Origin of the sequence: Pseudomonas sp. GM25 (genome assembly GCF_000282255.1) — a bacterium.
In the GTDB taxonomy this organism is placed as follows: Bacteria; Pseudomonadota; Gammaproteobacteria; order Pseudomonadales; family Pseudomonadaceae; genus Aquipseudomonas; species Aquipseudomonas aphyarum.
The window spans coordinates 57,672-115,342 of sequence record NZ_AKJQ01000045.1 but is presented as its reverse complement, the minus strand read 5'-3'; the positions used below and the strand labels follow the sequence as shown (position 1 = coordinate 115,342).

General features: G+C 61.4%; 46 protein-coding genes and 5 tRNA genes (2 of these 51 cut by a window edge). 13 read left to right on the top strand and 38 right to left on the bottom strand.

Annotated features, from left to right (window positions below; genetic code table 11):
- The 12 genes from PMI24_RS18300 to leuC all read right to left on the bottom strand — a co-directional run.
- On the bottom strand, positions 1 to 370 hold the 5' portion of the coding sequence (locus PMI24_RS18300; protein ID WP_007956462.1) for an SPOR domain-containing protein. 299 nt of this gene lie to the left of the window's left edge; 370 of the gene's 669 nt are visible here — the first part of the coding sequence; the start codon lies at positions 368 to 370; its stop codon lies off the left edge, out of view.
- On the bottom strand, positions 354 to 1,661 hold the full coding sequence (gene folC / locus PMI24_RS18295) for a bifunctional tetrahydrofolate synthase/dihydrofolate synthase (protein ID WP_007956460.1): 1,308 nt from the start codon (positions 1,659 to 1,661) through the stop codon (positions 354 to 356). Before folC ends, PMI24_RS18300 begins: the two co-directional genes overlap by 17 nt.
- A complete protein-coding gene (gene accD, locus PMI24_RS18290; protein ID WP_007956457.1) occupies positions 1,658 to 2,578 on the bottom strand; it encodes an acetyl-CoA carboxylase, carboxyltransferase subunit beta in 921 nt (306 codons plus the stop codon). The genes folC and accD overlap by 4 nt, the downstream gene beginning before the upstream one ends.
- A 192-nt stretch (positions 2,579 to 2,770) precedes the next feature.
- Positions 2,771 to 3,385, bottom strand: a complete 615-nt coding sequence (locus tag PMI24_RS18285; RefSeq protein WP_007956456.1) for a phosphoribosylanthranilate isomerase — start codon at positions 3,383 to 3,385, stop codon at positions 2,771 to 2,773.
- A gap of 64 nt (positions 3,386 to 3,449) precedes the next feature.
- Positions 3,450 to 4,274 carry a tRNA pseudouridine(38-40) synthase TruA gene (truA, locus tag PMI24_RS18280; protein ID WP_045121808.1) on the bottom strand — a complete coding sequence of 275 codons (825 nt, stop codon included), beginning with the start codon at positions 4,272 to 4,274 and terminating at the stop codon, positions 3,450 to 3,452.
- Positions 4,275 to 4,424: 150 nt separating this feature from the next.
- The gene (locus PMI24_RS18275; RefSeq protein ID WP_007956454.1) at positions 4,425 to 7,079 is read right to left on the bottom strand and encodes a FimV/HubP family polar landmark protein; all 2,655 of its coding nucleotides are present in this window, start codon (positions 7,077 to 7,079) and stop codon (positions 4,425 to 4,427) included.
- Between the two features lie 209 nt (positions 7,080 to 7,288).
- Positions 7,289 to 8,299, bottom strand: coding sequence for an aspartate-semialdehyde dehydrogenase (locus PMI24_RS18270; RefSeq protein ID WP_007956453.1), 1,011 nt, complete (start codon positions 8,297 to 8,299; stop codon positions 7,289 to 7,291).
- A 193-nt stretch (positions 8,300 to 8,492) separates the two neighbouring features.
- Positions 8,493 to 9,605 (bottom strand): aspartate-semialdehyde dehydrogenase, encoded by a 1,113-nt coding sequence (gene asd / locus PMI24_RS18265; RefSeq protein ID WP_007956451.1) that lies wholly within the window; start codon positions 9,603 to 9,605, stop codon positions 8,493 to 8,495.
- 66 nt (positions 9,606 to 9,671) lie between these two features.
- On the bottom strand, positions 9,672 to 10,754 hold the full coding sequence (gene leuB, locus PMI24_RS18260; RefSeq protein ID WP_007956449.1) for a 3-isopropylmalate dehydrogenase: 1,083 nt from the start codon (positions 10,752 to 10,754) through the stop codon (positions 9,672 to 9,674).
- A 69-nt stretch (positions 10,755 to 10,823) separates the two neighbouring features.
- The gene (locus PMI24_RS18255) at positions 10,824 to 11,588 is read right to left on the bottom strand and encodes a class I SAM-dependent methyltransferase (RefSeq protein WP_007956447.1); all 765 of its coding nucleotides are present in this window, start codon (positions 11,586 to 11,588) and stop codon (positions 10,824 to 10,826) included.
- A gap of 35 nt (positions 11,589 to 11,623) precedes the next feature.
- Positions 11,624 to 12,268, bottom strand: a complete 645-nt coding sequence (leuD, locus tag PMI24_RS18250; RefSeq protein WP_007956446.1) for a 3-isopropylmalate dehydratase small subunit — start codon at positions 12,266 to 12,268, stop codon at positions 11,624 to 11,626.
- Between the two features lie 11 nt (positions 12,269 to 12,279).
- Complete coding sequence (gene leuC, locus PMI24_RS18245) at positions 12,280 to 13,698, bottom strand: 3-isopropylmalate dehydratase large subunit (protein WP_007956445.1); 1,419 nt, start codon at positions 13,696 to 13,698, stop codon at positions 12,280 to 12,282.
- 140 nt (positions 13,699 to 13,838) lie between these two features.
- Here leuC and PMI24_RS18240 point away from each other — a divergent pair, with 140 nt between their 5' ends.
- Together PMI24_RS18240 and PMI24_RS18235 are read left to right on the top strand one after the other, a co-directional pair.
- Positions 13,839 to 14,729 carry a LysR family transcriptional regulator gene (locus PMI24_RS18240; RefSeq protein WP_007956444.1) on the top strand — a complete coding sequence of 297 codons (891 nt, stop codon included), beginning with the start codon at positions 13,839 to 13,841 and terminating at the stop codon, positions 14,727 to 14,729.
- 68 nt (positions 14,730 to 14,797) lie between these two features.
- A complete protein-coding gene (locus PMI24_RS18235; RefSeq protein ID WP_007956438.1) occupies positions 14,798 to 18,076 on the top strand; it encodes a bifunctional diguanylate cyclase/phosphodiesterase in 3,279 nt (1,092 codons plus the stop codon).
- A 46-nt stretch (positions 18,077 to 18,122) separates the two neighbouring features.
- Here the strand turns inward: PMI24_RS18235 and PMI24_RS18230 are convergent, their stop codons facing one another.
- The 10 genes from PMI24_RS18230 to gltX form a co-directional block, all read right to left on the bottom strand.
- Positions 18,123 to 18,566: an Hsp20 family protein gene (locus PMI24_RS18230; RefSeq protein WP_007956437.1), complete on the bottom strand. Its 444-nt coding sequence runs from the start codon at positions 18,564 to 18,566 to the stop codon at positions 18,123 to 18,125.
- Positions 18,567 to 18,686: 120 nt separating this feature from the next.
- The gene (locus PMI24_RS18225; RefSeq protein WP_007956436.1) at positions 18,687 to 19,646 is read right to left on the bottom strand and encodes a tRNA dihydrouridine synthase; all 960 of its coding nucleotides are present in this window, start codon (positions 19,644 to 19,646) and stop codon (positions 18,687 to 18,689) included.
- Between the two features lie 35 nt (positions 19,647 to 19,681).
- On the bottom strand, positions 19,682 to 20,143 hold the full coding sequence (locus tag PMI24_RS18220) for an acyl-CoA thioesterase (RefSeq protein WP_007956435.1): 462 nt from the start codon (positions 20,141 to 20,143) through the stop codon (positions 19,682 to 19,684).
- A 47-nt stretch (positions 20,144 to 20,190) separates the two neighbouring features.
- Positions 20,191 to 21,024, bottom strand: coding sequence for an alpha/beta fold hydrolase (locus PMI24_RS18215; protein WP_007956433.1), 834 nt, complete (start codon positions 21,022 to 21,024; stop codon positions 20,191 to 20,193).
- A gap of 30 nt (positions 21,025 to 21,054) precedes the next feature.
- Positions 21,055 to 21,594, bottom strand: a complete 540-nt coding sequence (locus tag PMI24_RS18210) for a TetR/AcrR family transcriptional regulator (RefSeq protein ID WP_007956432.1) — start codon at positions 21,592 to 21,594, stop codon at positions 21,055 to 21,057.
- A 183-nt stretch (positions 21,595 to 21,777) separates the two neighbouring features.
- A tRNA-Glu gene (locus PMI24_RS18205) sits at positions 21,778 to 21,853 on the bottom strand.
- 78 nt (positions 21,854 to 21,931) lie between these two features.
- Positions 21,932 to 22,007: transfer RNA gene (locus PMI24_RS18200), tRNA-Ala, on the bottom strand.
- 53 nt (positions 22,008 to 22,060) lie between these two features.
- Positions 22,061 to 22,136 (bottom strand) — tRNA-Glu (locus PMI24_RS18195).
- 79 nt (positions 22,137 to 22,215) lie between these two features.
- Positions 22,216 to 22,291: transfer RNA gene (locus PMI24_RS18190), tRNA-Ala, on the bottom strand.
- Positions 22,292 to 22,493: 202 nt separating this feature from the next.
- Positions 22,494 to 23,975, bottom strand: a complete 1,482-nt coding sequence (gltX, locus tag PMI24_RS18185; protein ID WP_007956429.1) for a glutamate--tRNA ligase — start codon at positions 23,973 to 23,975, stop codon at positions 22,494 to 22,496.
- A 230-nt stretch (positions 23,976 to 24,205) separates the two neighbouring features.
- Between gltX and PMI24_RS18180 the strand changes: the two genes are divergently transcribed.
- Together PMI24_RS18180 and PMI24_RS18175 are read left to right on the top strand one after the other, a co-directional pair.
- A complete protein-coding gene (locus PMI24_RS18180) occupies positions 24,206 to 25,255 on the top strand; it encodes an HlyD family secretion protein (protein ID WP_007956428.1) in 1,050 nt (349 codons plus the stop codon).
- Between the two features lie 49 nt (positions 25,256 to 25,304).
- Positions 25,305 to 26,795 carry an MDR family MFS transporter gene (locus PMI24_RS18175; protein WP_170844900.1) on the top strand — a complete coding sequence of 497 codons (1,491 nt, stop codon included), beginning with the start codon at positions 25,305 to 25,307 and terminating at the stop codon, positions 26,793 to 26,795.
- Positions 26,796 to 26,908: 113 nt separating this feature from the next.
- On the opposite strand, the gene uvrB is transcribed toward PMI24_RS18175, so the two are convergent.
- Positions 26,909 to 28,924 (bottom strand): excinuclease ABC subunit UvrB, encoded by a 2,016-nt coding sequence (gene uvrB / locus PMI24_RS18170; RefSeq protein WP_007956424.1) that lies wholly within the window; start codon positions 28,922 to 28,924, stop codon positions 26,909 to 26,911.
- Between the two features lie 336 nt (positions 28,925 to 29,260).
- Here uvrB and PMI24_RS18165 point away from each other — a divergent pair, with 336 nt between their 5' ends.
- Positions 29,261 to 30,457 carry an amino acid aminotransferase gene (locus PMI24_RS18165; RefSeq protein WP_007956422.1) on the top strand — a complete coding sequence of 399 codons (1,197 nt, stop codon included), beginning with the start codon at positions 29,261 to 29,263 and terminating at the stop codon, positions 30,455 to 30,457.
- A gap of 111 nt (positions 30,458 to 30,568) precedes the next feature.
- Positions 30,569 to 30,769 (top strand): hypothetical protein, encoded by a 201-nt coding sequence (locus PMI24_RS18160; RefSeq protein ID WP_007956421.1) that lies wholly within the window; start codon positions 30,569 to 30,571, stop codon positions 30,767 to 30,769.
- On the opposite strand, the gene PMI24_RS18155 is transcribed toward PMI24_RS18160, so the two are convergent.
- Positions 30,766 to 30,996 carry a hypothetical protein gene (locus PMI24_RS18155; RefSeq protein WP_007956420.1) on the bottom strand — a complete coding sequence of 77 codons (231 nt, stop codon included), beginning with the start codon at positions 30,994 to 30,996 and terminating at the stop codon, positions 30,766 to 30,768. The genes PMI24_RS18160 and PMI24_RS18155 overlap by 4 nt on opposite strands.
- 228 nt (positions 30,997 to 31,224) lie before the next feature.
- On the opposite strand from PMI24_RS18155, the gene PMI24_RS18150 reads away from it, so the two are divergent.
- A tRNA-Asn gene (locus tag PMI24_RS18150) sits at positions 31,225 to 31,300 on the top strand.
- Between the two features lie 124 nt (positions 31,301 to 31,424).
- Here PMI24_RS18150 and PMI24_RS18145 read toward each other — a convergent pair.
- Positions 31,425 to 32,945, bottom strand: coding sequence for a nucleobase:cation symporter-2 family protein (locus PMI24_RS18145; protein ID WP_007956419.1), 1,521 nt, complete (start codon positions 32,943 to 32,945; stop codon positions 31,425 to 31,427).
- A gap of 349 nt (positions 32,946 to 33,294) precedes the next feature.
- On the opposite strand from PMI24_RS18145, the gene PMI24_RS18140 reads away from it, so the two are divergent.
- Complete coding sequence (locus PMI24_RS18140) at positions 33,295 to 33,624, top strand: BrnA antitoxin family protein (RefSeq protein WP_007956418.1); 330 nt, start codon at positions 33,295 to 33,297, stop codon at positions 33,622 to 33,624.
- Between the two features lie 3 nt (positions 33,625 to 33,627).
- On the opposite strand, the gene PMI24_RS18135 is transcribed toward PMI24_RS18140, so the two are convergent.
- Positions 33,628 to 34,455, bottom strand: coding sequence for an arylamine N-acetyltransferase family protein (locus PMI24_RS18135; protein ID WP_007956417.1), 828 nt, complete (start codon positions 34,453 to 34,455; stop codon positions 33,628 to 33,630).
- A 100-nt stretch (positions 34,456 to 34,555) separates the two neighbouring features.
- A complete protein-coding gene (locus PMI24_RS18130) occupies positions 34,556 to 35,350 on the bottom strand; it encodes an exodeoxyribonuclease III (RefSeq protein WP_007956416.1) in 795 nt (264 codons plus the stop codon).
- A 117-nt stretch (positions 35,351 to 35,467) separates the two neighbouring features.
- Here PMI24_RS18130 and PMI24_RS18125 point away from each other — a divergent pair, with 117 nt between their 5' ends.
- The gene (locus PMI24_RS18125) at positions 35,468 to 36,055 is read left to right on the top strand and encodes a GNAT family N-acetyltransferase (RefSeq protein WP_007956415.1); all 588 of its coding nucleotides are present in this window, start codon (positions 35,468 to 35,470) and stop codon (positions 36,053 to 36,055) included.
- 4 nt (positions 36,056 to 36,059) lie between these two features.
- On the opposite strand, the gene PMI24_RS18120 is transcribed toward PMI24_RS18125, so the two are convergent.
- Together PMI24_RS18120 and PMI24_RS18115 are read right to left on the bottom strand one after the other, a co-directional pair.
- Positions 36,060 to 37,502 (bottom strand): mechanosensitive ion channel family protein, encoded by a 1,443-nt coding sequence (locus PMI24_RS18120; RefSeq protein ID WP_007956414.1) that lies wholly within the window; start codon positions 37,500 to 37,502, stop codon positions 36,060 to 36,062.
- 139 nt (positions 37,503 to 37,641) lie between these two features.
- Positions 37,642 to 38,508: a pirin family protein gene (locus PMI24_RS18115; protein WP_007956404.1), complete on the bottom strand. Its 867-nt coding sequence runs from the start codon at positions 38,506 to 38,508 to the stop codon at positions 37,642 to 37,644.
- A gap of 221 nt (positions 38,509 to 38,729) precedes the next feature.
- Between PMI24_RS18115 and dkgB the strand changes: the two genes are divergently transcribed.
- Positions 38,730 to 39,533 carry a 2,5-didehydrogluconate reductase DkgB gene (dkgB, locus tag PMI24_RS18110; protein WP_007956403.1) on the top strand — a complete coding sequence of 268 codons (804 nt, stop codon included), beginning with the start codon at positions 38,730 to 38,732 and terminating at the stop codon, positions 39,531 to 39,533.
- Between the two features lie 4 nt (positions 39,534 to 39,537).
- On the opposite strand, the gene PMI24_RS18105 is transcribed toward dkgB, so the two are convergent.
- The 8 genes from PMI24_RS18105 to PMI24_RS18070 all read right to left on the bottom strand — a co-directional run bounded on the left by PMI24_RS18105 (position 39,538) and on the right by PMI24_RS18070 (position 52,477).
- Positions 39,538 to 42,756, bottom strand: a complete 3,219-nt coding sequence (locus tag PMI24_RS18105; protein WP_007956402.1) for an ATP-binding protein — start codon at positions 42,754 to 42,756, stop codon at positions 39,538 to 39,540.
- A gap of 8 nt (positions 42,757 to 42,764) precedes the next feature.
- Positions 42,765 to 43,394 carry a response regulator transcription factor gene (locus tag PMI24_RS18100; protein WP_007956401.1) on the bottom strand — a complete coding sequence of 210 codons (630 nt, stop codon included), beginning with the start codon at positions 43,392 to 43,394 and terminating at the stop codon, positions 42,765 to 42,767.
- 107 nt (positions 43,395 to 43,501) lie between these two features.
- A complete protein-coding gene (locus tag PMI24_RS18095; protein ID WP_007956400.1) occupies positions 43,502 to 43,936 on the bottom strand; it encodes a hypothetical protein in 435 nt (144 codons plus the stop codon).
- Between the two features lie 195 nt (positions 43,937 to 44,131).
- Positions 44,132 to 46,243 (bottom strand): autotransporter outer membrane beta-barrel domain-containing protein, encoded by a 2,112-nt coding sequence (locus PMI24_RS18090; protein WP_007956399.1) that lies wholly within the window; start codon positions 46,241 to 46,243, stop codon positions 44,132 to 44,134.
- Positions 46,244 to 46,502: 259 nt separating this feature from the next.
- On the bottom strand, positions 46,503 to 47,219 hold the full coding sequence (locus PMI24_RS18085; RefSeq protein WP_007956393.1) for an MgtC/SapB family protein: 717 nt from the start codon (positions 47,217 to 47,219) through the stop codon (positions 46,503 to 46,505).
- 55 nt (positions 47,220 to 47,274) lie between these two features.
- Positions 47,275 to 49,974 carry a magnesium-translocating P-type ATPase gene (mgtA, locus tag PMI24_RS18080; protein ID WP_007956391.1) on the bottom strand — a complete coding sequence of 900 codons (2,700 nt, stop codon included), beginning with the start codon at positions 49,972 to 49,974 and terminating at the stop codon, positions 47,275 to 47,277.
- Positions 49,975 to 50,543: 569 nt separating this feature from the next.
- Positions 50,544 to 51,881, bottom strand: a complete 1,338-nt coding sequence (locus PMI24_RS18075; protein ID WP_007956387.1) for a lysine N(6)-hydroxylase/L-ornithine N(5)-oxygenase family protein — start codon at positions 51,879 to 51,881, stop codon at positions 50,544 to 50,546.
- A 113-nt stretch (positions 51,882 to 51,994) separates the two neighbouring features.
- Positions 51,995 to 52,477 (bottom strand): sigma-70 family RNA polymerase sigma factor, encoded by a 483-nt coding sequence (locus PMI24_RS18070; RefSeq protein WP_007956380.1) that lies wholly within the window; start codon positions 52,475 to 52,477, stop codon positions 51,995 to 51,997.
- Between the two features lie 319 nt (positions 52,478 to 52,796).
- Between PMI24_RS18070 and PMI24_RS18065 the strand changes: the two genes are divergently transcribed.
- Genes PMI24_RS18065 through PMI24_RS18055 form a run of 3 tightly spaced genes read left to right on the top strand, consistent with a single transcriptional unit; the run spans position 52,797 to position 57,345 of the window.
- Positions 52,797 to 53,969: an efflux RND transporter periplasmic adaptor subunit gene (locus tag PMI24_RS18065; protein ID WP_007956378.1), complete on the top strand. Its 1,173-nt coding sequence runs from the start codon at positions 52,797 to 52,799 to the stop codon at positions 53,967 to 53,969.
- Positions 53,970 to 55,943, top strand: a complete 1,974-nt coding sequence (locus PMI24_RS18060) for a MacB family efflux pump subunit (protein WP_007956377.1) — start codon at positions 53,970 to 53,972, stop codon at positions 55,941 to 55,943.
- A 7-nt stretch (positions 55,944 to 55,950) separates the two neighbouring features.
- Positions 55,951 to 57,345 (top strand): efflux transporter outer membrane subunit, encoded by a 1,395-nt coding sequence (locus PMI24_RS18055; RefSeq protein ID WP_007956374.1) that lies wholly within the window; start codon positions 55,951 to 55,953, stop codon positions 57,343 to 57,345.
- Positions 57,346 to 57,476: 131 nt separating this feature from the next.
- On the opposite strand, the gene pvdP is transcribed toward PMI24_RS18055, so the two are convergent.
- Positions 57,477 to 57,671, bottom strand: partial view of a pyoverdine maturation tyrosinase PvdP gene (gene pvdP, locus PMI24_RS18050; protein ID WP_007956372.1) — the 3' end only. 1,425 nt of this gene lie beyond the right edge of the window; 195 of the gene's 1,620 nt are visible here — the last part of the coding sequence; its start codon lies off the right edge, out of view; it ends in the stop codon at positions 57,477 to 57,479.

Below are 57,671 nucleotides of genomic sequence, written 5' to 3'. Positions count from 1 at the left end.
GCTGGGCCGGGGCTGTGGTTGGCTTGGCCGCGGGAATCGGAGCAGGCGCCGGTGCAACCGGCTTGGCTACCGGAGCCGTAGCCGGGGCTGGCGCGGCGGAAGCAATCGGTGCCGCTGGCGCAGCCTGCTCGGCGACTTCGTCATCGCTCGGCACGGGCTCTTGCGGCAGAACCTGCGGCTCGGGCACGGCCACGGTTTCCATCTGGATCTGCGCCACGGCAGGCGCCTGCGGTGCGGCCGGCGCATCGACGGTTACCTGACGCTGCTCATCCTGACGGGAAAACAGCATCGGCAGGAAAATCACCGCCAGCGCCACCAACACCAGGGCACCGACCATGCGCTGTTTGTACGCTTTATCCAGCAAAGCCATTTGCCGCTTCCTCCGTGGAGCGCCGAGACAGCCATTCAAGGGCCTCGGCGACACAATAAAATGATCCGAACAGCAAGATCTCGTCGTCGCTGGTGGCCACTGCACACTGCCCTTCCAGCGCAGCCGCCACACTGTCATAAGACGTGACCGACGCGCCAAGGTTCTGCAGTGCAACATTCAATTCAGCCACCGGACGCGCACGCGGCGAATCCAGCGGCGCCACCGCCCAATGCTGGACGCTGGCATTCAATTCACCGATGACACCGTCCAGATCCTTGTCCGCCAACAGGCCGAACACCGCCAGACGCTTGCCGACCGGTGGACGCGCAGCCAGACGCCGCGCCAGATACTCCGCCGCATGCGGGTTATGGCCAACGTCCAGCAGCAGGTTCAAGCGCTTGCCGTTCCATTCGAACGAACGACGATCCAGGCGACCGACCACGCGAGTCGCCTGCAACGCCGCAACAATCTGTTTGGCATCCCATGGCAAACCGAGCAGCAGATAAGCCTGCAACGCCAGCGCGGCGTTCTCCATTGGCAGATCAAGCAGCGGCAAATCACGCAACTCGACGACCTGACCGTCAGCATCAGTGCCGCGCCACTGCCAGAATTGATCCGTGATACCCAGATCGAAATCACGCCCGCGCAGGAAGAATGGGCAAGCAAGCTCGCGCGCCTTGTCCAGCAGGGGTTGTGGAGGATTCAGATCGCCGCACAGCGCAGGTTTGCCCTGACGGAAAATCCCGGCCTTCTCGAAGGCCACGGATTCGCGAGTATTGCCAAGGTAGTCGGCGTGATCGACACCAATGCTGGTGACCAGCGCGATATCGGCATCGACCACGTTGACCGTGTCCAGACGCCCGCCCAGCCCGACTTCCAGCACCACCGCATCGAGCCCGGCCTGTTGAAACAGCCAGAACGCCGCCAGGGTGCCCATTTCGAAGTAAGTCAGGGAAGTGTCGCCGCGCCCCGCTTCGACCGCCGCGAAGGCTTCGCACAGCTGCGCGTCAGTGGCTTCGACGCCATTGAGCTGCACCCGCTCGTTGTAACGCAGCAGGTGCGGAGAATTGTAGACACCGACGCTCAGGCCCTGCGCCCGCAGCAATGAAGCCACGAAAGCGCAGGTCGAACCCTTGCCGTTGGTGCCGGTGACCGTAATCACCCGAGGCGCCGGCTGGCCCAGTCCCATACGGGACGCTACCTGTTGCGAACGCTCCAGCCCCATGTCGATGGCCGATGGATGCAACTGTTCAAGGTAGGCGAGCCACTCGCCAAGGGTGCGCTCGGTCATACGTTGGCAGGCACCGGCGGAACGACGATCGGCTCGATCGGCGCGGCAACGAAGGTCGGGGTCGGCTTGCCGGTCAGTTGCGCCAGCAGGTTGCCCAGACGCGGACGCAGTTCGCGACGGTCGATGATCAGGTCGATTGCACCGTGCTCTAGCAGGAACTCGCTGCGCTGGAAGCCTTCCGGCAGTTTTTCACGCACGGTCTGCTCGATCACGCGCGGACCGGCGAAGCCGATCAGGGCTTTAGGCTCGCCGACGATCACGTCGCCCAGCATCGCCAGACTGGCGGAAACGCCGCCGTAGACCGGGTCGGTCAGCACGGAGATGAACGGAATGCCTTCTTCACGCAGACGCGCCAGCACAGCCGAAGTCTTGGCCATCTGCATCAGAGAGATCAGGGCTTCCTGCATGCGCGCACCACCGGAGGCGGAGAAGCAGACCATCGGGCAACGGTTTTCCAGCGCGTAGTTGGCGGCGCGCACGAAGCGCTCACCGACGATGGCGCCCATGGAACCGCCCATGAAGCTGAATTCGAACGCCGAAACCACGACCGGCATGCCCAGCAGGGTGCCGCTCATGGAAACCAGTGCATCTTTCTCGCCGGTCTGCTTCTGGGCAGCGACCAGACGGTCCTTGTACTTCTTGCCGTCGCGGAATTTCAGACGGTCAACCGGCTCCAGGTCGGCGCCCAGTTCGGCACGGCCTTCGGCGTCCAGGAAGATGTCGATGCGCGCACGTGCGCCGATGCGCATGTGGTGGTTGCACTTAGGGCAAACGTCCAGGGTCTTTTCCAGCTCCGGACGATACAGCACAGCCTCGCAGGACGGGCATTTGTGCCACAGACCTTCAGGGACCGAGCTCTTCTTGACCTCGGAACGCATGATCGAAGGGATCAGCTTGTCTACCAACCAGTTGCTCATGCTTTCTTTCTCCAGTACCGGCGGCCCGAACGCTCTAGTTCGCGGCCCCGCGTATGCCCTTCAGCTAAATTCATGTGTGGCGATGATCGGCCGGGCTGCCGGGTCAGCGGAACTGACCTGCGTACACCCCGAAAAGACCCTCAGCCTCTTTTCTACAGAGCTGTGGACGGCGGCAGTCTGCCAGCCGTCACATCAGCGTACGGCGTTGATGAATGCACGAATCTTTGCGTGATCCTTGATGCCCTTGCTCGCCTCTACCCCGCCGCTGACATCCACGGCATACGGCCGCACCCGGGCGATCGCATCGGCGACGTTCTCCGGCGTCAGGCCACCAGCCAGAATCAACGGCTTGCTCAAGCCTTGCGGAATCAATGACCAATCGAACGCCTCGCCGGTTCCGCCGGGCACGCCTTCGACATAAGTGTCGAGCAGCACGCCGCTGGCGCTCGGGTAGGCATTGCAAGCGGCGGCGATGTCATCGCCGGCCTTGACCCGCAGGGCCTTGATGTACGGCCGGTGCCAGCCTTCGCAGTCGGCGGCGGTTTCGTCGCCGTGAAATTGCAGCAGATCCAGCGGCACGGCATCGAGGATTTCCCCGAGTTCGCAGCGGCTGGCATTGACGAACAGCCCGACCGTGGTCACGAACGGCGGCAATGCGGCGATGATCGCCCGCGCCTGCTGCACGGTCACGGCCCGCGGACTTTTAGCGTAGAACACAAAACCGATGGCATCGGCCCCGGCCTCGACGGCTGCCAACGCATCTTCTATGCGGGTAATCCCGCAAATCTTGCTGCGAACGGCTGACATGTCGATAAAAACCCCAAGGCAAATCCGAGAAAGTCCCGGATGGTAACAAATGCGTTCGAGGGCGTCAGCCGTCAAGTTCCGAGAAACCCGTAAGGAAATGTGGCCCGATGAAACGCTCGGGCAACGGGAACTCGTCGTGGTACTCGACCTGCACCAGATACAGGCCGAACGGATGCGCCGTGACCCCGCCGGAACGCCGCTCGCGGCTCTCCAGCACTTCTTTCATCCACTCCACCGGCCGCTCGCCGGCACCGATGGTCATCAGCACACCGGCGATGTTGCGCACCATGTGATGCAGGAACGCGTTGGCGCGGATATCCAGAACGATCATTTTGCCGTGACGGGTCACGCGCAGGTGATGCATCTTCTTGATCGGCGACTTGGCCTGGCACTGGCCGGCACGGAACGCACTGAAATCATGGGTACCGATCAGGTACTGCGCGGCTTCGGCCATGCGCTCGACGTCCAGCGGACGGTGATTCCAGGTGATTTCTTCGTTGAGATGCGCCGGGCGGATCTGATCGTTGTAGATCACGTAGCGATAGCGCCGGGCAATCGCCTTGAATCGCGCATGGAAATGCGCCGGCATGACCTTCGCCCAACTCACGCTGATGTCGTGCGGCAGATTGATGTTGGCGCCCATGACCCAGGCTTTCAGCGAACGGTCGACCTGGGTATCGAAATGCACCACTTGCCCGCAGGCATGCACACCGGCATCGGTGCGCCCGGCACATTGCAGCGAGATCGGCGAGTCGGCGACCTTCGACAGAGCTTTTTCCAGGGTTTCCTGCACGGTGGGCACACCGGTGGACTGGCGCTGCCAGCCGCTGTAGCGCGAGCCCTTGTATTCAACGCCCAGCGCGACGCGGAAAAAGCCTTCGGGTGCCATTTCGGCGGCCGGGTTATCTATGTTTGCCAAGTCGGTACAGCCTGCTGATCTACAAAGGCGGGCATTATAAGGCGGCGGGACGGGGAAACCAGACCCAAACAAAAACGGCAGCCTCATGGGCTGCCGTTTTGTTTACCGCTGAATGCCGACTCAGGCCAGATGCGAAAGCATTTCGCTCGCTTCGCTCTTCTGCTTGTCGTTCCCCTCGCTGATGACTTCATTGAGGATGTCGCGCGCGCCGTCGTTGTCGCCCATGTCGATGTAGGCCTGAGCCAGATCGAGCTTGGTAGCGGCTTCGTCGGTACCGGACAGGAAGTCGAAGTCATCCTCACCCAGATCATCGCCCAACGCGGCATCAGCTTCGGTGAAGCTTGGCTCGTTGATGCTGCTCGACAGACGATCCAGCTCGGCGTTGACGTCGTCCAGTTCGGCGGCGAACGCATCCGGCTCGGCAGGCGCCGCGTCCATTTCGTCGGCCAGGGACAGGTCGAAATCGGCTGGCAGCTCCAGATCGTCCTGCGGCACGTCGGCCACGGTTGGGGTTTCGACCAGCGGCAGATCCTTCACGCCCTCGTCCAGATCCAGCAGGAAGTCATCGTCTGCCAACTCGACCGGCGCAGGCGCAGGATCGGCACCGAGGTCCAGATCCAGGTCGAAGTCCGACAGGTCGTCGAGGTTTTCCTTGATGTCGGTCTGCTGTTGCAGCACGGACTCGAAGCTCAGGTCGTCGTCAGTCGGAAACGCGTCCAGCTCGACCGGCGCTTCCGGCTCGACAGCCGCCACAGGCTCTACTGGCGTGATGTTGTCGAGATCGTCGAGGCTCAGGTCGAAAGCACTGTCCAGTTCGTCATCTGCCGCAACAGGTGCTTCAGGCTCGTCGAGCAACAGGTCCTTGACGTAATCCTCGTCCAGCTCGGCGGCAATGGCCGCTGCCGCCAGACCGCTGGCCGCAACGACCGCCATGGCCGGGAAGCGGCTTTTCAGCTCTTCGACCTTGGCGAAGTTGTCGCCATTGGCAACCAGTTGACGCTCCTGACCGACGAAGGCATCGCGATCACCCTGGCGACCGTAGACTTCCATCAGCTTCAGACGCAGATCGCTGCGCTGCGGCTCCAGGCTCACGCCCTCCTCCAGCAACGCGGCGGCTTGATTCAGACGACCGCCTTCGATGTGCGACTGCGCCTTGTCCAGCACGTCGTCGGAACGCTCGGCGGCCGGCGCCACCAGAGGCGCGGCGATCGGCTCGGCCATCACGACTGGCGCAGCTACAGCAGCAGCGGCGGCAGGCGCCGGAGCTGGAGCTGGAGCTGGAGCTGGAGCCGGGGTCAGCTTGACGCTGGCGGCTGGCACTTCCAGACCTTCGAAGCTGCTTTCCGGCAGATCGAGATCCTGGGAGAAGGATTGCTCCTCCAGCGCGCGGGCCATGCGCAGGTGTTTTTCGGCTTCCTGCTGCGCCTTGCGGCGACGCGCAAGCAGCAACAGCAGGAGCAGCAGAACCACCGCACCGCCACCGACCAGACCCAGCAGGATCGGATTGGTCAGCAGTTCGTTGAAGGTTTTCTCGTCATCGGCAGCCGGTTTGGTTTCAACCACAGGCTCGACAACCGGCTCGACCGGCGCCGGAGCAGCAGCCTCAGGTGCAGGTGCGGTCGAGGCCGACTCTGCCGGAGTGGCCGGCGGCGTGGCCGCCAGTTCCGCGGTGATCGCCGGCACTACTGGCGCAGTCGCGGTGGCTGGAGCAGCGCCCGAACCTTCGGCCTGCATTTTCGCCAGTTGATTGTTTTTCAGCTCGATCAGGCGTTGCAGCTTGTCCAGCTGACTTTGCAGATCGGACATGCGGCTTTTCAGCTCTTCGTTGTCACGACGGGTGGTGTCGAGACTTTCCTGAGTGACCGCCAGCTTGTTGCTCAGGGCCTTGGCATCGCCGGCCGGGCCCTTGCCACGCGCCTTGGCGCTTTCGGCGGACACCAGGCTCAGGTTGTCCTTGGTGTTTTGCGCAGCACCGGTATTGGCGCGACCACGATTGGTCGCATCGAGCTGCTGCTGACCGGTGCCCGGCTTGGCCACATAACGACGACCCTGACGCCAGGCTTCGTTCTGCGCCGCCACTTCGGCAATCGCCTTGGACTGCGGCAGCGCGGTGCTTTGTACTTGATCCGGAAGACGCAGCACCTGACCGGTTTTCAGGCGGTTGATGTTGCCGCCGATGAACGCGTCCGGGTTCAGGGCCTGGATCGCCAGCATGGTCTGCTGCACCGAACCGCCGGTGCGCGCCTTGGCGGCGATTTCCCACAGGGTGTCGCGCGGCGTGGTGGTGTGGGTCGAATGCGTGGCGCCGGTGGTCGGTGCGGTGATGGTTTGCGCTGGCGCAGGCTGAGCGGCGGCATCAGCGGTCTGCGGCGAAAACTTCGACGGATCCAGCAGCACGCTGTAATCACGCAGCAGACGGCCGTTCGGCCACATCACCTGCACGAGGAATTTCACCATCGGTTCCGACAGCGGCTTGCTCGACGTTACGCGCAGCACGCTTTTGCCGCTGGCGTTGAGCACCGGGGTAAAGGTCAGATCATTGAGGAAGGCCTGGCGATCGACGCCGGCCTTGGCGAAATCTTCCGGCGAGGCCAGGCTCGGCACCACTTCGGCAGCGGTCAGATCCTTGACATCGAGCAGCTCGATTTCCGCCACCAGCGGCTGGTTCAGGGTCGACTTCAGGGTCAGCTCCCCGAGCCCGAGGGCATGCGCCATACCGGAGGACAGCGCCGAGGCGGCCGCTATTGCTAACACCAGTTTGCGAACTTGAACCATAGCCTCTTCCTTTGTTTGAACGTTCCTCGGCCAGCGAGAAGATGTTGATTGTCGCTGCCGTAAGGCATTGCGCGCGACGACGACAGCATGCCGCGCGCGATCATTTCTTTGATGCCCCGGAAAGTCCCGGAGGGTGACACGTCATCGAGTGCTCCGGCCAAGCATAGCGCTCGCCTAGAACCAGTCGACAAATTGTTGCCAAGTATCTTTTACAGCAGGTCTTTTATCAACAACTCGGCGACCTGCACGGCGTTGAGGGCCGCACCTTTGCGTACGTTATCTGACGTCAGCCACAGATTAAGTTCCGACGGCTCGTCGACACCGGCACGCACCCGGCCGACGTAGACCACGTCCTGCCCCACCGCGTCACCGACGGCGGTTGGATAATCGCCCGCCTCTACAAGCTCGATACCCTCGGCCTCTTCAAGCGCGGCGTTGACCTTTTCCAGGTCGACCGCACTCGCTGACTGCAAGGTCACGCTAAAGCTATCGCCAAAAAACACCGGGGCTTGAACGCAAGTTGCGGAAATCTTTAATAAAGGCTTGGCAAGCACCTGACGCAGCTCGCGCACCAGACGTTTTTCCAGCAGCGTGTGGCCTTGCGCGTCGGGCGTACCGACCTGAGCCAGCAGGTTGAAAGCCATCTGCCGGTCGAAGAATGTCGGCTCCAGCGGACGCATATTCAGCAGCTCGGCGGTCTGACGCGCCAGCTCGGTCACGGCTTCGCGGCCCTGGGCGGAAACCGCCAGATTGGCGGTGACATGCACGTATTGCAGCTCGATCAGATCGAGCAGCGGCGCCAGCACCACAGCCAACGTAGTAGCCGACGGGCTCGGGCTGCTGACCTGGAACGGTACTTTCAAACCGGCCAGCACATCGGCATTGGCTTCCGGCACCACTTGCGGCGCCTGATCCGCCGGCAAGGCGCCGGACAGGTCGACCAGCGAGCAACCCGCCGCGTGAGCGCGGGCGGCGTAACTCAAGGTGATGGCAGGGCCGGCGGCGAAGAACGCCAGCTTGACCTTGCTGAAATCGAACTCGTCGACTTCACGCACGCGCACGTTCTTGTTGCGAAACAGCACCGAACTGCCGGCGGATTCGCTGCTGGCCAGCAGGTGCAAGGTGCCGACCGGGAAGTCGCGCTCTTCGAGAATCTGTACGAGAGTTTCGCCGACAGTACCGGTGGCGCCGATCACGGCAATATCAAGGGTCTGGGTCATGTTGCTACCTCTGGCGAAACGGGGGGAGCGGCACTTTACCGGGTGAGTCGCACACAGGCAATTCGCGCCCGCCGCGAAGAGCGGACGCGGAGCGTCCATGGCTGCATTCCCACGCAGAGCGTGGGAACGATCAGCAGGTACAAAAAAACCCGCGCCTCTTGCGAGGCGCGGGTTCTTTCATTGCATCAAGCGATCAACGCTCAAGCAGGATCCGCAGCATGCGACGCAGCGGTTCGGCCGCGCCCCACAGCAGTTGGTCGCCGACGGTGAAAGCACCGACGAACTGCGAACCCATGTTCAGCTTGCGCAGACGACCGACCGGTACGTTCAGGGTGCCGGTGACTTTCGTCGGGCTCAGCTCCTGCATGCTGATTTCGCGCTGGTTCGGCACCAGTTTGACCCAAGGGTTGTGCTGGCTGATCAGCCCTTCGATGTCGGCGATCGGCACGTCTTTGTTCAGCTTGATGGTCAGCGCCTGGCTGTGGCAGCGCATGGCGCCGATGCGCACACAGATGCCGTCGACCGGGATCGGGCTCTTGAAGCGACCGAGGATCTTGTTGGTCTCGGCCTGGGCCTTCCACTCTTCGCGGCTCTGGCCGTTCGGCAGTTCCTTGTCGATCCACGGGATCAGGCTGCCGGCCAGCGGTACGCCGAAGTTTTCGGTCGGGTACGCGTCGCTGCGCATGGCTTCGGCCACACGGCGGTCGATGTCGAGGATCGCGCTGGCAGGATCAGCCAGTTGATCGGCGACAGCGGCGTGGGTCGCACCCATCTGTTTGATCAGTTCACGCATGTTCTGCGCGCCGGCACCGGAGGCCGCCTGATAGGTCATGGCGCTCATCCACTCGACCAGACCGGCCTCGAACAGACCGCCCAGGCCCATCAGCATCAGGCTGACGGTGCAGTTGCCGCCGATGTAGTTCTTGGTGCCCGCGTCGAGCTGCTGGTCGATGACCTTGCGGTTGACCGGATCGAGGATGATGACGGCGTCGTCGTTCATCCGCAGGCTCGAGGCCGCGTCGATCCAGTAACCCTGCCAGCCGGCTTCGCGCAGCTTCGGGAACACTTCGCTGGTGTAGTCGCCGCCCTGGCAGGTCAGGATCACGTCGAGGGTCTTCAGCTCTTCAATGCTGTAAGCGTCCTTGAGCGGAGCAATGTCCTTGCCCACGGACGGGCCTTGGCCACCGACATTGGAAGTGGTGAAAAACACCGGCTCGATAAGATCGAAATCCTGCTCTTCCAGCATCCGCTGCATGAGCACGGAACCGACCATGCCGCGCCAACCGATCAGACCTACACGTTTCATCGCAACTACACCTTCTTGAAAAGTGGGCCGCTGCTTTGTATTGAATTTCGCAGCGGGCCCGAGAGATTACAGATTCCGCAGCGCGGCGACTACTGCGTCACCCATTTCCTGCGTACCGACTTTAGTGCAACCGGTCGAAAAGATGTCGCCGGTGCGCAGACCTTGATCCAGCACCACGCTGACCGCTTTCTCGATGGCATCCGCCGCTTCGTGCAGATTGAAGCTGTAACGCAGCATCATCGATACCGACAGAATGGTCGCCAGCGGGTTGGCGATGCCTTTGCCCGCGATATCCGGCGCCGAACCGTGGCAAGGCTCGTACATGCCCTTGTTGTTGGCATCCAGCGAGGCCGACGGCAGCATGCCGATGGAGCCGGTGAGCATCGACGCTTCATCGGACAGGATGTCGCCGAACATGTTGTCGGTGACGATCACGTCGAACTGCTTCGGTGCGCGCACCAGTTGCATGGCGGCGTTGTCGACGTACATGTGGCTCAGCTCGACGTCCGGGTAATCCTTGGCGACCTGCTCGACCACTTCACGCCACAGTTGGCTGGACGCCAGCACGTTGGCCTTGTCCACCGAGCACAGTTTCTTGCCACGCACGCGGGCCATGTCGAAACCGACACGGGCGATACGGCGGATTTCGCTTTCGCTGTACGGCAGCGTGTCGTAGGACTGGCGCTCGCCGTTTTCCAGAGTGCGAGTGCCGCGCGGCGCGCCAAAGTAGATGCCGCCGGTCAGCTCACGGACGATCAGGATGTCCAGGCCGGCAACGATTTCCGGCTTCAGGCTCGAAGCGTCGGCCAGTTGCGGGTACAGGATCGCCGGACGCAGGTTGCCGAACAGGCCCAGTTGCGCACGGATTTTCAGCAGGCCGCGCTCAGGGCGGATGTCACGCTCGATGGTGTCCCATTTCGGGCCGCCGACGGCGCCCAGCAGCACCGCGTCGGCTGCACGGGCACGCTCGAGGGTTTCGTCGGCCAGCGGCACGCCGTGCTTGTCGATGGCGGCGCCACCGATCACGTCATGGCTCAGCTCGAAGCCCAGGCTGTACTTGTCATTGGCCAGCTCCAGCACCTTGACCGCTTCGGCCATGATTTCCGGACCAATACCGTCGCCTGGGAGAATCAGAATCTGCTTGCTCATGCTTTCCTCGTGTCTTCAGTCGGTGCGCCATCGACTGGCGCGCCCGGAAAAATACTTATCGTTCCAAGATTACTTTTCAGCCCAGAGCACCAGTACATCTGTACTGAACGAACCATCGGCCTCAATCTCAAAATATTCGCGCACTTCGTTGCCCATCGATTGCTGCAACTGGCGGATCGCGGCGCGCATCACTTCGGGTGTGCGCATGCGCTCGACCCAGCTGTTGTACTCCAGACGCAGGCGCTGACGCGTGGTGCTGCGGGTGTGCAGACCGGCCTCGCTGACCTGGCGCAACCACTCACCAGCCGAATAATCGCGTACATGGCTGGTGTCGCGCAGCACTTCGACGCTCTGCAAATAGGTGTCGAACAGCGGACTGCCCGGCGACAGCACATCGATGAACGCCGCCACGCCGCCCGGTTTCAGCACCCGACGCACTTCGCGCAAGGCCACGCCGAGATCGCTCCAATGGTGCGCCGAATAACGGCTGAAGACGAAGTCGAACTCGCCATCGGCAAACGGCAGACGCTCGGCGGCACCGTTGACCGTGGACACGTTGCTCAAACCGCGATCAACCGCCGCGGCGGCGACCACGTCGAGCATCTGCTGCGACAGGTCGTACGCCACCACTTCTTTCACCAACGGGGCGACGTGAAAACTCACGTGCCCGGCGCCGCAACCCAGATCCAGCACCCGAGCCTCGCCCTGCCCCGCCAGCTCAGCCTGCAGCAGCGCAAATTCAGTGCCTTGAGCGTGAACGGCGCTGCTCAGGTAGGCGGCGGCCTGTTCACCGAATTGCTTTTGTACAACCTGACTGTGGGCGGTGCTGGTCATGGGTACGTCCTTTTCCGGGTTTCAACCTTTCAGATTCACGCGTCGCGGAACAACCACGGCTGGCTCGCGCGATGCTTGGCTTCGAACGCGGCAATCGCATCGCCGTCCTGCAGGGTCAGGCCGATGTCGTCCAGGCCGTTGAGCAGGCAGTGTTTGCGGAAGGCGTCGATCTCGAAGCGGTAGACCTTGCCGTTCGGGCTGGTCACGGTCTGCTCGTGCAAATCGATCTGCAACTGATAGCCCGGCGCGGCCTCGACTTGCTTGAACAGTTCGTCGACTTCGGCGTCGCTCAGGATGATCGGCAGCAAGCCGTTCTTGAAGCTGTTGTTGAAGAAGATGTCGGCATAGCTCGGCGCGATGATGCTGCGGAAACCGTATTCTTCCAGCGCCCACGGCGCGTGCTCACGGCTGGAGCCGCAACCGAAGTTTTCGCGGGCCAGCAACACGCTGGCGCCCTGATAACGCTCGGCGTTGAGCACGAACTCCTTGTTCAGCGGACGCTTGGAGTTGTCCTGATACGGCTGACCCACATCGAGGTAACGCCACTCGTCGAACAGGTTCGGGCCGAAACCGGTGCGCTTGATCGACTTCAGAAACTGCTTCGGAATGATCTGGTCGGTGTCGACGTTGGCACGATCCAGAGGCGCGACGAGACCAGTGTGCTGGGTAAAAGCTTTCATGCTGCGCTCCTTTAGATCAATTCACGAACGTCGATGAAACGACCGTTCACCGCCGCCGCAGCGGCCATGGCCGGGCTGACGAGGTGGGTACGGCCACCGGCGCCCTGACGGCCTTCAAAGTTACGGTTGGACGTCGAGGCGCAATGCTCGCCGGACTCCAAACGGTCCGGGTTCATCGCCAGGCACATCGAGCAACCCGGCTCGCGCCATTCGAAACCGGCTTCGAGGAAGATCTTGTCCAGACCTTCGGCCTCAGCCTGCGCCTTCACCAGACCCGAACCCGGCACCACGATGGCCTGTTTGATGGTCGAAGCGACCTTGCGGCCCTTGGCGATCACGGCTGCAGCGCGCAAATCTTCGATCCGCGAGTTGGTGCAGGAACCGATGAATACGCGGTCGAGCTGAATGTCGGTGATCGCCTGATTGGCGGTCAAACCCATGTATTTCAAGGCACGGACGATCGAGTCGCGCTTGACCAGATCCATCTCTTTAGCCGGGTCCGGCACGTTCTGATCAACGGCCAACACCATTTCCGGCGAAGTGCCCCAGCTGACCTGCGGCTTGATCTGCGCGGCGTCGAGCTCGACCACGGTGTCAAAATGCGCGTCGGCGTCGGACACCAGGTCTTTCCAGGACTCGACAGCCAGATCCCACTCGGCGCCTTTCGGAGCGAACGGACGACCGTTGACGTAATCCACAGTCTTCTGGTCCGCCGCCACCAGGCCCACGCGGGCACCGGCTTCGATGGACATGTTGCAGATGGTCATGCGGCCTTCGATGGACAGGTCGCGGATCGCGCTGCCGGCGAATTCGATGGCATGGCCGTTACCGCCGGCGGTGCCGATCTTGCCGATCACCGCGAGGACGATGTCCTTGGCGGTCACACCGAACGGCAACTGGCCTTCGACGCGCACCAGCATGTTCTTCATTTTCTTGGCGACCAGGCACTGGGTAGCGAGCACGTGCTCGACCTCGGAAGTGCCGATCCCGTGAGCCAGGGCGCCGAACGCGCCGTGGGTCGAGGTGTGCGAGTCGCCGCAGACCACGGTCATGCCCGGCAAGGTCGCGCCTTGCTCCGGGCTGATCACGTGAACGATGCCCTGACGCACGTCGTTCATCTTGAACTCGACGATGCCGTATTCATCGCAGTTGTCGTCGAGAGTCTGAACCTGCAAACGCGAGACCTGGTCGGCAATGGCTTCGATGCCGCCCTTGCGCTCCGGGGTGGTCGGTACGTTGTGGTCCGGGGTGGCGATGTTGGCATCGATGCGCCACGGCTTGCGCCCGGCCAGACGCAGGCCTTCGAAGGCTTGCGGCGAGGTCACTTCGTGGATGATGTGACGATCGATATAGATCAGCGCCGAGCCATCGTCGCGCTGCTTGACCAAATGCGAATCCCAGAGCTTGTCGTAGAGCGTTTTGCCGGCCATCAGACGGTTCCTCATCAGCTTGTTTCTATGCCCTGGGCTTATCAATAACCCTTTGGCTTGTGAGGCCGATCCTATGGGGTTAGATTAAATAACTCAAATTCATATTTTTTATGCTTTGGATAACCAACTGGAATACGAACATGGACCTGGCCAACCTCAATGCTTTTATCGCGATTGCCGAGACCGGAAGCTTCTCCGGCGCCGGTGAACGGCTGCACCTGACGCAACCGGCGATCAGCAAACGCATCGCCGGGCTGGAGCAGCAATTGAATGTGCGGCTGTTCGACCGGCTCGGTCGTGAAGTGGGCCTGACCGAGGCCGGCCGGGCCCTGCTGCCACGGGCTTATCAGATTCTCAACGTGCTGGACGACACGCGTCGCGCCCTGACCAACCTGACCGGCGAAGTCACGGGCCGCCTGACCCTGGCCACCAGTCACCACATCGGCCTGCACCGCTTGCCGCCCTTATTAAGGGAATACACCCGCCGCTACCCACAGGTGGCGCTGGATATTCAGTTCCTCGATTCGGAAGTGGCCTACGAGGAAATTCTCCACGGCCGCGCAGAACTGGCGGTCATCACCCTGGCGCCGGAGCCGCATACGCTGGTCAAGGCCACGCCGGTCTGGGATGACCCGCTGGATTTCGTGGTCGCCCCGGAACATTCATTGATCAGCAACGGCGCCGTCACATTGGCGGATATTGCCGGCCACCCAGCGGTTTTCCCCGGCGGCAACACCTTCACCCACCATATTGTCCAACGGCTGTTCGAGGCTCAGGGCCTGACGCCGAACATCGCCATGAGCACCAACTACCTGGAAACCATCAAGATGATGGTGTCGATCGGCCTGGCCTGGAGCGTTTTGCCGCGCACGATGCTCGATGAACAGGTGGCGCGCATACCTTTACCGGGCATACAGCTCAGTCGCCAGCTAGGCTATATCCTGCACACTGAAAGGACGCTGTCGAATGCTGCACGGGCGTTTATGGCCCTGCTGGACGCTCAAATCGATCTGCCAGGGACTCTCGGCTAACTTGTGCTACTCCTATAGAGCTGCCGTCCCTGTGCCAAACGCCCACATCAGCTCAAGGCTTCTCGACAATGCCGAAATCTGTTGACCATATTCCGCCGATGCCGCGTATTCAGGCCATTGATCCACGGCGTTCCGAGCAGAGCTGGGAGAGCGCGCCGCAATTGCTCGCGGCGCTCAACGGCGCCCGCCTCGGCGCCTGGTATTGGGACATAGAGCGCGGGCAGATCAGCTGGTCGCGCGGCACTCAGGCCTTGTTCGGCTTCGACCCGCGGCAACCGCTGCCCGAAGACCTGGAATACCTCGACCTGCTGCCGCCGGAAGACCGGGCGAAAACCATCCGCGCCTTTCACGCCGTGATTGCCGGCGCGCCGCTGGAACAGGCGATGCACCACCGCATCCGCTGGCCCGACGGCAGCCTGCACTGGCTGGAAATCAACGGCAGCCTGCTGCCGGACAAACACGGCCGGCCCCGAATGATCGGGGTGATCCGCGAAATCACCCACCAGCGGCAACGGGAACAGGCCCTCAGCAGCTCCGAAAAACGTTTCGCCACGCTGTTCCACCTGTGCCCGAACATGGTGCTGCTGACCCGTCAGGAAGACGGCCTGATCAGCGAGGCCAACCAGTATTTCGAAAGCCTGTTTGGCTGGCCGGTGCAGAGCGCCATCGGTCGCACCACCCTGGAACTGGGCCTGTGGGTGCATCCCGAGCAACGGGCGGAGCTGGTCAAGAAGACCAAGGCCAAGGGCGAACTGATCAGCATGGAGGTGCAGTTCCGCGCCAGCAACGGCCAGATCCACGACGGCATCCTCAGTGCGCAAAAGGTCGAACTCGAAGGCCAGCCGTACCTGCTCAGCACCTTTCTCGACACCACCGAGCGCAAAGCCGCCGAACATGCCCTGAAAGACAGTCAGGAACGCCTCGACCTGGCGCTGGATTCGGCGCAGCTCGGCACCTGGGACTGGCACATTCCCAGCGGCATGCTGTACGGCTCGGCCCGCGCTGCGCAATTGCACGGCCTGGAGCCAAAACCGTTTCATGAATCGTTCGAAGAGTTTTTCGAGGGCGTCCCCGGCGAAGAGCGCGACAGCATGCGCGACGCCTATCGCAGCCTGCGCGAGGGCCCGGCCGGCAATTATCAGCTGACTTACCGCGTACAACTGCCGGACGGCAGCTCACGCTATCTGGAAAGCCGCGCCCGCCTCTATCGCGACGACAACGGCGTACCGTTGCGGATGGCCGGCACCCTGCTGGACATCACCGATCAGGTTGAACGCGAGCAACGGCTGGTGGCTTCGGAAGAAAAATTCGCCACGCTGTTCCAGGTCAGCCCCGACCCGATCTGTGTCACGCGCCAGGAAACCGGGGAATTCATCGAGATCAACTCCAGTTTTTCCCAGACCTTCGGCTGGAGCGCCAGCGATGTGATCGGCCACACCGCCGAAGAAATCGGCTTGTGGGACGCCTCGGCGAAAAGCCTGCAACGCATCGAACGGGTGATCCGCGAACAGGGCCTGAGCAATGTCGCGATCATCGTCCAGCACAAGGACGGCCAGTCGCTGACCTGCGTGATTTCCAGCCGGCAGATTAGCGTCGGCAACCAGCCGTGCATCGTCACCACGTTGCGCGACATTACCCAGCAACAGCGCTCCGAAGCGGCGCTCAAGGCCAGTGAAGAGAAATTCGCCAAGGCGTTTCACTCCAGCCCCGACGCGATCACCATCACCGAGCGCGACACCGGGCGTTATCTGGAGGTCAACGACGGTTTCTGCCGCCTCACCGGCTATCGCGCCGACGAAGTGGTGGGCAAAACCGTGTATCAGGTCGGCATCTGGGCCGAGGAAAAACAGCGTTCGGCACTGCTCGCCGAGCTACAGATCAAGGGCCGCGTGCACCATCAGGAAATGCTCGGGCGCAACAAACGCGGCGAGATCCTGACGGTGGAAGTCTCGGTCGAGCCGATCACCCTCAACGAAACCGCATGCCTGTTGCTCACGGCCCGGGACGTCAGCCTGCTGAAGAACGCCGAAGCGCAGATCCGCCATCTGGCCTATCACGACCCGCTGACCAACCTGCCCAACCGCGCGCTGTTGATGGATCGACTGAGCCAGCAGATCGCCCTGCTCAAGCGCCACAATTTGCGCGGTGCGCTGCTGTTTCTCGATCTGGATCACTTCAAGCACATCAACGACTCGCTGGGTCACCCGGTCGGCGACACGGTGCTGAAAATCATCACCGCGCGGCTTGAAGCCAGCGTGCGCATGGAAGACACGGTTGCGCGGCTCGGTGGCGATGAGTTCGTGGTGTTGCTCAGCGGCCTGGAAGGCACCCGCAATGAAGTCAGCACCCAGGTGCGCGAGCTGGCCGACACCATTCGCGAGTTGCTGTCGGAGCCGATGTTCCTCGACGGCCAGCGCCTGCAAGTGACGCCGAGCATCGGCGTGGCGCTGATCCCCGATCACGGTTCGACCCCGACCGACCTGCTCAAGCGCGCCGACATCGCGCTGTACCGCGCCAAGGATTCCGGGCGCAACACCACGCAGATGTACCACAACACCATGCAGAAAGCGGCCAGCGAACGGCTGCGCATGGAGACCGACCTGCGCCTGGCGCTGTCCCGGGGCGAGTTCGACGTGCATTACCAACCGCAGATCGACGCCCAGGACAACCGCATCATCGGCGCCGAAGCGCTGGTGCGCTGGAATCACCCGGAACTCGGCGCACAATCGCCCACCGAATTCATCAAGGTGCTGGAGGACAGCGGGTTGATTCTGGAGGTCGGCACCTGGATCCTCGATGAGGCGTGCGAAGCCTTCAAGCAATTGATCGCCGAAAAGCTGATCGACCCTCTGGCCTTCAGCCTGTGCGTGAACATCAGCCCCCGGCAGTTCCGCCAGAACGACTTCGTCGAGCGCATCGAGCGCAGCATGAGCAGCCACGGCCTGCCCTGCTCCTTGCTGAAACTGGAGATCACCGAAGGCATCGTCATCCAGAACCTGGAAGACACCATCAGCAAAATGCGTCGCCTGAAAAAACTCGGCGTGAGTTTTGCCATGGACGATTTCGGCACCGGCTATTCATCGTTGACCTATCTGAAACGATTGCCGGTGGACACGCTGAAGATCGATCAGTCGTTCATCCGCGACGCCACCACCGACCCCAACGACGCCGAAATCATCCGCGCCATCGTCGCCATGGCCCGCAGTCTGGAACTGGAAGTGATCGCCGAAGGCGTGGAAACCCCGGAGCAACTGGAGTTCCTGCAAGGGCTGGGTTGCCATTTGTATCAGGGCTATCTGCACAGTCGGCCGGTTGCGTTGGAGGTGTTAAAAGGTTTGCTTGAATGACGGGCACAAAAAAGGGCGCCTTTCGGCGCCCTTCTTCTCGGTCGGCTTATTGCAGAGCCGGCTTCTGCACCCCGTTAATCGGGATGCGCTTGGCTTTCGCCTCTTCCGGGATCACGCGCAACAGGTCGATGCTCAACAAACCGTTGCTCAGGCCGGCGGCCTTGATCTCGATGTGATCGGCCAGGCGGAAAGACAACTTGAATGCACGCTGGGCGATGCCCTGGTGCAGGAAAGTGACGCCTTCGTTGGCATCACGCTTGCCGCCACTGATGGTCAGCACGCCTTTCTCGACTTGCAGGTCCAGGTCTTCTTCCTGGAAACCGGCCGCCGCCACGACGATGCGGTATTGATCGTCACCGTGTTTTTCAACGTTGTAAGGCGGATAGGTGCTGCCTGGCTCGTTGCGCAGGGCGGTTTCGAACAGGTCGTTGAAACGGTCGAAACCTACCGAGGAACGGAACAGTGGAGCGAGGGAAAATGCGGTACTCATGGTTCAAATCTCCTGAAAACAATCAGCAAGGTTTTTTGTCTCCGCGACCCGAATTCGGCATCGCGTAACCCTTAGATAGGGACCTGCGTTTTGTTTTCAAGAGATCGTTTGAAGATTTTTTCAGGCGGCTTCGGCGACCGGCAAACCCAGCAAACGCGAGACCTGATCCGGCTCGGTCTCCCGGCGCAGCACGGTAAACAGCTCGACAGCCTCGGGATAATTGCGGGTCAACATGGCCAGCCATTGCTTTAAGCGGCCCGGCGATTGGCGCGGCGTCATCTGCGCTTTGGCTTGCAGCCAGAAGTCCTGGATCAGCGGCATCAGTTCGGTCCAGGTCATCTCGACGATTTCCTCGCCGGCACGGGCGGCGGCGATCTGTTTGGCCAGATCCGGGCGCGACACCAGACCACGACCGAGCATGATGTCTTCGACGCCGCTGATTTCCCGGCAGCGGCGCCAGTCTTCGACGCTCCAGATGTCACCGTTGGCGAACACGGGCACCTTGACCACGTCCTGCACGCGCGGAATCCACTCCCAATGCGCCGGCGGCTTGTAGCCGTCGACCTTGGTCCGAGCGTGAACCACGATGTGCTCGGCACCGCCCTCGGCCAGCGCGGTGGCGCAGACCAGCGAGCCGTCCGGGCTGTCGAAACCCAGGCGCATCTTGGCGGTGACCGGAATGTGTGCGGGTACGGCGCGACGCACGTGTTCGACGATCTGGTTGAGCAGCTCCGGCTCCTTGAGCAGCACCGCACCGCCACGGGACTTGTTGACGGTCTTGGCCGGGCAGCCGAAGTTCAGGTCGATCACTTCAGAACCGAGCTCGCAGGCCAGTGCCGCGTTTTCCGCCAGGCACACCGGGTCGGAGCCCAGCAACTGCACGCGCAGTGGCACGCCGGAAGCGGTGCGCGCACCGTTGAGCAGTTCAGGGCCGAACTTGTGGAAATAGGCCGGGGTCAGCAACTGGTCGTTGACCCGGATGAACTCGGTCACGCACCAGTCAATACCGCCGACACGGGTCAGGACATCGCGCAGGATGTCGTCGACCAACCCTTCCATCGGCGCCAGAGCAATTTGCATGGGAAACACACACTCAAGGAAAAACGTGCGGCAGTTTACTGGGTTTCGCGGGTTAAACCCATGTCCGCTGTCTGGATGGCCGGGCCGTAGCCGTCGATGAACTCGGCGGGCATGCGCTTGGGCCTGCCGGTGGACAGTTCGATGCAGACGAAGGTGGTCTGGGCGCGCAGCAGCGTGGCGTTGTCGCTGGGGCGAATCAGCTGGAAGTGACGAGTCATTTTCAGGCGCTGATCCCAATCGACGATCCAGGTCGCCAGTTGCAGCTCGTCGCCTTCGTAGGCGGCGGCCAGGTAATCGATTTCGTGACGCACAACGGCCATCGCCCGATCCAGACGCCGGTACTCGACCAGATCCAGCCCCAGACGCTGCGAGTGGCGCCAGGCGCAGCGCTCGAGCCAGGTCACGTAGACCGCGTTGTTGGCGTGGCCCAGCCCGTCGATGTCCTCGGCGCCCACTTGCAGATCAATGGTAAACGGCGTTGCCCGATCCCAGCCCATGCCCTACTCCCGGTCAGATGATTCAACCGGGGCAGTGTAACGGATGACTACGCCGATTGCCGCGCCTGTAGGCTGCGCCCGGCCAGCAGTGATAACACGCCATCAATCACCCGAGGGTCGGCCAGTACGCGCTGGTGACCGCCGGCTTCCAGACGCAGCAGTCGGCTGTCGAACCAGGATTCGTGAATCAATTGGGATTCCTTGACCGAGACGAAAGTGTCGTCCTCGGCATGCACGATCAGGCCCGGCATATCCAGTTGATAGTGGGCGACATCAAGAGTGGCGGCACGCATCCCGACGTCCTGTTCAACCTCGCGAATGAACGCGGAACGAGCTCTGGGTGGCATGCCGACGTAACGGGCAAATCCGCGCAATACCCCAAGAATTCGCGCTGGAGCGGCAATGCTCACCAGAGTCTCGGTGCGCAAACCCAATTGCACGGCGAGCATGGCACTGGCGCCGCCCATGGAGTGACCGATGACGGCTTGCAGCGGTGGCAACTCGGCAGCGGCCTCAAGCATCGCACGAGCAAACAACACCACATTGGCTTCGCGTCCCGGCGAGCGGCCGTGGGCCGGGCCATCCAGAGCGACAACGGTGTAGCCTGCTTCGACCAGCGCAGTGATCAACGCAGCAAACTGGGTGGGCCGCCCTTCCCAACCGTGCATCAGCAAGACAGTCGGGCCTTGCCCCCAACGCAGGGCCGAGAGACCGAAACGCAAGGTAATGCGCTCGGATTTGGCCAGCAGCGGCAATTCCCAGTCCCGCGGTGTATTCGCGCGCGGCGTCATGAACGCCAGCCGCATTTTGCTCGCTACCAGTTTCGGTGCGAACCAGCCCAAGGTGCCATTAACGCCGCGAACCCACTTCAACGTGCTCATCGCTCTCTCCTCGGGCTTGTAGCCTTCAGGTCAACGCACCGCCGACTTGGCAGCGCGCAGCAATCGATCGGATAAATCACCAGGTCCCAACGCCCTTGAGAGCGCCAGACCACCTACCATCAGGGCCACGTCGGCCAACGCTTTATCGATGTCTTCAGGGCTTGAAGCCAGCTGCGCAATCATCAGTTCCAGGTGCTCGTTCAGCGCTATGCGGAATTCTTCCGGCAACCGCCCAAGCTCGCCGATGGAGGCTGGAATCGGGCAGGCCGAATCGCTGGAATCGCGATGCTTGCGCGACAGATAGAACGCAGCCACAAGGGCGCGGCGCTCTTCACCGGTCAGCTCGCTGTCCATGTCGGCAATCAGGTCGCGACGGCGACCGAGCAATTGCTTGAACGCCTCAAGCATCATTGCGTCCTTGCTTTCGAAGTGTGCGTAGAAGCCACCGACGGTCAGGCCGGCCGCACCCATCACTTCGCCCACGCTCGGTTCAGCCGGGCCGCGCTGGATCAGTGCAGCACTGGCGGCCTTGAGAATGCGTTCGCGGGTTTGAGCTTTCTTGTCGTTCATCGTCGCCTCCGAATATTACGATAGCAATATTATTCTCATAATAATATTCCGCAAGTCACAAGCGTGACCGCTGGTCTGAAGCACAGTGTTAAGGAAAAAGAGGATTTGGCCAAACGCCAGACAAACAAAAGGGCCATTCAATAATTGAATGACCCTTATAAAATCCCGCAGAGCGGGTAATCGTGGCGTCCCCTAGGGGACTCGAACCCCTGTTACCGCCGTGAAAGGGCGGTGTCCTAGGCCACTAGACGAAGGGGACACAAACCTTCTATACAACTGATCAGCGCTGAGTACTGATCGATTCAAGGCCGGTGTGGCCAGACCTTGAATTGTAAATTGGTGGAGCTAAGCGGGATCGAACCGCTGACCTCCTGCATGCCATGCAGGCGCTCTCCCAGCTGAGCTATAGCCCCGGACTTTTCGCCTCTCGGCGGAGCGACATCTTGCAACATCGCTTCTGTAAAACTGGCGTCCCCTAGGGGACTCGAACCCCTGTTACCGCCGTGAAAGGGCGGTGTCCTAGGCCACTAGACGAAGGGGACGCAAACCCTTCTATACAACTGATCAACGCTGAGTGTTGATCGCTTCGAAGCCAGTGTGGCCAGGCTTCGAAGTGTAAATTGGTGGAGCTAGACGGGATCGAACCGTCGACCTCTTGCATGCCATGCAAGCGCTCTCCCAGCTGAGCTATAGCCCCTCATCGTTGATGTCATCGCTGAGGACGGGGCGAATCTTAAGGGCGTATCGAAAGGCTGTCAAACTTATTTTTGAAAAAAATCAAAATTTTTTGTCGGCATTACAATCACTTACCGCCCTCCCCCCGTAAATTCGGGGGAAAACACCGAAGGACAGGATCAAAAGATCCTGACCTTCGGCGCGTCCTGCAGAGTCAAACGCAATCAGGCGATGGCGCCCAACAGCTTTTCCCACTCTTTGTTTTCTTTCTTCGACACGCCGCCCAGCAGGTCAATCGCCTGGCGCAGACGGAAACGGGTCAGGTCCGGCCCGAGGATTTCCATCGCATCGAGCACCGACACCGAACTCGCCTGCCCTGTGATCGCAGCAAACATCAGCGGCATCGCATCACGCAGCTTCAGCTCGAGGGATTCGACCACCGCCTGAATCGTCGCGGTGATGCTGTCCTTCTCCCACTGACGCAGACTTTCCAGCTTCCACAGGATCAATTGCATCAGTTGACGAACCTGATCGCCCGAAAGCTTTTTCGATTCGAACAGCTTGGCATCCGGATTCACGCCACCGGCGAAGAAGAACCCGGCCAGCGGTGCAACCTGGCTGAAGGTCTCAACGCGGCCCTGAACGTGCGGCGCGATCTTCATCATGTACTCGGAATTGAACGCCCACTTTTGTACGCGAGCGGCGAACTCTTCTACCGGCAGATCACGCAGCCACTGGCCGTTGAGCCAAGACAGTTTCTCGATATCGAAAATCGGCCCGCCCAGCGAGACACGCTTGAGGTCGAAGTTGTCGACCATTTCCTGCAGCGAGAACTTCTCGCGCTCATCCGGCATCGACCAGCCCATGCGGCCCAGGTAGTTGAGCATCGCCTCAGGCATGAAACCCATGCGCTCGTAGAACGTCACCGAAGTCGGGTTCTTGCGCTTGGACAGCTTGCTCTTGTCCGGGTTACGCAGCAGCGGCATGTAGCACAGCTCCGGTTGTTCCCAGCCGAAGTATTCGTAAAGCAGGATCAGTTTAGGCGCCGATGGCAGCCACTCTTCGCCACGCAGCACGTGGGTGATGCCCATCAGGTGATCGTCGACCACGTTGGCCAGGAAGTACGTCGGCAGGCCGTCGGTCTTCATCAGCACTTGCATGTCCATGCGATCCCACGGGATCTCGACATCGCCACGCAGCATGTCCGGCACCACGCAGACGCCTTCGCTCGGCACTTTCATGCGGATCACGTGCGGCTCGCCGGCAGCCAGGCGACGGGCGACTTCTTCCTTGGACAGCAGCAGTGCACGGCCGTCGTAGCGCGGGGTTTCGCCGCGGGCCATTTGCTCGGCGCGCATCTGGTCCAGCTCTTCGGCGGTGCAGAAGCACGGGAAGGCGTGGCCCATGTCGACCAGTTGCTGGCAGTACTTCTGGTAGATGTCGCCGCGCTCGCTCTGACGGTACGGGCCGTGCGGGCCGCCGACGTCCGGGCCTTCGCTCCAGTCGATGCCCAGCCAGCGCAGGGCGTCGAAGATCTGCTGTTCGGACTCGCGGGTCGAACGCAACTGATCGGTGTCTTCGATCCGCAGGATGAACTCACCGCCGTGCTGCTTGGCAAAGCAGTAGTTGAACAGTGCGATGTAAGCGGTACCTACGTGGGGATCCCCGGTAGGCGATGGCGCGATGCGAGTGCGGACGGTGGTCATGGCATGTCTCGAAAAGAATGAAAAGCAAAGAACGATCAAGCGGCGAATGGTAACAGGCGACACCCGCCCCGCTCCAGCGGGCAGGGCATTTAAGCCAAGGTTGCGTCTGTAACGCCCGTTGGCCGTGGTGAATGGCTGAATATCAGCAGACGGCATTTACCGTTCATCGGCTGTATGCCAGATTCGCCTGCTGATAACTTTCCTTACAATTCCTCGACTACAGTTTGCCCATGCCTGCCCAACTCAAGCGTCGCCTGTTCATTTTCCTGCTGCTGGTCCTGTTGATAGCCGGGGGCTTTTTTGCTCATTGGTTTTTCAAGGGACGCTTTTATGAAAGCACCGACAACGCCTATGTCCAGGGTGAAATCACCCGCGTGTCGAGCCAGTTGAGCGCACGCATCGACGAAGTGCTGGTGCAGGACAACCAGCACGTGGAAAAAGGCCAGTTGCTGATCCGTCTCGAAGGCGACGACTTCCGCCTCGCCGTCGATCGCGCCAACGCCGCCCTTGCCACCCGCGAGGCCGAACGCCTGCAAGCTCAGAGCAAACTGACCCAGCAAGCCAGCCTGATCGCCGCCAGCGACGCGCAAGTTGCGACCACCCAGGCAACGCTCGGTCGCTCGCAGGTGGATTTGTCGCGGGCAGAAACCCTGCGTAAACCCGGCTACGTCTCCGAGGAACGGGTCACCACCCTCTCCGCCGACGCCCACATCGCCCGCTCGCAAGTGGCCAAGGCCCAGGCCGATGCCCAGAGCCAGCGCCAGCAGGTCAACGCGCTGACCGCCGAGATCAAACGTCTCGACGCGCAGATCGCCAACGCCCGCGCCGACCTCGCCCAGGCCGAACTGAACCTGACCCGCAGCGAAATCCACGCCCCGATCCGCGGCCTGATCGGCCAGCGCGCCGCGCGTAATGGTCAAGTGGTACAGGCCGGCGCCTATCTTTTGTCGATCGTTCCGGACGAAGACATCTGGGTACAGGCCAACTTCAAGGAAACCCAGATCGGTCACATGCAACCGGGCCAGAAGGCCGAGCTGCTCTTCGACGCCTATGGCGATACGCCGATCGAAGCCCGGGTCGACAGCCTGTTCGCCGCCTCCGGCGCGCAATTCAGCCTGTTGCCGCCGGACAACGCCACCGGCAACTTCACCAAGGTCGTGCAGCGGATTCCGGTCAAGCTGACCTTCAAGGCCGATAACCCACTGCACGGCAAGATCCGTCCGGGCATGTCCGTCACCGCCACCGTGAACATCAAAGACGTCCCTGACAATGGCCGGTGATTCACTGATCCGCCCGGTCGGTGAACCGACCCGGCGGGACTGGATCGCGGTGATGAGCGTGATGCTCGGCGCCTTCATGGCGGTGCTCGACATCCAGATCACCAACTCGTCGCTCAAGGATATTCAGGGCGCCCTGTCGGCGACCCTGGAAGAAGGCTCGTGGATTTCCACCTCTTATCTGGTGGCGGAAATCATCATGATCCCGCTGACCGCGTGGCTGGTGCAGTTGCTGTCGGCACGGCGGCTCGCGGTGTGGGTGTCGCTGGGGTTTCTGATTTCGTCGCTGCTGTGCTCGATGGCCTGGAGCCTGGAGAGCATGATCGTGTTTCGCGCCATGCAAGGCTTCACCGGCGGCGCGCTGATCCCGCTGGCCTTCACCCTGACCCTGATCAAACTCCCCGAACATCACCGCGCCAAAGGCATGGCGATGTTCGCCATGACCGCCACCTTTGCCCCGTCCATCGGCCCGACCCTCGGCGGCTGGCTCACGGAAAACTGGGGCTGGGAGTACATCTTCTATATCAACATCCCGCCGGGGCTGATCATGATCGCCGGGCTGATGTACGGGCTGGAGAAGAAAGAAGCGCATTGGGAACTGCTGAAGAGCACCGATTACACCGGCATTCTCACGCTGGGCATCGGCCTCGGTTGCTTGCAGGTTTTCCTTGAGGAAGGCCATCGCAAGGACTGGCTGGAATCGAGCCTGATCGTGACACTGGGCAGCATCGCCCTGCTGAGTTTGATCACCTTTGTGATCGTGCAGATTTCCAAGCCCAATCCGCTGATCAACCTTGGCATCCTGCGCAATCGCAATTTCGGTCTTTCGAGTATTTCCAGCCTTGGCATGGGCGTCGGGCTGTACGGTTCGATCTATCTGCTGCCGCTGTATCTGGCGCAGATCCAGAATTACAACGCCTTGCAGATCGGCGAAGTGATCATGTGGATGGGCGTGCCGCAGCTGTTTCTGATTCCGCTGGTGCCGAAGCTGATGAAATTCGTCTCGCCAAAATGGCTGTGCACGATCGGTTTCGGCCTGTTCGGGCTGGCGAGTTTTTCATCCGGGGTGCTCAACCCTGATTTCGCCGGGCCGCAGTTCAATCAGATCCAGATTATCCGCGCGTTGGGTCAGCCGCTGATCATGGTGACCATTTCGCTGATCGCCACGGCGTACATCCTGCCGCAGGACGCGGGCTCGGCATCGAGCCTGTTCAACATCCTGCGCAACCTCGGTGGCGCCATCGGTATCGCCCTGCTCGCCACCCTGCTGGACGCGCGCACCAAGACCTACTTCGATTATTTACGTGAAGCTGTGGTGCCGACCAATCCGCAGGTGGCCGAACGCCTGGCGTCGATGACCGATCGGTTCGGCAGTGACACGGCGGCGTTGGGCAAGTTGAGCGAGATCGTGCATCAGCAGGCGCTGATCATGGCCTACAACGATGCGTTTCATTTTGTCGGGATTGCGCTGGGGATCAGCATGCTGGCGATTTTGCTGACCAAGAAACTGCCCGCCGGACTGAAGGCCGGCGAGGCTCACTGAGACCGAGCGGCCCCAATCGCGAGCAGGCTCGCTCCCACAGGGGATTTGTGAACGACACAGATCCAATGTGGGAGCGAGCCTGCTCGCGATGAGGCACTGTCAGGCAATGAAGATCAGACGGCCAACAGCCGCTCACGCAGCTTGGCGATTTCGTCGCGCATCTGCGCTGCCGCTTCGAATTCCAGGTCGCGGGCCAACTGGTACATCTTCTCTTCCAGTTGGCGGATGCGCTTGGTGATCTCGCTCGGCGAGCGCAGTTCGGCTTCGTACTTGGCGTTCTCTTCGGCGGCCTTGGCCATGCCTTTGCGCTTTTTGCTGCGCGAACCGGGCACGGTGGCGCCTTCCATGATGTCGGCGACGTCCTTGAACACGCCCTTCGGCGTGATGCCGTTGGCCAGGTTGAAGGCGATCTGCTTGTCGCGACGGCGCTCGGTTTCGCCAATCGCCCGCTCCATCGACCCGGTGATGCGGTCTGCGTAGAGAATCGCCCGGCCATTGAGGTTACGCGCCGCGCGGCCGATGGTCTGAATCAGCGAACGCTCGGAACGCAGGAAACCTTCCTTGTCCGCATCGAGAATCGCCACCAGCGACACTTCCGGCATGTCCAGACCTTCACGCAGCAGGTTGATCCCCACCAGCACATCGAACGTGCCCAAACGCAGGTCGCGGATGATTTCGACCCGCTCGACGGTGTCGATGTCCGAGTGCAGATAACGCACGCGCACGCCGTGATCGGCCAGGTAATCGGTCAGGTCTTCGGCCATGCGCTTGGTCAGCGTGGTGACCAGCACCCGCTCCTCCACCGCCACACGCTTGGTGATTTCCGAGAGCAGATCGTCGACCTGGGTCAGCGCCGGCCGCACTTCAACCTGCGGGTCGACCAGACCGGTCGGGCGCACCACTTGCTCGATTACCCGCCCCGCGTGCTCGGCTTCATAGTTGCCGGGTGTAGCGGAGACGAAAATCGTCTGTGGGCTCACCCCTTCCCACTCGTCGAAGCGCATCGGCCGGTTGTCCAGCGCCGACGGCAGGCGGAAGCCGTATTCCACCAGGGTTTCCTTGCGCGAACGGTCGCCCTTATACATCGCGCCGACTTGCGGCACGCTGACGTGGGATTCGTCGATTACCAGTAGCGCATCCGCCGGCAGGTAATCGTAGAGCGTTGGCGGCGCCGCCCCAGCCGGGCGACCCGACAGATAGCGCGAGTAGTTTTCAATGCCGTTGCAGTAGCCGAGTTCGAGGATCATCTCCAGGTCGAACCGGGTGCGCTGCTCCAGACGCTGGGCTTCCACCAGTTTGTTGTTGTTGCGCAGGTATTCCAGGCGCTCCTGCAACTCGACCTTGATCCCCTCGATAGCGTCGAGCAGGGTTTCCCGGGGCGTCACGTAGTGGCTCTTCGGATAGAAGGTGAAGCGTGGAAGTTTGCGGATGACTTCACCGGTCAGCGGGTCGAACGCGGAAATGCTCTCCACTTCATCATCGAACAACTCGATGCGGATCGCTTCGAGGTCGGATTCCGCCGGGTAGATGTCGATCACATCGCCGCGCACCCGGAAGGTCGCACGGGCGAAATCCATGTCGTTGCGGGTGTATTGCAGGTCGGCCAGACGCCGCACCAGCGCACGCTGGTCGAGCTTGTCGCCGCGATCGACGTGCAAGACCATTTTCAAATAGGTTTCCGGGCTGCCCAGACCGTAGATGCACGACACCGTGGTGACGATGATCGCGTCCTTGCGTTCGAGCAATGCCTTGGTCGCCGACAGCCGCATCTGCTCGATGTGGTCGTTGATCGACGCGTCCTTCTCGATAAAGGTGTCGGACGACGGCACATAGGCTTCGGGCTGGTAGTAGTCGTAGTAAGAAACGAAGTACTCGACAGCGTTGTTCGGGAAGAACGACTTGAACTCGCCGTACAACTGCGCGGCCAGGGTCTTGTTCGGTGCCAGCACCAGGGTCGGACGCTGCACCTGGGCGATCACGTTGGCGATGCTGAAGGTCTTGCCCGACCCGGTCACCCCGAGCAGCGTCTGGTGCGCCAGCCCGGCTTCGATGCCTTCGACCATCTGGCGAATGGCTTCGGGTTGATCGCCGGCGGGGTCGAAACGGGTGACGAGCTGGAATTCAGACATAAACACCTCTGGAATCGCGCCGCTGCGGGCAAACCGCAGCACCACGAGAAAGACCGCAAACGACCGATGTCGCGCAAGGAAAAACGAAGATTGTGCTGAATGTGGAGCCGATTGCCTCGCCTTTCAAGGCAAACGTCCTACATCCGGTAAAGTCTCCGACAGATCCATTCGACTAACGGTCGAGAAATAATCGGAAAAACTTACCTTAAAAGCCGATTCGCCTGTCGCCATTGATCGATGATGGCCTCTATACTAGCTCCCCGTTTGTGCACCGCTCTAGTGCATTCGGCTGGAGCGCCACACGTCCCTCCACTCTCCATTAGAGCTGCCGCAAAAATGAGCCTGTTCTCCGCTGTCGAAATGGCACCCCGCGATCCAATCCTGGGCCTCAACGAAGCATTCAACGCCGATACCCGGACCAATAAGGTCAACCTCGGGGTGGGTGTGTACTGCAACGAAGAGGGGCGAATTCCACTCCTGCGCGCCGTCATCGAAGCCGAAACCATTCGCGCCGCTCAGCACGCCTCGCGCGGTTACCTGCCAATCGATGGCATCGCGGCCTACGACCAGGCCGTGCAAAAGCTGCTGTTCGGCAATGATTCGCCACTGCTGGCAGCTGGCCGCGTTGTCACCACTCAGGCCGTCGGCGGGACCGGCGCACTGAAAATCGGTGCCGACTTCCTCAAGCAACTGCTGCCCAATGCCGTCGTGGCGATCAGCGATCCGAGCTGGGAAAACCACCGCGCGCTGTTCGAAACCGCCGGTTTCCCGGTGCAGAACTACCGCTACTACGACGCCGCCACCCACGACGTGAACCGTGCCGGCCTGCTGGAAGACCTGAACGCCCTGCCGAACGGCTCGATCATCGTGCTGCACGCCTGCTGCCACAACCCGACCGGCGTCGACCTGAGCCCGGCGGACTGGAACAACGTGCTGGAAGCGGTCAAGGCCAAAGGTCACGTGCCGTTCCTCGACATGGCTTACCAGGGTTTCGGTGACGGCATCGCCGAAGACGCCGCTGCCGTGCGCCTGTTCGCTGAATCCGGCCTGACCTTCTTCGTGTCGAGCTCGTTCTCCAAGTCGTTCTCGCTGTACGGCGAGCGTGTCGGCGCCCTGTCGATCGTCAGCGAATCGAAAGAAGAAAGCGCCCGCGTCCTGTCGCAAGTCAAACGCGTGATCCGCACCAACTACTCCAACCCGCCGACCCACGGTGCAAGCGTCGTCGCCGCCGTGCTGAACAGCCCGGAACTGCGCGCCCAGTGGGAAGCCGAACTGGCTGAAATGCGCCTGCGCATTCGTGGCATGCGCGAGCAGATGGTTGCTCTGCTGGCGAAGAAAGCCCCGCAGCGTGACTTCAGCTTCGTCGGTCGTCAGCGCGGCATGTTCTCCTACTCCGGCCTGACCACCGAACAGGTTCACCGCCTGCGCAACGAGTTCGGCATCTACGCCCTGGACACCGGCCGCATCTGCGTCGCTGCGCTGAACCAGAGCAACATCGAAGCCGTGACGGACGCCATCGTTCAGGTCATCTGATCCGGCGCTGCACTGAAAACGGGAAGCCTTCGGGCTTCCCGTTTTTATTTGTCTGAAGAAAAGCCGCCATACCCTCTAGACTGCACCCAAACGATATTTCAGAGAGACGACATGAAAAACGATGACCTGCGCGCCGACCGCGACGATCTGGATGACTTCATCCCCCGCGCCCCGGCCAAACGCGGCAACAACCTGGTGCTGCAAGTCGCGGCCGGGGTGTTTCTCGGCGGGCTGGCGCTGTGGCTGGTGCAACTGGGCGCAACGATGCTGTACGCCAAACTGATGCTCGGCACCTTCACGTTCGGCGGTTAAGCCAGTTCCGCTGCACGCTGAGTCGCCGCATCGTCATAAACGACGTAGAGCGATTCGGCGACCTGGCTCTTGATGGCCTTGGTGCTTTCCAGACCGAGGACAAAACCTTCGGCCTTGCCGCCTGCACGGTTCAGCTCTTCAGCCGTGGCAGCCTGAGTGATCGCGTCGAAAAGCTTTTCGGCGTGTGGCCCTACGCCTTTGGGCAGGCTGATTTGTGCGGTGCTCATGCGAACACCTCGACAGGACTACGGTTGAGGATGGAGCTATTCATGGCGCGTACCTTTTCGGCGAATGGCCGGCAGCGCGTGTGACCACTTCCGGGCGGCCATGGTAGACCTCTGCTACGGTTCTGGTAACCGCCAATCGCTGATAGATCGCCGTCCGTCCTGATATTTCCAGAAAATTTACAACTGGCGCTTGACTAGTCTTTTTAAATCAGTAACATACGCACCAATTCCGCAATAGCTCAGTTGGTAGAGCAAGTGACTGTTAATCACTGGGTCCCTGGTTCGAGTCCAGGTTGTGGAGCCAAATACAGAGCCCCTGAATCGAAAGATTCAGGGGCTTTTTTGTGGGCGCTGAAAAAAGCGGCGCCATAGAAAAAGGGCCGATCAGTTTCGCAACTGATCGGCCCTTCTTCATTCAGCTACAGCGGTCAGACGTGCTCGCTGCTTTTGGCATGTGCCTTCGGTGCGCCATGACCGTGATCCGCATCCGGATCGATCACCGGCACTTCGTTGCCGTCGCAGTCATGCAGTTTGCCGTCGCTGAAGTAGTCGCCTTCACGCAGCGCTGCCAGATCGCGATAACGCAGGGTCCGCTCTTCTGCCGCCGCAAACACCGACTGCTGATCCGAGTTACCCGCCGTGAAGTGGTTGAACGCCAGGTTCAGCAGGATCGCCATGATCGCCGACGAGCTGATGCCCGAATGGAAAATGGTCGCGAACCAGCTCGGGAAGTGATCGTAGAAGTTCGGCGCGGCAATCGGGATCATGCCGAAGCCGATCGAGGTGGCGACGATGATCAGGTTGACGTTGTTGCGGTAATCGACCTTGGACAGCGTGCGGATGCCGCTCGCCGCCACAGTGCCGAACAGCACGATACCGGCGCCGCCGAGTACCGAGGTCGGCACGGCTGCGATGACCCGGCCCATGAACGGCAGCAGGCCGAGGATCACCAGGAAGATACCGCCGGTCGCCACCACATAGCGGCTCTTGATCCCGGTCACCGCCACCAGCCCGACGTTCTGGGCGAAGGCGCTTTGGGTGAACGAGCCGAAGATCGGCGCAAACATGCTCGACAGCATGTCCGCCCGCAGGCCATTGCCCAGGCGTTTGGAGTCGACCTTGGTGCCGATGATTTCACCGACCGCCAGGATATCCGCCGAGGTTTCCACCAGGGTCACCATGACGACGATGCACATCGACAGGATCGCGGCGAAGTGGAAGGTCGGCATGCCGAAATGGAACGGCGTCGGGAAGCCGAACATCGGGCCCTGGGTAACGTTGGAGAAGTCCGCCATGCCGAGGAACACCGCCAGCACCGTGCCGATCACCATGGCCAACAGGATCGACAGACGCGAGATGGTGGAACTGCCGACCTTGCTCAGCAGCAACACCAGCACCAGCGTGACCGCCGCCAGCCCGATGTTCTGCATGCTGCCGAAGTCAGGAGCGTGGCTGTTGCCGCCCATGGCCCAGCGTGCGGCCACCGGCATCAGCGTCAGACCGATGGTGGTGATCACGATGCCGGTGACCAGTGGCGGGAAGAACTTGGTGATTCGCGAGAACACCGGCGTGATCAGCAAGCCGATCAGCGACGCCGCAATCACCGCGCCGAGCACCGACTGGAAGCCGCCCTCCCCGCCACTGCTGACAATAGCCACCATCGTGGCAACGCCGGAGAACGACACGCCCTGTACCAGCGGCAACTGACAGCCGAAAAACGGTAAACCCAGGGTTTGCAGCAACGTGGCCAGCCCCCCCGCAAACAATGAAGCAGCAATCAACAGACCGATGTCCGCCGGCGAAAGCCCGGCGGCCTGACCGATGATCAGTGGCACCGCGACGATACCGCCATACATGGTCAGAACGTGTTGCAGGCCGTAAGCCATATTCGCGCCGACCCCGAGATTCTCGTCCTCGGGCCGTTGGTGTGAAACATGGGGCGTTTTCATGGTGGGGGAGTTCCCTGGTTTTTGTTATGCGCACACTGTATGCAAGAGTCAGGACAAATGTCCATAGACTTGTATACAACTTATCAGTCACATAATGGTTAGCTAGCCACCCAACCTTCTATCCCGCTGCTTTCATCCCCCACAAATCCGGCAACACATCCTCAATCGAGTGCACGCTTTATCCGCCTGGGCTGAAGTGTTCATGGCGACCGACGGCGCGGTCGCACCCTTTTTTATACATATAACGTATGCATAATGAAGTCATTCAAGATTCAGTTCGATAAAAGCAAGAATGCTGCCAACGCATTCGAGCCCAACGAGCAATGGCAACTTTGCGCGGAGGTGATCAATGAAGGATGAATACGATTTCAGCGATGGTAAACGCGGCGCCATCGCGCCGACCAAGGGCAAGACCCGCATCACCATCATGCTCGATGACGCGGTGATCGAAGCCGCGCGCGAGGTCGCTGAAAGCGAGGGGTTTGGCTATCAGACGGTAATCAACAACACCCTGCGCCACACATTGCTTAACAGCCGTGGCGCCACCGAGGAACTCGAGCATCTCAGCGGGCAATTCAAACAAGGCATCACCGCCACCGACCTCAAGAGCCTTGAGAAAAAACTGTCGGCGGCCGTGAACGAGATCCGGCGGGTGCTGGAGCCGGAGGCAAAACCTTAGACTTCAGACTGGCTGAATCAAGCGCGCCAGCGCCAGACGTGCACCGGGCTGGTGCGGCAAGCGCAGGCCGAATTCCCGTTCCAGCAATTCGATCAGTTCATCGACCTCCGTCACTTCACGCCGCTCGCTCTCTGCGCCGATGCGGTGGATCGCGAAACTGCCGTTGTTCAAGGTGCGCCGCCAGCCGTCGCCAGTACGCGCGACCATCAGGCGTTGGGCAAATGGCGAGTCCGGGTGAGTCGAGACGTACCAGTTGCCGAGGGTGTAATCGATGTCTTCCTGGCGCTGCAGGTCGAACAGGTACATCGGCCGCCATTCGCCGGCGACTTTGGCCCGCAGCATGTAGCCATCGGCCTGCACTTCGATGCGATAAGGCTCGTGCGGCGTGGATTGCTCGGCGTCGGTATCGAGCACCAGCGGCGCGGTCGGCACCATGCCGCCGAAGCCGACGTCGGTGATGTAGCGCACGTCGTCAATGGTCACCAGGCTCAAGCGGTGGGTGCGCGCTGTCCAGCTGCCCTCGGGCTGATTCATGACCACTCGCCCGCTGATCCCCCGCGCATCGAACCCCAGTTCCAGCAGCAACGCCAGAAACAGATTGTTCAGCTCGTAGCAGTACCCGCCACGGGCATCGTTCAAGACCTTGCGTTCGATGGAGGGCAGATCGATCAGGACGGGTTCGCCACTGAGCGTTGACAGGTTTTCGAATGGAAAGGCGCCGGTATGGCGCAGTTGCAACAGGCGCAGGGTTTCAAGGGTCGGTGCCGGGGGCGCATCGAATCCCAGGCGTTGCAGGTACTGTTTCAGATTCGTCAGGCGTGGCTCGCTCATGGCTGGGTCCTTTTGCATGGGGGCGCGGATCGTTCCGCCGATGGTCGCCATGTATACGGGCCCGGGCATCGAATCGACAATTGAATTAACCAATCACCTGCTAGCGTCTTTTACGCGAATCGATGCGAATCCACGTCGGCGCGTGGTCGCTGGCATGCGGTTCGTTGCGCACCCAGGCATCCACACCGGCCTCGTGCAGATAGGGGCTCAGCTTTGGATTGAGCAGCAGATGGTCGATCCGCAGCCCGGAGTTCTTCTGCCAGTGCTGGCGGAAATAATCCCAGAAGGTGTACAGCCGATCTTCGGGATACAGATGCCGCAACGAATCGGTCCAGCCCTGATCCAGCAGGCGCTGGTAGCACTCGCGGCTTTGCGGTTGCAACAGCGCATCCTTGAGCCACGAACGGGTGTTGTAGATATCCAGATCGGTAGGCACCACGTTGTAATCGCCGGCCAGCACCACCGGGTGATCGCTGCTTTGCAGGTCCCGGGCGTATTTGATCAGACGATCGAACCAGGCCAGTTTGTAGTCGAACTTCGGCCCCGGTTGCGGATTGCCATTGGGCAGGTACAGACACCCCACCAGCACTCCATGCACCGCCGCTTCGAGGTAGCGGCTGTGTTTATCGTCGGGATCACCGGGCAGACCGCGCCGGCTCTCCAGCGGTTGCGCATCGCGGGCAAGAATCGCCACGCCGTTCCATGACGCCTGTCCGTGCCAGATGGCGCCATAACCGGCGGCCTCCAGATCGGCGGCAGGAAACGCGCTGTCCACCAGTTTCAGCTCTTGCAAACAGACGATGTCCGGCTTCTCGCGCCTGAGCCATTCCAGCAGATTCGGCAGTCGGGCCCGCAGGCCGTTGACGTTGAACGTGGCAATGCGCATTTTTTTCATCGTCCGGGTTCCTGCCATTGACCGATAAAAACTGTGACATCCGCCCACCGCGACGGTTGCGTCGGATCCTTTGCGTACGGCGTAATAAGCCCTCGCCCGATCGCCGAGAATCCCCACATGCAAACCACGCTGCAAGGCCAGGGCATCATACTGCGCCCACTTCAATACACCGACGCCGACGCCCTGCTCCGCGCTGCCGCCGACGGTGAACTGTGGAATCTCACGGTCACCGTGGTGCCGTCAGCCACTACCGTCGACGCTTACCTGAAAAAGGCCCTCGACGGCCGTAAAGCTGGGACGGTCATGCCGTTTGTCATCGTGCTGAAAGAAACCGGCAAAGTGATCGGCTCGACCCGGTTCTGGAAGATCGACCCGCTCAATCGCAAGCTGGAGATCGGCAGCAGCTGGATTTCGGCACGCTTTCAGAAAACCTTCGTCAACACCGAGGCCAAGTACCTGATGCTGCGCCACGCCTTCGAGGTGCTCGATTGTGTGCGGGTGCAGTTCACCACCGACGAAAACAACCAGAAATCGCGCAACGCAATCCTGCGCCTCGGCGCGCAGCAGGAAGGCATCGTCCGCCACGAACGCATCATGCCGGACGGCCGCAAGCGCAACTCGGTGCGCTTCAGCATCATCGATGACGAATGGCCGCAGGTGCGCCTGAACCTGGAGCGCAAACTGGCGGATTACGGTCTGCGCTGAACGGTCAGACGCGGTTGCGCAGCCATTGCAGGAAGCCTTTCTTCGGCGCCGCCACCGGCGTTTCTTCCGTCAGGGATTGCGCCTTGTGCAGGCGGAAATCGAGCAGCGCCTGCATCGCGTCGTTGATGTCATGACGGGCATCCAGGCACGGTTTGAGATAAGACTTCTCGATGCGGTACAGCGCGCAGAAAGTCTTGGCGGAGAAGTCGGCTGGCAATGACGTATCGGACAGAATCCCCGCCTCGCCAATCACTTCGCCCGGCCCCATCCGCCCGGACTCGAACGGCGTGCCGTGGCGCTTGAGCGTTACCGACACCACCCCGGACTCGATGATGAACAGGTGATCGCTGACCTCGCCGCCCGCAAGAATCATCTCGCCGGCCCGGAAGGTTTGCAGGGTCATGTTCTGGCTGAAGGTTTCCTTCTCTTCCTGACGCAGGGTGGAGAAAATCGGCGAGCTGTCGAGCAACGCCCGCGGTCGCGAGAGATTGCTCAGCATGCCCGGCTCATCGCTCGACAGCAGATTGACCCCGGACGCTTGCAAGTGCCGGTACGCCAGGTCGAACAGCTGATTGCGCACCACGCGCTTTTCGCTCATCGAGGCGACAAACCCGCTGATCTCATATTCGGCGCCGGCGCTGTTGGAGTTCTTCAGTGCGACACTCGGCGCGGGGCTCTCCAGCAATTGGCGACAGCCCTGCATCGCCCGCTCCAGGGCATCGATCACCGAACTGGGCCGCGCATGGGGGCTGACCTGCACGCTGACGGCCACCCCGAACATATTGCTCGGCCGGCTGAAGTTGATGATCTTGGCCTTGGCCGCCAGCGAGTTGGGAATCACTGCCATGCTGCCCTGACTGGTTTGCAGCCGCGTGGCGCGCCAGTCGATATCGGTGACCCGGCCTTCGGTGCCGTCGATGGAAATCCAGTCATCCAGTTGATAAGGCTTGGTGGTGTTGAGCACGATCCCGGAAAACACGTCGCTCAAGGTGCTCTGCAGCGCCAGACCGACGATGATCGCCAACGCCCCGGACGTCGCCAGCACGCCTTTGACCGGCAGATCCAGCACGTAGGCCAGCGCCGCGATGATCGCAATCAGGAAGATCACCGCGCCCAGCAGATCCTGCAACAACCGCCCGGTGTGCCCGACCCGCTGCATCATCACCGCGCCAATCAGCACCGTCAGAGTACGCGCGCCGAACAGCCACCAGCCGATCTGCAAACCGGTCGCTGCAAGGTGCAACGGCACATTGTCGGCCCACGGCGCAGGCTCCATCGGGTTGAGCCCTTCGTTGAACAGCAGGATGCTGAACAGGGCAAAAATCAGCACCCGCACCAACAGTTTCCACGCGCTGCCGTGGGAGCTGATCAGACGCCACAGACCGAGATCGATCAGGATCAGGATCAAGGCGCAAAACAACGGATGATCGGTGAGCAGAGACAGCATCAAACAACTCCGACAGGGGCCAGTCGCGAGAAGATCGCACAGATTGGGCTCAGTGTAGGAGTAATTGATTTGGCGGGATGAGCGCCACTGCGCGCGCTCAAAAAAAACCGGCAGGCGCACGTGGCGCCTGCCGGTTTTTTCAGCCGTGCATCTGGCCGAAGCGGCCGGACTGGAAGTCGGCGAAAGCCTGATGGATTTCCTGCTCGGTGTTCATCACGAACGGGCCGTGGCCGACGATCGGCTCGTCGATCGGCTCGCCGCTGAGCAGCAGCACCACCGCGTCCTGGCTGGCTTCAAGGGTGATGCGATTGCCATCACGCTCGAACAGCGCCAGTTGGCCTTCACGCATCGACTCCACACCGTTGACCTGTACCGAACCCTTTAACACCACCAGCGCGGTGTTGCGACCTTCGTGCAGATCCAGCGAAAGCAACTTGCCGCTGTTCAGCCGCAGATCCCAGACATCGATAGGCGTGAACGTGCGGGACGGGCCCTTGTGGCCGTCGAACTCACCGGCGATCAGACGCAGGCTGCCGGCGCCGTCCTTGAGCGCAATTTGCGGGATATCACTGTCCAGAATGGTCTGGTACCCCGGCTCGGCCATTTTGTCCTTGGCCGGCAGATTCACCCACAACTGCACCATTTCCAGGTTGCCGCCGGTTCGGGCGAAGTTTTCCGAGTGGAATTCTTCATGCAGGATTCCGGAAGCCGCCGTCATCCACTGCACATCGCCCGGGCCGATGGTGCCGCCGCTGCCGGTGGAATCGCGGTGCTGCACTTCGCCTTCGTAAACGATGGTCACGGTCTCGAAGCCACGGTGCGGATGCTGACCCACGCCACGGCGTTCGGTGGTCGGAGTGAATTGCGCGGGCCCGGCGTGATCCAGCAGCAGGAACGGGCTGATGTGCTTGCCCAAATTGTCGTAGGAAAACAGGGTACGCACCGGAAACCCATCGCCGACCCAGTGGCCGCGAGGGCTGGTGTAGATACCGATAAGGTTTTTCATGGTGGACTCCATAATCAGGTTGATCATGGACCGATCATAAATTCGCCACGTATTTAGTACTAGTCAGCCAAAACCGTCCTCATCGTTCTACTGATGGAACGATACCGATCGCGGTGATTCGTGACTTCCAGTCAACAGTACTTTGCCCCGACAGCGGTTTTTCCCGAGGAATCAGACGCGGATACTCCTGCCCATTCCCACTGCAACCCTGGAGTCTCTGCATGTCTGTTCCCGCTTTCGGTCTTGGTACGTTTCGCCTGCAAGGCCAGGTGGTCATCGATTCGGTGAGCACTGCCCTTGAGCTCGGTTACCGGGTCATCGACACCGCTCAGATCTACGAAAACGAAGCCGACGTTGGCGAGGCCATCGCTGCCAGCGGCATCGCCCGTGAAGAACTGTTCATCACCAGCAAGATCTGGATCGCCAACTTCGCCAAGGATCGCTTGATCGAGAGCCTCAAGGAGAGCCTGCAAAAGCTGCAGACCGACTACCTCGACCTGACGCTGATCCACTGGCCGTCGCCGGAAGATCAGGTGCCGGTCGAAGAATTCATGGGCGCGCTGCTGGAAGCCAAACGCCTGGGCCTGACCCGGCAGATCGGCGTGTCCAACTTCACCATCGACCTGATGAAACAGTCGATTGCTGCGGTCGGCGCGGAAAACATCGCCACCAACCAGATCGAGCTGCACCCGTACCTGCAAAACCGCAAGGTTGTCGAGTTCGCGCAAAGTCAGGGCATCCAGATCACGTCGTACATGACCCTGGCCTATGGCGAAGTACTGAAGGATCCGCTGATCGTGCAGATCGCCGAGCGTCTGCACGCCACCCCGGCGCAGGTCACCCTCGCGTGGGCGATGCAGTCGGGTTACGCGGTGATTCCGTCCTCGACCAAACGCGCCAACCTGCAAGGCAACCTCGGCGCCACGGCGCTGACCCTGAGCGACGCCGACATGGCGCTGATCGCAACACTGGATCGCGGCCATCGCCTGACCAGCCCCAAAGGCATCGCGCCGCAGTGGGACTGACCGATCAGGCCTGAAGCTGCTGCGCGAGGTCGTGCATGGCCACGCGCAGCAACTCGATGGCGGCCGTCAATGCCGCTTCGGGCTCATCGTCACGGCAGGCCTGCTCGAGTACCCGACACGCCGAAACCACGCGCTCGGCACCGATCATGTGCGCCCCGCCTGTGACGTGATGCGCCAGATCACGTAATTCTGCGCGATCACTTTTGCGGCCCGATTCATCCAGACGCTTCAGGTCGACGCGCAGGCTGCTCAGCACCTCCTCACGCAATTGCCCGATCAGCGGGTTGTCCGCGCCTGCCAGTTGCAACAGCGCGCTCAGATCGAACTCGGCCTCTACCGGATCGTCCACGCTTTCGGTCTGCGCGCCTTCGGATGTTGCGGCCATCAGCGCCTGGCTCAATTCACGCAGCAGAACCGGTTTGAACAGACAATCGTCCATCCCGGCCGCCCGGCATCGCTGCTTCTCCTCCATCTGCGCATTGGCGGTAAATCCGAGGATCAGGCAGGGCGTCCTGCCCGTTGCGGCTTCTTCCTGACGTACCGCGCGCGTCAGCTCGTAACCGTTGAGCCCCGGCATATTGCAGTCGGTGATCAGTGCATCGAAGGCGTGCCCGCGCCAAAGCGCCAGCCCCTCCTCACCGCCACCGGCGTCAACGGCACGATGCCCGAGCTCACTCAACTGCCGACAAAGCAGCAGGCGATTCACCGGATGGTCATCCACCACCAGTACGTTCAGCGAATTAACCATCGTCGCCGCTGGCACCGGTACAGCCTCTTGCACCAGCGGCGCCAGCACCGGCAGTTCCATTCGCAGCATGACCTGAGTGCCCCTGCCCGGTTCGCTGGTCATCCACAAATCGCCGCCCATCATCCGGCACAGATTGCGGCTGATCACCAGCCCCAGGCCAGAACCGCCGTGCGCCACAGATTGATGATTGCCGACCTGCACAAACGGTCTGAACAACCGCTGCTGATCCTCGGCGCTGATCCCCCGGCCACTGTCTTCAATGGCCACGCCCACTTCAATCAGCCCGTCCTGTTCGCCAAACACGCGCAGGCGCAGGCTCACCTCGCCGTCCTCGGTGAACTTGATTGCATTGCTCAGCAGGTTCGACAGCACTTGTTTGAGCCGCAGGGGATCGAGCATCACCACGACGTTGCTGCGCTCATCCATTTCTACATGCCACAACAATTGTTTCTGCCGGGCCAGGCCTTCGAAAATCCGACACACCGACGCCACCACTTCATGCAGATTGACGCGCTCGGGGGCCAGCGACAGATGCCCGGACTCGATGCGTGCGATGTCGAGAATATCGCCGATCAATGCCAGCAGTTGCTGCCCGGCGCTGGACGCCACCTCGATCGCCTGGCGATCGGTCACGCCTTCATCGGCACGTTTGAGGGCCAGTTCGAGCATGCCGATCAGGGCGTTCATCGGTGTGCGGATTTCATGGCTCATGGTCGCCAGAAACGTGCTCTTGGCGCGATTGGCTTCATCGGCTGCGTCCTTGGCCTCCTGCAACTGCTGAAGCCATTGCTGGCGCTGGCGGATCTGCCGACGCTGAAAGCCGATCCAGCCCAACGCCAACAGCAACAGCCCTGCCGCCACTGCAAACCCGCGCAGTATTTGCGTTTGATGACGCTGCCAATAACTGTCTTGCAGCACCACATTACGACTCCAACGCGCGACCAGACCGTCAATTTCCTGGGGGGCGATGCTCAGCAGTGCCTTGTTCAGAATCGATTGCAACTGCGGGGCGTCGAGCGCTGTCGCCATGGCAACCCGCGCCGGCAAATCGCCCAGCGTGGAGACAATCCGCAAGCGATCGCGGTATTGATGATCGATCTGGTAGCGCGCCACCAGCAACGAGCTCAATGTCGCATCGGCCTTGCCGTCGAGCAGCGCCTGCGTGCCGTCGGCCGGGCTTGGCAACTCGATCAGGCGGATCTGCGGTACGTTCTCCAGCAGATAATCGTGCAACGGATTACCGCCATAAAGCGCCAGACGTTTGCCCGCCATGTCTTCAAGGCTGCGCGGCGCGTGTGCCTTTGAATCGGCAATCAGCACAAAGGGGCTGTTGACGTACGATCGGGTGAACAGCATTTTGGTTTCGCGCTCGCGGCTCGGTGTCAACACCGGCAACAGATCCAGCGCACCGCTTTTGAGTTGCTCGACCTGACGATCCAGCGACCGGCCGCGCACCACCTCGAATGTCAGGCCACTGCGCTGACTGATCAGGTTGAGCAATTGGGCGGCCAGCCCACTGAAACGGCCATCGGCGTCAAAGAATGTCAGCGGTGCAAAATCATCGATAGCGCCGACCCGCACCACCGGATGCTGATCCAGCCATTGTTGCTCGCTGTCGCTCAGGCTCACCTGCGACTGCGCAGCCACGTCCGCGCGACCGGCGCTCCAGCGCAGCTCGATGGCCAGGCGCTGTTCCATGGGAATGGCCAGCAGGGCTTTGTCGACCAGACCTTTCAAACGCGTATTGCTGCGGGCCAGGGCGAAGCCGAACGGGTTGGCGTCAAGGCCCGAAGGCCCGGCCAGTTGCAGGTCGTTGTGAAAGATCGTGTTGAGCAGATAGCTGGCGCTGATGAAGTCGCCAACGTAAACCGCATCCGTGCCGTACGCCACGGCGCCGAGGGCTTCGAAAATCGACCTGTAACGCTGCAGGGAGGCTTGTGGGTAAGCCTCCTGGATGGTCGAGGCTGGCAGGTAGTCGTCCACCATGGCGATGCGTTTGCCAGCCAGATCGCCAGGCAACGGTTCGTCGATCCGAGTCACCCACATCGGCTGATCCTCGGCGTAGGCACGGGACAGCATGAGGTCGGAATCAGCTTCTTCGAACTTGTTCGACGTGCCCAGCAGGTCTACCTCACCGGCCTTGAGCGCAGCCATGGCGCTTGCGCGGTCGGAATAGCACCAGACTTCAACGGCTATGTTCAAAATCTGTGCAATTGCGTTGGCGTAATCGGCCGTAAGGCCTTCCAGTTCATGGCGCTTGCGGGTCAACTCAAACGGCGGGTAATCCGGCCAGGAGGAACCGATGCGCAATACCGGATGCGCACGGAGCCACTGCCGATCCTGCTCATCCAGTTGAATCTGCACACCCTCAAGGCGGGTGCGGGAGACGATTTCCAGCCGTTGCGCCTCGGTCGCGTGCACCAGGCTTGCAAGCATCAGTATCGACAGAGAAACCAACCGCAGAAGACACATCATGGGGCGGCCTATGGAAACAGGCCGTTGCGTTTGACAAACTCTCGCAACACCACCAGCGAGCTTACCCCGAGTTTCAGCATCAAGCGGGTCTTGTAGGTGCTGATGGTTTTGTGACTGAGGTTCATCTTCAGAGCAATATGCTTGTTGGATTCACCTCTGGCCAGCTTCAGCATGATCTCCATTTCGCGGGTGGACAGAAGTGCAATCAACTCTCGCTCATCGCGGTGCGCTTCGGATTGCCCGGCATTGACCACAGGCATTTCGGGAAAGTAGGTATAACCCGAACGGACGGCCTTGATTGCATTTTGCAAATGCTGCATCGAGGCGGATTTGGCGACAAAAGCCATCGCCCCCGCACGTCGGCAACGCATCAGATAGTGTTCAGGGTCGGCCGAGGTGAAGATCAACACTTTGCAGACCAGCCCGATGGCCCTGATGCGCGCCAACACCTCCAGGCCGCCGAAGCCATCGAGTTTCAGGTCGAGCACGACCAGTTCCGGCGCGTGTTCACGTAGCATCGACACCACATCGACACCTTTGCCAGTCACATGGATCGGTTCGTAACCTGCGGACTCCAGAACCATACGAACGGCACCCACCACCACTGGGTGATCATCAACAATCAATGCTGAACCCATGACCACTCCCGGGGCGAATACCTGACATGGCGCCACCGATCTTGCATGAACGGGACTATTGGTAGCTGCGCTACTACTGTTGCACGCTGTGCACGCTGAATCACCTGTCAGATCTGACAGTTGTGCGCCAGACCGATCTGTGATCGAACACGCGATGGGCGCCCGAACGAAGCCTCGACCGAGGTCATCAACTGTTCGATGGCGCGGATTGAAGGCAAAGGCGCAGGGCTGGTGATGATCTTTGCCCCGAAATGCCCGGGAACACCGGAGGAGTCCACCGGCTCACCATAGACCAGCGCCCGCCGGATTTGCGGATGATCAAACAGAAAACCGCGAAGATCCGCCATTCCGGCCGCCAGTTCGGCATTGATCACCAGGACATCGAACGGCTGACCGCCGTAATCGACCAACGTCAGCAGTTCGGCAAGGTTCTGCACCGGTGCAATACGGTAGTAATCGAGGCCGTTGAACATCCGCTCGATCTTCATCCGGTGAAAATGCTGCAAGTCGGCGATCAGGATGCGCAGGGTTTTGTCGGTCAATGTGAAAGTCCGGGTAGTCGCTTGAAGTGACGGCAAGACTACCCAAGCATCGGGATACGCTCTGTAGGACTTTTCCGAAAAAAACCGTCACTCATCCGGATTGAACGCATCATCCGGCAGCTCAAGCCCGAGCAGCGATGGACAGAATTCATACAAAAAAGCCGTACCGGGACAACCCGATACGGCTTTGTTTTCCTACCAGAGATAGCGATAACCCAGGTTCAAGCCAAACGGCTGCTCGATGCCGTTGCCCTTGGCGTACTCGGCATCCAGGGAGATCTTGCTCTTCTCGCTGACCTGCAACACCCCGCCGAACCCCACTTCCATGCGGTTGCCCGGCAGTTGAGCGTCGAGCCGGTTGCCGTTGACGCTGACCTTGCTCGTGCCGGCGTGTTCGGTCACGTAGGACGCCTTCACGTACGGCTGAGCCTGCATGCCGTTGCTCAGCGTCAGGCTGCGACCGAACAGCGAACCGACCCGGCTTTGCAGTGAGTCGAGATCATCGGACTTGACCCGCAACCCGTTGCTGGCGGTATAGCTGGCACCCTGGGTCCGTGTGGCGGTGATTTCCAGTTGCGGCTCGACGAACCAGCCGTCCTTCAGATCGATGTGCTTGCCGACTTCGATGTCGGCGCCGACACCGTGAGTGCGGTAGTCACCTTTGACCGACGCGCCCAGATTGGTCGGGGTCTTGATATCGTTGTCGAAGCGGCTGTACTTCAGCACGCTGTCGACATACACGCCGTTGTCGTGCAGATACGTGGCATAGACCCCGAACATCCTGCTGTCGATCGTGCCCGAGGCGCCTTCGCCAAAGTCCAGATCCGAACGCGCCGTGCCAACCATGCCGCCGAGGTAGACCTTGCCGCTGTCCAACGCAACGGCCTTGTCGGCACCGATTTCCAGGCCGGTGATGTCCTGGCGGTAGGCACGACTCGAGTGCTCGCTGATATCAAAGCGCTTGCCAATCGCCCGCGTCCAGACGCCACCGTCGTCCTGCCCCATGCGCAATTCGCCCAAGCGCTTGACCAGCGCATTCATCTGCGCGCTCCACAGGCTCGCACCGGCGGTGTGCGCGGCAATCGCAGCATTGGCGCCCTTGGACAGACTGGCCGCCGGAGGGTCGACGGGCCGCGTCGGTATCAGCGGGGCTTCAGGTTCATGGGTGTCCACCGGTTTGCCCGGATCGACAGGCGTCGTCGGGACTTCACCGGCGCTGGCCAGTACCCAGTCATCACCTTCGTGGCGCAAGGTGTAGCGAAAGGCACCGGCATCGACATGCCCCCCAAGAAGGCCGAATTTCGCGTCGCCGCCCTGAGTGCCCACCAACAACAGGCGACCGTCCGAGGTCCCCGGCTCATGGCCGGAATCGCCGACGATCAGCGTGTGGTCACCGCTGGCCAGGCCGGCGCCCTGCACGCGCAGCACATCGTTTTGTCCGCTGGCGATGTCGCTGTTCAGCGCAATCGTGCCACTGCCGGACAGGGCATCGACGGTGAAGGTCTTGAAGCTGCCGTCGGTGCTGGGCACGAACGCCAGGCGACCGCCGTTGAGGGTCAGCGAGTCCACGGTCTTCACGCCGTTTTCCATCACATTGACCGTGCCACCCGCCTCCGCCACCAGACCATTGGCCTGGGCGCCGCTGTACAGATTGACCTTGCCGCCATTGCTGACGACGCTGCGGTTGGCGGTGCCGGTGTCGTAGACGCTCTGGGTGCCGCCCTGCACCCGAGTGTCATTGGCCACTGCGCTGCCCAGCGTGCCACGGCGCAGGGTTTGTTCGCCGCCGGTTTCGATGATGCTGCCGTTGGCCTGGGCCATGTTGATCAGGTTTTGCATGCCGCCGTTGTTGATCTGCGTGTCATTGGCGATGGACATTAGATCCACGGTCTGCACGCTTGCGGCATTGATGACGGTGCGGTTAGCGGTAGATCGCGTAACGGTTTGCTGGCCAGCATTCAGCACGGTGTCATTCGCCACCCCGCTGGTGGTGACGCTTTGCAGCCCTCCGGCGCTGACCACCGTGCCATGACTGGTGCCACTGTCGACGCGCTGGGTGGCGCCATCGACCTGGGTGTCATGGCTCACACCGTTGGAAAATACCGTTTGCGTCCCGGTTCCGTTGACCGTAGTGCGGTGGGTTGCACCGTTGCTCCCGATTGTTTGCGTGCCGCTGGACACCTGTTCGTCATAGGTCACGGCGCCATCCTTGACCACGGCGGTGTAGGCGTTTGCCTGCAACGGCAGGAGCAACGCGATGGCCACGGCAACGGGTGAACGATTGAATGAAGGAAGGTTTTTTTTCATCGGAAGAACACTCAACAGTGTCGTCAGTCACGCTGACGTTTTCGGGCTGAGGTCGAACAACGCAAGGATTGGGCTCGCACTCAGGCAAGCCGGCAATCTAGAGAGTGGAGGGAAATTTCTGTGTAGGACAATTCCTTTCACTTGTAGGAAATTTCCCAAGACAACGCGAGGATCCGTGCAGGATCCAAAGCACTACACAGTGCCGTCGGGAAACGAACTGGATCGACAGAGCCATCCAGCCGTCGTATTGGAAACTCCGTTATTCCGTAGTGCTCGGACTCCAGAACGCCTGCACCACCAGGTTCGAAGTGGAAATCCGCTTCACCAGTGCATCCAGCTCATCGCCGTCCACCGAAGTGGTCGCCAGCGTCGCTTCGATCTCGATTTCATCGGCCCCGAAGGCGTGCACATCAACATCACTGGCCGGGTAGTTGCTGCGTTCGAGCTCGGCTTCAAGCAAGGCGAACACGGCCGTTTGCTGCGAACGCCGGGCGATGACGTAGACGATGTTGGTGACTTCCGCCGAGACCACATCCAGCGGCTGACGGTTGATGTTGTTGACGATCGGCCGCAGCAAGGTATTGGCGGCGAGCACGAACAAGGTGCCCAGCACCGCTTCGGCCAGCAGGTCGGCACCGGCGCAGGCACCGACAGCCGCCGAAGTCCAGAGCGTGGCGGCGGTGTTGAGCCCGCGCACGTTGCCTTCTTCGCGCATGATCACCCCGGCACCGAGAAAACCGATGCCGGAGACCACATACGCGACCACCCGCACCGCGCCTTCGGCACCGGCGAGACGGTTGGCCATGTCGACGAAAATCGCCGCCCCGACCGCCACCAGCACATTGGTGCGCAAGCCCGCCGTGCGTTGCCGGTACTGACGTTCGAAGCCGATCAGGCCGCCGAGGATGAACGCCGCGCTGAGGCTGACCAAAGTGTCGAGCAATGAGGTGAGGTTGAGATTGTTGATCGCTTGCATGTCGAACTCCTTGAAACCGCCCCCCTCGCTCCCACAAGGGGGGAATTCTTGCCTGTTACTGCCAGCCGAAGCGGCGGATGTAGAAGCCTTTGACGGCTTGAGTCAGCGCCATGTACGCCAGCAGGATCACCGGCAGGAACACGAAGTACATCGATGGCAGCGCCTGCAATTTGAAGTAGTGCGCCAGCGGCCCCATCGGCAGGAAAATGCCCACGGCCATGATGATTCCGGTCATCACCAGCAACGGCATGGCCGCGCGGCTTTGCAGGAACGGAATCTTCGGCGTGCGGATCATGTGCACGATCAGCGTCTGGGTCAGCAGCCCCACCACAAACCAGCCGGACTGGAACAGGGTCTGGTGATCCGGGGTGTTGGCATCGAACACGTACCACATCAAGGCGAACGTTGTGATGTCGAAGATCGAACTGATCGGGCCGAAGAACAGCATGAAGCGCCCGACATCGCCCGGCTGCCAGCGTTGCGGCTGTTTCAGCATCTCGTCGTCGACGTTGTCGAACGGGATCGCGATCTGCGAAATGTCATACAGCAGGTTCTGCACCAGCAGGTGCATCGGCAGCATCGGCAGGAACGGAATGAACGCACTGGCGACCAGTACCGAGAACACGTTGCCGAAGTTCGAGCTGGCGGTCATCTTGATGTACTTGAGCATGTTGGCGAAGGTCCGGCGCCCTTCCAGCACGCCCTCCTCCAGCACCATCAGGCTTTTCTCCAGCAGGATGATGTCCGCCGCTTCCTTGGCGATGTCCACCGCGCTGTCCACGGAAATCCCGATGTCTGCGGTGCGCAGCGCCGGGGCGTCGTTGATGCCGTCGCCCATGAACCCGACCACGTGACCGTTGCCCTTGAGGATGCGCACGATGCGTTCCTTGTGCGACGGCGTCAGCTTGGCGAACACGTTGGTGGTTTCCACCGCCACCGCCAGTTCCGCGTCGCTCATGCGTTCGATGTCGTTGCCCATCAGCAGGCCTTGCTGGGCCAGGCCCACTTCCCGGCAGATCTTGGCGGTCACCAGCTCGTTGTCGCCGGTCAGCACTTTCACGGCCACGCCGTGTTCGGCCAGGGCCTTCAGCGCTGGTGCGGTGCTTTCCTTCGGTGGATCGAGAAACGCCACGTAACCGATCAGCGTCAGTTCCTGCTCGTCGCCCAAGCTGTAAGTGTCACGCCCTTCAGGCATCGACCGTGCCGCCACCGCTACCACGCGCAAGCCTTCAGCGTTGAATGCTGCAGTGACCTGACGGATTTTCGCCAGCAATTCATCGCTCAAGGCTTCGTCGACTTCACCGTGACGAACCCGGCTGCACACCGCCAGCACTTCTTCAACCGCGCCTTTGCAGATCAGTTGATGCGGCTGGCCGCGCCCTTCGACGACCACCGACATGCGCCGACGATTGAAGTCGAACGGGATCTCGTCGACCTTGCGAAACGCCGTGCCAACCTTCAGTTCGCGGTGGATTTCCACGTGTTCCAGCACCGCCACATCAAGCAGGTTTTTCAGGCCGGTCTGGTAGTAGCTGTTGAGGTAAGCCATTTCCAGCACGTCATCGGAGTCTTCGCCCCAAACGTCGACGTTACGCGCCAGGAAGATCTTGTCCTGGGTCAGCGTGCCGGTCTTGTCGGTGCACAACACGTCCATGGCGCCGAAGTTCTGGATCGCATCCAGGCGTTTGACGATGACTTTCTTGCGCGACAGGAACACCGCGCCCTTGGCCAGCGTCGAGGTGACAATCATCGGCAGCATTTCCGGGGTCAGGCCCACGGCAATCGACAGCGCGAACAGCAGGGCTTCGGTCCAGTCGCCCTTGGTGAATCCGTTGATGAACAACACCAGCGGCGCCATGACGAACATGAAACGGATCAACAGCCAGCTGACTTTGTTCACGCCTTGCTGGAACGAAGTCACCGCGCGATCAGTCGCCCCGACCCGCTGCGCCAGCGCACCGAAATAGGTGCTGTTGCCGGTGGTGAGAATCACCGCCACCGCCGTGCCGGACACTACGTTGGTGCCCATGAACAGGATGTTGTCGAGTTCCAGCGGATTGCGCGTGTCACGATCGGCCTGACGCGGGAATTTCTCCACCGGCATCGATTCACCGGTCATCGCCGCCTGGCTGACGAACAGGTCCTTGGCGCTGAGCACCCGGCAATCGGCGGGAATCATGTCGCCGGCCGAGAGCACGATCAGATCGCCGGGCACCAATTGCTTGATCGGCAGTTCAGCGCGCGGCGCATCCCGGCGCAGCACCGTGGCGGTGTTGCTGACCATCGCTTTGAGCGCGTCAGCGGCCTGGTTGGATTTGCTTTCCTGCCAGAAGCGCAGCAGCGTCGAGAGCACCACCATCGAGAAAATCACGATGGCGGCCTTGAGGTCTTCGGTCAGCCACGAGATCACCGCCAACAGTGTCAGCAGCAGGTTGAACGGGTTCTTGTAGCAGTGCCACAGGTGGGTCCACCACGGCAGCGGTTGCTCGTGTTCGACTTCGTTGAGGCCATGCTGCGCACGCAGTACATCGACTTCGAAATCGGTGAGGCCGTCGGTGTGGGTGCCGAGGTTCGACAGCAGCACGCCGCTGTCGCAATGGGCGGCATCCACCAGTGTATTGGCGAGAGTTGGCGGCACTTCACGGCTGACCGTGGTGTCGCTGAGGGTTTCCAGCAAGGCCAGGCGACGGAAGTGCCGGGCGATGTGGCGGGTCCGCAGGAAGCCTGCGAAAAATTCCTTGAGCGTAAGTTTCATGGCTGTTGCCCCTATGGTCAGCCGGGAAACCGTCGAGCAGGTACGTCCTCGTCCTGGGCACCGCAAAACCGGCACGGCAAGGCGTGGCGCGCCGGTCAGAAAAGACAGGCGTGTCGATAGGGCTGCAATGACGACGACGAAGTCGAAATCACAGGCTTTTCAGTGTCGATGAGAAGGACGTCGGGACATGACCGGGACCGGTCATGATCGGGATGCCGCTGCTCGCTGTTCGGCGAGACAACAGCACAAAGGAATGCGCGTTATCTTGCCGAGAATCTGCCGGTTACAAGGACCGGCCGACAACTGTCACTCGAACAAGTACCCACTGTGGGTCTCCGCTATTGATGAAAACGCGCGAAGCTTACGCCCCGATGTCTGGAGAGTAAACCCGCAAAAGGAAGTGTGTCGGGGAATGTGGCGGGTGTTCAGGAAGGGTTCAGGATTGGAAACCTTCGGTGCCCTGGAAGACCCAATCGCGAGCAGGCTCGCTCCCACCGTTGTCCTGCGTACACAGAACCATTGTGGGAGCGAGCCTGCTCGCGATGGCGATCGTGGAAGCGCTGAAGATCTTAGCTGGCAGTGGCCAACAACAGATCCATCACCGAACGGCTGTGCCCGCGGTTCTTGCCATGCTCATACAGCGAGCCGGCAATCTCGTCCGCGCGGATCGGCAGGATCGACAGCAGCGTATCGCTCAGACCGTGGCTGGCCTGGCAGAAGCCCTGCATGTACAGACCGGCCTTGCAGCGCTCGTCGGTGATCAACCGGTAATTGCGATCGACCTCGAAATCGCCCAGGTACTCTTCCAGCGGCGCCAGCAGTTTGCGGTGCATCTGACGCTCGTAACCGGTGGCCAGCACGACCGCGTCGTAGGCACGCACGGTGACTTCGCCGGTGGCGTTGTTGCGCACGGTCAGTTCGATACCGCGTTCGGTGGCGGTGGCTTTCTCGACCGTGGTCAGGGTGCGGAACGCATGGCGTGCGACACCGGAAACCTTCTGGCGATAGAAGATGCCGTAGATGCGCTCGATCAGGTCGATGTCGACCACCGAGTAGTTGGTGTTGTGGTACTCGTTGACCAGACGCTCACGCTCGCTGCTCTTCTGCTGGAAGATCAGGTCGGTGAACTCCGGCGAGAACACTTCGTTGACGAACGGGCTGTCGTCCGCCGGCTTCAGGGCCGAGCCGCGCAGGATCATGTCGACCTGCACCGACGGGAACGAATCGTTCAGGTCGATGAAGGCTTCCGCCGCGCTCTGGCCGCCACCGATGATTGCGATGCTCATCGGCTGGTTGTTGATGCACGGCTGCTTGGCCATCTCGGCCAGGTACTGCGAGTGATGGAACACCCGACCGTCGCCCTTCAGTGCCTTGAACGCCTCGGGAATGCGCGGCGTGCCGCCGGCGCTGACCACCACCGAACGCGCAGTACGCACGAACTGCTGGCCGTCCGTACCACGGGAAATCACCCGCAGCGCTTCGACCTGATGGTTGTGCAGCACCGGCTCGATGGTCAGCACTTCTTCGCCGTAACGGCTCTGTTCAGTGAACTGTGCAGCCACCCAGCGCAGGTAGTCGTTGTACTCCATGCGGCACGGGTAGAAGGTGCCGAGGTTGATGAAGTCCACCAGACGACCGTGGTGCTTGAGGTAGTTGACGAACGAGTACGGGCTGGTCGGATTGCGCAGGGTCACCAGATCCTTGAGGAAGGAAATCTGCAACTCGCTCTGGGTCGACAGGGTGTTGCCGTGCCAGCTGTAGTTGGGTTGTTTGTCGAGAAACAGAACATCCAGTTCCCCCTGGATCGGGCCGCGCTCTTGCAGAGCGATGGCCAGCGCCAGGTTCGAAGGGCCGAAACCGACGCCGATCAGGTCGTGAACGATGGGCGATGCAATTGCCTGTGTCATTTCCAGTGTCCTCTGGACGAAAAGCCTGAGTGACCTGACCGGCCTTGAGCAGGACAGCAGATCGTCTGTTGAGTAGGAACGAGGACAGTGAAATAAAATTTAACGACGACGGCTCAATGGGCGTCCCATTGTTTGATGCGCAGGCGGCAATGCTTCATGGCGTTCACGATGTGCTTTTCCACCAGAGCCTTGGAAATCCCTAGGTGTTCGGCAATCTCGGGGTGCGACAGACCTTCGATCTTGCGCAGCAGAAAACTTTCGCGGCACAGCGGCGAAAGTTCAGCCAGGGCACGCTGGAGCATCTCCAGTCGCTGGCCGTGATCGAAAGTGTTGTGGGGGGATGGCGTGAAGTAGCGCTCTTCGCTGTCGAGCACTTCCAGCGACTCGACCTGACGCAGGGCATTGCGCCGATGGTCGTCGATCACCAGATTGAGTGCGGTGCGATAGAGAAATGCGCGAGGCTGCTCGATCGGCGTTTCGCTGGATCGCTCCAGCACCCGCAGATAAGCGTCATGCACCACGTCTTCGGCCACCTGACGGTTGCCGAGCCTGGCGTTCAGGAAACACACCAACTCGCGATAGTAGTTTTCCAACATGATTCCCCGCCGCAGCGTGCGGTTTCGATCCTTGAGCCAGATCCGCGACTGTCGAAACAGGCAGTGGCACGGTAATGGCAATTTCAGGTGCGTAATTTATAGTAATTCTCATATAGATTTAAAGCGCTGTTTCGGTTTGCCCGACAAATTGTTCTCGCCTATACCTGTTACCGCGTTTTTCAGCGCTTAAATTCCCCGTTCCCTCTCTCGTTTAACCAACAGCCCTCCCGTGTCTGTCGTGCCCTGCGACAGCATTCGGCCGTGCCCGCTTGCGGTGCCCGCCGGATGACGGGCCGATTCACACTGGCCGGAACCCCGCATGAAACGTCCCCGCCCCGCCCGACGCGCCCTGCTCATCGCTCTTTGCCTGATCCCCGTGATTGCCGTTGCGGCGTGGCAAGTCCTGCCGCCCGGTCGCGATCAGTTCGCCACCGTTTCCGTCAGCCGTGGCGACATCGAAAGCAGCGTCACCGCGCTGGGCACGCTGCAGCCGCGGCGCTATGTGGACGTCGGCGCCCAGGCGTCGGGGCAGATCCAGAAAATCCACGTCGAGGTCGGTGACGTGGTCAAGGAAGGCCAGTTGCTGGTGGAAATCGACCCGTCCACGCAGAAAGCCAAACTCGACGCCGGGCGTTTCTCCATCGAAAACCTCAAGGCGCAATTGCAGGAGCAAAAAGCCCAGCACGAACTGGCGCAGCAGAAATATCAGCGTCAGCAGAATCTCGCCGCCGGCGGCGCGACCCGCGAAGAAGACGTGCAGACCGCCCGCGCCGAACTGAAAGCCACTCAGGCGCGCATCGACATGTTCCAGGCCCAGATCCGTCAGGCCGAAGCCAGCCTGCGCAGCGACCAGGCCGAACTCGGCTACACCCGCATCTACGCGCCGATGGCCGGCACAGTGGTCGCGCTCGATGCCCGCGAAGGCCAGACCCTCAACGCCCAGCAGCAGACGCCACTGATCCTGCGTATCGCCAAACTGTCGCCGATGACGGTATGGGCCGAGGTTTCAGAAGCCGACATCGGCCACGTCAAACCGGGCATGACCGCCTACTTCACCACCCTCAGCGGCGGCAACCGGCGCTGGAGCAGTACCGTGCGGCAGATCCTGCCGGTTCCGCCCAAGCCGCTGGACCAGACCAGCCAGGGCGGCGGCAGCCCCGCCAGCACCAGCAAAAGCGGCAGTGCCCGCGTGGTGCTGTATACCGTGCTGCTGGACGTCGACAACGCCGACAACGCGCTGATGGCGGAAATGACCACGCAAGTCTTCTTCGTCGCCCACCAGGCGCAAAACGTGCTTACCGCACCGGTTGCCGCGCTGCAGGGCAGCACCACCGCCAACCTGCAGACCGCGCAGGTGATCGCCGCCAACGGCAAGATCGAAACCCGCGAAGTGCGCACCGGCATCAGCGACCGCTTGAAAGTGCAGATTCTCGAAGGCCTCAACGAGGGCGATCACCTGGTGATCGGCCCGGCCACCGGCAGCGGAGGTTGAATGCAAACACCTCTGATCGACCTGCAGGACATCCGCAAATCCTACGGCGGCGGCGACGCGCCCGAGGTTCATGTCCTGCGCGGTATCGACCTGTCGATCCACGCCGGCGAATTCGTGGCGATCGTTGGCGCCTCCGGCTCCGGCAAGTCGACGCTGATGAACATCCTCGGCTGCCTCGACCGGCCGACCACCGGCGAATATCGCTTCGCCGGGGAAAACGTCGCTGGCCTGGACACCGACGAACTGGCCTGGCTACGCCGCGAGGCCTTTGGTTTCGTGTTCCAGGGTTATCACCTGATTCCGTCCGGCTCGGCCCAGGAAAACGTCGAGATGCCGGCGATCTACGCCGGCACACCCGCCGCCGAACGCCACGCCCGCGCCGCCGCCCTGCTCGACCGCCTCGGCCTGGCCTCGCGCACCGGCAACCGGCCGCATCAACTTTCCGGCGGCCAGCAGCAACGGGTGTCGATTGCCCGGGCCTTGATGAACGGCGGCCATATCATCCTCGCCGACGAGCCCACCGGCGCCCTCGACAGTCACAGCGGCAAGGAAGTCATGGCGCTGCTCGACGAGCTGGCGAGCCAGGGCCATGTGGTGATTCTGATCACCCACGACCGCGAAGTGGCTGCGCGAGCCAAACGCATCATCGAAATCAGCGACGGCCTGATCGTCAGCGACAGTGCCCGCCACAACCCCGAGGCCCAGACCAGCGCCAACCCCGGTGCCTTGCAGGCGGTGGATCTGCGCAAGCGCCTGAGCGAAGGTGCCGAAGCGACAGGCGCCTGGAAAGGCGAACTGATCGACGCACTGCACGCCGCCTGGCGGGTGATGTGGATCAACCGCTTCCGCACCGCCCTGACGTTGCTGGGGATCATCATCGGCGTGGCGTCGGTGGTGGTCATGCTCGCGGTCGGCGAAGGCAGCAAGCGCCAGGTCATGGCGCAAATGGGCGCGTTCGGCTCGAACATCATTTACCTCAGCGGCTCGTCACCCAACCCGCGCACACCGCCAGGCATCGTCACCCTCGATGACGTGGCGGCACTGGCCAGCCTGCCGCAGGTCATGCGAATCATGCCGGTCAACGGCGCCGAGGCCGGCGTGCGGTTCGGCAATGCCGACTACTTGAGTTACGTCGGCGGCAACGACACCAACTTCCCGGCAATCTTCAACTGGCCTGTGGTGCAGGGCAGCTACTTCACCGAAGCCGATGAACGCAATGCCGCCGCAGTCGCAGTGATCGGCCACAAGGTTCGCACCAAATTGCTCAAGGATGTCGCCAACCCCATCGGCCAATACATCCTGATCGAGAACGTGCCCTTCCAGGTGGTCGGCGTGCTGGCGGAAAAAGGCGCCAGCTCCGGCGACTCCGACAGCGACAACCGCATCGCCGTGCCCTACTCCGCCGCCAGCGTCCGCCTGTTCGGCACACGCAATCCGGAATACGTGGCGATCGCCGCCGCCGATGCGCGCAAGGTCAAGGAAGCCGAACACGCCATCGAGCAACTGATGCTGCGCCTGCACAACGGCAAGAAGGATTTCGAACTGACCAACAACGCCGCGATGATCCAGGCCGAAGCCCGCACGCAAAACACCCTGTCGCTGATGCTCGGTTCGATTGCCGCTATTTCGCTGCTGGTGGGCGGGATCGGCGTGATGAACATCATGCTGATGACCGTGCGCGAGCGCACCCGCGAGATCGGTATTCGCATGGCGACCGGTGCCCGTCAGCGCGACATCCTGCGCCAGTTCCTCACCGAAGCGGTGATGCTCTCGGTGGTCGGCGGGATCGCCGGCATCGCCCTGGCACTGATCGTCGGCGGCGTGCTGATCCTCAGCGAAGTCGCCGTGGCGTTTTCCTTGATGGCGGTGCTCGGTGCCTTTGGCTGCGCCCTTGTGACCGGTGTTGTCTTCGGCTTCATGCCGGCCCGCAAAGCCGCCCGACTCGACCCGGTGACGGCCCTTACCAGTGAATGATCGATCTATGAAATCGCGCCTCAGCCTGTTGACCGTGTGCCTGATGCTCAGCGCCTGCGGTAATCCCGTCCAGCGTCCGGACAGCGGCTTGCAGCCGCCTGCGACCTGGCAATCGCCCCACGGCGCCAGCGTCGCCCGCATCGATCCGCAATGGTGGAAGCAGTTCGGCAGCGCCGAACTCGACCGCCTGATCGAACAGGCCCGCCTCGGCAGTTTCGACCTCGCGGCCGCCATGGCGCGGGTACGTCAGGCCCAGGCCGGCACCGTGATTGCCGGCGGCTCGCAGTTGCCGGAGGTGAAAGCCGGGGCCAATGCCAATCGGCAGAAATTGCTGCGCGGCAACGGCTACAGTCAGCTCGACGCCGACAACAGCAACAAGGCGGTGGATTATTTCGACGCCAGCCTGACCGCCACTTACGAGATCGACTTCTGGGGTGGCAAACGTGCCTCCCGCGACAGTGCCCAGTTTGCCCTGCAAGCCAGCGAGTTTGATCGGGCGACCGTGGAACTGACCTTGCTCAGCGGCGTGGCCAACACCTATGCGCAGGCCTTGTCCCTGCGCGAGCAAAGTCGTATCGCCGAACTGAATCTGGCGAACGCGCAGAACGTGCTGAAACTGGTGCAGACCCGCTTCGATTCAGGCTCGGCCACCGCACTGGAACTGGCCCAGCAGAAAAGCCTGGTGGCCGCGCAACAACGGCAATTGCCGCTGGTGCAACAACAGGCCCAGGACGCTTTGATCAGCCTCGCCGCCCTGCTCGGCCGGCCGGTGCAGAACCTGCAAACCGGCGCGGAGCCGTTCGACCGACTGCAATGGCCGACCATCACCGCTGGTGTGCCCAGCGAACTGCTCAGCCACCGTCCGGACATCGCCCGCGCCGAGGCGCAACTGGCGGCGGCCGAAGCCGACGTCAAGCTCGCCCGCGCCGCCATGCTGCCGAGCGTGACCCTGTCTGCCCAGCTCGGCTCCGGCGCCAATCAGTTCGACGACATCATCCGCAGCCCCTTCTACAACCTCACCGCCGGACTGCTCGCCCCCGTCTTCAACAACGGGCGACTGAGTGCCGAGCGCGACAAGGCCAGGGCCCGTCAGGAAGAACTGCTGGAAACCTATCGCGCCGCCATCATCAACGGTTTCGCCGACGTCGAAAAAGCCCTGAACAGCATTCGCGGGCTCGACGCGCAGCGGCAGTGGCAAAGTGAAGAGTTGAATCAGGCGCAGACCGCGTTCGACATCGCTCAGAGCCGCTATCAGGCGGGCGCCGAAGACTTGCTGACGGTGCTGGAAACCCAGCGCACGCTGTATGCGGCGCAGGATCTGAATGTGCAACTGCGGCTGTCGCGATTGCAGGCAAGTATCGGGTTGTACAAGGCACTGGGCGGTGGCTGGCAGGCGCTGTAATCGCAGCGAACTCAAGACCGCTTTCGCGAGCAAGCTCGCTCCCACGGTGACCGCATTCCATCTGAATGGACACGATCACTGTGGGAGCGAGCTTGCTGCATTGGGCGATCCAGCGAACGATGACGCGGTCCTCAGACCGCGTCGGTTTTGGCCTTCAGATTGCGCGCATACCACGGCCGCTTCGGCACTCGCCGGAACAACCCTTCCAGCTTCTTCTCATCCGAACCGAACACGATTCGCAGCGCAAGCTTCATGACTTCCGGATCCATCTCGACCGACTTGCCGACCTGCAACCCCGGCGTGGTGCTGCAACCGTGGGTGGTCGG

Coding starts and splice junctions, on each gene's coding strand:
- PMI24_RS18130 (WP_007956416.1), bottom strand. CDS start 35,350: ATGAAAAAAATGCGCATTGCCACGTTCAACGTCAACGGCCTGCGGGCC.
- PMI24_RS18165 (WP_007956422.1), top strand. CDS start 29,261: ATGAGCCTGTTCTCCGCTGTCGAAATGGCACCCCGCGATCCAATCCTG.
- mgtA (WP_007956391.1), bottom strand. CDS start 49,974: ATGAAACTTACGCTCAAGGAATTTTTCGCAGGCTTCCTGCGGACCCGC.
- accD (WP_007956457.1), bottom strand. CDS start 2,578: ATGAGCAACTGGTTGGTAGACAAGCTGATCCCTTCGATCATGCGTTCC.
- PMI24_RS18090 (WP_007956399.1), bottom strand. CDS start 46,243: ATGAAAAAAAACCTTCCTTCATTCAATCGTTCACCCGTTGCCGTGGCC.
- PMI24_RS18160 (WP_007956421.1), top strand. CDS start 30,569: ATGAAAAACGATGACCTGCGCGCCGACCGCGACGATCTGGATGACTTC.
- PMI24_RS18255 (WP_007956447.1), bottom strand. CDS start 11,588: ATGACCAGCACCGCCCACAGTCAGGTTGTACAAAAGCAATTCGGTGAA.
- PMI24_RS18220 (WP_007956435.1), bottom strand. CDS start 20,143: ATGGGCTGGGATCGGGCAACGCCGTTTACCATTGATCTGCAAGTGGGC.
- PMI24_RS18210 (WP_007956432.1), bottom strand. CDS start 21,594: ATGAACGACAAGAAAGCTCAAACCCGCGAACGCATTCTCAAGGCCGCC.
- PMI24_RS18140 (WP_007956418.1), top strand. CDS start 33,295: ATGAAGGATGAATACGATTTCAGCGATGGTAAACGCGGCGCCATCGCG.
- PMI24_RS18155 (WP_007956420.1), bottom strand. CDS start 30,996: ATGAGCACCGCACAAATCAGCCTGCCCAAAGGCGTAGGGCCACACGCC.
- PMI24_RS18215 (WP_007956433.1), bottom strand. CDS start 21,024: ATGAGCACGTTGAAGTGGGTTCGCGGCGTTAATGGCACCTTGGGCTGG.
- PMI24_RS18270 (WP_007956453.1), bottom strand. CDS start 8,299: ATGACCCAGACCCTTGATATTGCCGTGATCGGCGCCACCGGTACTGTC.
- PMI24_RS18115 (WP_007956404.1), bottom strand. CDS start 38,508: ATGAAAAACCTTATCGGTATCTACACCAGCCCTCGCGGCCACTGGGTC.
- PMI24_RS18125 (WP_007956415.1), top strand. CDS start 35,468: ATGCAAACCACGCTGCAAGGCCAGGGCATCATACTGCGCCCACTTCAA.
- uvrB (WP_007956424.1), bottom strand. CDS start 28,924: ATGTCTGAATTCCAGCTCGTCACCCGTTTCGACCCCGCCGGCGATCAA.
- PMI24_RS18075 (WP_007956387.1), bottom strand. CDS start 51,881: ATGACACAGGCAATTGCATCGCCCATCGTTCACGACCTGATCGGCGTC.
- PMI24_RS18135 (WP_007956417.1), bottom strand. CDS start 34,455: ATGAGCGAGCCACGCCTGACGAATCTGAAACAGTACCTGCAACGCCTG.
- folC (WP_007956460.1), bottom strand. CDS start 1,661: ATGACCGAGCGCACCCTTGGCGAGTGGCTCGCCTACCTTGAACAGTTG.
- PMI24_RS18060 (WP_007956377.1), top strand. CDS start 53,970: ATGCAAACACCTCTGATCGACCTGCAGGACATCCGCAAATCCTACGGC.
- leuD (WP_007956446.1), bottom strand. CDS start 12,268: ATGAAAGCTTTTACCCAGCACACTGGTCTCGTCGCGCCTCTGGATCGT.
- PMI24_RS18235 (WP_007956438.1), top strand. CDS start 14,798: ATGCCGAAATCTGTTGACCATATTCCGCCGATGCCGCGTATTCAGGCC.
- PMI24_RS18225 (WP_007956436.1), bottom strand. CDS start 19,646: ATGCAAATTGCTCTGGCGCCGATGGAAGGGTTGGTCGACGACATCCTG.
- PMI24_RS18180 (WP_007956428.1), top strand. CDS start 24,206: ATGCCTGCCCAACTCAAGCGTCGCCTGTTCATTTTCCTGCTGCTGGTC.
- leuC (WP_007956445.1), bottom strand. CDS start 13,698: ATGGCCGGCAAAACGCTCTACGACAAGCTCTGGGATTCGCATTTGGTC.
- PMI24_RS18100 (WP_007956401.1), bottom strand. CDS start 43,394: ATGGGTTCAGCATTGATTGTTGATGATCACCCAGTGGTGGTGGGTGCC.
- PMI24_RS18065 (WP_007956378.1), top strand. CDS start 52,797: ATGAAACGTCCCCGCCCCGCCCGACGCGCCCTGCTCATCGCTCTTTGC.
- PMI24_RS18275 (WP_007956454.1), bottom strand. CDS start 7,079: ATGGTTCAAGTTCGCAAACTGGTGTTAGCAATAGCGGCCGCCTCGGCG.
- gltX (WP_007956429.1), bottom strand. CDS start 23,975: ATGACCACCGTCCGCACTCGCATCGCGCCATCGCCTACCGGGGATCCC.
- leuB (WP_007956449.1), bottom strand. CDS start 10,754: ATGAGCAAGCAGATTCTGATTCTCCCAGGCGACGGTATTGGTCCGGAA.
- PMI24_RS18145 (WP_007956419.1), bottom strand. CDS start 32,945: ATGAAAACGCCCCATGTTTCACACCAACGGCCCGAGGACGAGAATCTC.
- truA (WP_045121808.1), bottom strand. CDS start 4,274: ATGGCACCCGAAGGCTTTTTCCGCGTCGCGCTGGGCGTTGAATACAAG.
- PMI24_RS18105 (WP_007956402.1), bottom strand. CDS start 42,756: ATGATGTGTCTTCTGCGGTTGGTTTCTCTGTCGATACTGATGCTTGCA.
- PMI24_RS18240 (WP_007956444.1), top strand. CDS start 13,839: ATGGACCTGGCCAACCTCAATGCTTTTATCGCGATTGCCGAGACCGGA.
- asd (WP_007956451.1), bottom strand. CDS start 9,605: ATGAAACGTGTAGGTCTGATCGGTTGGCGCGGCATGGTCGGTTCCGTG.
- PMI24_RS18285 (WP_007956456.1), bottom strand. CDS start 3,385: ATGTCAGCCGTTCGCAGCAAGATTTGCGGGATTACCCGCATAGAAGAT.
- dkgB (WP_007956403.1), top strand. CDS start 38,730: ATGTCTGTTCCCGCTTTCGGTCTTGGTACGTTTCGCCTGCAAGGCCAG.
- PMI24_RS18120 (WP_007956414.1), bottom strand. CDS start 37,502: ATGCTGTCTCTGCTCACCGATCATCCGTTGTTTTGCGCCTTGATCCTG.
- PMI24_RS18085 (WP_007956393.1), bottom strand. CDS start 47,219: ATGCAAGCGATCAACAATCTCAACCTCACCTCATTGCTCGACACTTTG.
- PMI24_RS18055 (WP_007956374.1), top strand. CDS start 55,951: ATGAAATCGCGCCTCAGCCTGTTGACCGTGTGCCTGATGCTCAGCGCC.
- PMI24_RS18070 (WP_007956380.1), bottom strand. CDS start 52,477: ATGTTGGAAAACTACTATCGCGAGTTGGTGTGTTTCCTGAACGCCAGG.
- PMI24_RS18230 (WP_007956437.1), bottom strand. CDS start 18,566: ATGAGTACCGCATTTTCCCTCGCTCCACTGTTCCGTTCCTCGGTAGGT.